At 59.9% G+C, this 55851-nt stretch carries 58 protein-coding genes and 1 pseudogene (1 of these 59 only partly in view); 27 read left to right on the top strand and 32 right to left on the bottom strand.

Annotated features, from left to right (window positions below; all coding sequences use genetic code 11):
• On the top strand, positions 1-163 hold the final stretch of the coding sequence (locus tag HX814_RS20785) for a TIGR00730 family Rossman fold protein (RefSeq protein ID WP_177009844.1). It extends 947 nt beyond the left edge of the window; the window shows 163 of its 1110 coding nt (coding positions 948-1110); its start codon lies beyond the left edge, outside the window; the stop codon is at positions 161-163.
• Positions 164-331: 168 nt separating this feature from the next.
• On the opposite strand, the gene recX is transcribed toward HX814_RS20785, so the two are convergent.
• From recX to HX814_RS20670, 23 genes are all read right to left on the bottom strand, one after another.
• On the bottom strand, positions 332-799 hold the full coding sequence (recX, locus tag HX814_RS20780; protein WP_003208644.1) for a recombination regulator RecX: 468 nt from the start codon (positions 797-799) through the stop codon (positions 332-334).
• 8 nt (positions 800-807) lie between these two features.
• Positions 808-1866, bottom strand: coding sequence for a recombinase RecA (recA, locus tag HX814_RS20775; protein ID WP_003208645.1), 1059 nt, complete (start codon positions 1864-1866; stop codon positions 808-810).
• Positions 1867-1949: 83 nt separating this feature from the next.
• Positions 1950-2450, bottom strand: coding sequence for a CinA family protein (locus tag HX814_RS20770; RefSeq protein WP_003208648.1), 501 nt, complete (start codon positions 2448-2450; stop codon positions 1950-1952).
• A 71-nt stretch (positions 2451-2521) separates the two neighbouring features.
• Positions 2522-3013 carry a lysis system i-spanin subunit Rz gene (locus tag HX814_RS20765; protein WP_177009845.1) on the bottom strand — a complete coding sequence of 164 codons (492 nt, stop codon included), beginning with the start codon at positions 3011-3013 and terminating at the stop codon, positions 2522-2524.
• Entirely contained in the window at positions 3001-3558 is a 558-nt protein-coding gene (locus HX814_RS20760) for a glycoside hydrolase family 19 protein (protein WP_177009846.1), read from the bottom strand. Before HX814_RS20760 ends, HX814_RS20765 begins: the two co-directional genes overlap by 13 nt.
• Positions 3559-3672: 114 nt before the next feature.
• Positions 3673-4680: a phage late control D family protein gene (locus tag HX814_RS20755; RefSeq protein WP_177009847.1), complete on the bottom strand. Its 1008-nt coding sequence runs from the start codon at positions 4678-4680 to the stop codon at positions 3673-3675.
• A 9-nt stretch (positions 4681-4689) separates the two neighbouring features.
• Entirely contained in the window at positions 4690-4902 is a 213-nt protein-coding gene (locus HX814_RS20750) for a tail protein X (protein WP_003208655.1), read from the bottom strand.
• A complete protein-coding gene (locus HX814_RS20745) occupies positions 4895-5278 on the bottom strand; it encodes a phage tail protein (RefSeq protein WP_003208656.1) in 384 nt (127 codons plus the stop codon). The genes HX814_RS20750 and HX814_RS20745 overlap by 8 nt, the downstream gene beginning before the upstream one ends.
• A complete protein-coding gene (locus HX814_RS20740) occupies positions 5278-7476 on the bottom strand; it encodes a phage tail tape measure protein (RefSeq protein ID WP_177009848.1) in 2199 nt (732 codons plus the stop codon). The genes HX814_RS20745 and HX814_RS20740 overlap by 1 nt, the downstream gene beginning before the upstream one ends.
• A gap of 127 nt (positions 7477-7603) precedes the next feature.
• Positions 7604-8185: a phage tail assembly protein gene (locus tag HX814_RS20735; protein ID WP_008433541.1), complete on the bottom strand. Its 582-nt coding sequence runs from the start codon at positions 8183-8185 to the stop codon at positions 7604-7606.
• A gap of 51 nt (positions 8186-8236) precedes the next feature.
• A complete protein-coding gene (locus tag HX814_RS20730) occupies positions 8237-8743 on the bottom strand; it encodes a phage major tail tube protein (RefSeq protein ID WP_102604880.1) in 507 nt (168 codons plus the stop codon).
• Complete coding sequence (locus tag HX814_RS20725) at positions 8743-9909, bottom strand: tail protein (protein ID WP_003208663.1); 1167 nt, start codon at positions 9907-9909, stop codon at positions 8743-8745. Before HX814_RS20725 ends, HX814_RS20730 begins: the two co-directional genes overlap by 1 nt.
• A gap of 2 nt (positions 9910-9911) precedes the next feature.
• Complete coding sequence (locus HX814_RS20720) at positions 9912-10085, bottom strand: hypothetical protein (RefSeq protein ID WP_003208665.1); 174 nt, start codon at positions 10083-10085, stop codon at positions 9912-9914.
• A gap of 87 nt (positions 10086-10172) precedes the next feature.
• A complete protein-coding gene (locus HX814_RS20715; RefSeq protein ID WP_177009849.1) occupies positions 10173-10475 on the bottom strand; it encodes a hypothetical protein in 303 nt (100 codons plus the stop codon).
• Between the two features lie 11 nt (positions 10476-10486).
• A complete protein-coding gene (locus tag HX814_RS20710) occupies positions 10487-11269 on the bottom strand; it encodes a phage tail protein (protein WP_177009850.1) in 783 nt (260 codons plus the stop codon).
• Between the two features lie 47 nt (positions 11270-11316).
• Positions 11317-11847, bottom strand: coding sequence for a hypothetical protein (locus HX814_RS20705; protein WP_177009851.1), 531 nt, complete (start codon positions 11845-11847; stop codon positions 11317-11319).
• Positions 11844-12572: a phage tail protein I gene (locus tag HX814_RS20700; protein WP_177009852.1), complete on the bottom strand. Its 729-nt coding sequence runs from the start codon at positions 12570-12572 to the stop codon at positions 11844-11846. The genes HX814_RS20705 and HX814_RS20700 overlap by 4 nt, the downstream gene beginning before the upstream one ends.
• Complete coding sequence (locus HX814_RS20695; RefSeq protein WP_087695286.1) at positions 12569-13564, bottom strand: baseplate J/gp47 family protein; 996 nt, start codon at positions 13562-13564, stop codon at positions 12569-12571. The genes HX814_RS20700 and HX814_RS20695 overlap by 4 nt, the downstream gene beginning before the upstream one ends.
• Positions 13561-13893, bottom strand: a complete 333-nt coding sequence (locus HX814_RS20690) for a phage baseplate protein (protein WP_003208675.1) — start codon at positions 13891-13893, stop codon at positions 13561-13563. The genes HX814_RS20695 and HX814_RS20690 overlap by 4 nt, the downstream gene beginning before the upstream one ends.
• A gap of 12 nt (positions 13894-13905) precedes the next feature.
• The gene (locus HX814_RS20685; RefSeq protein WP_003208676.1) at positions 13906-14514 is read right to left on the bottom strand and encodes a phage baseplate assembly protein V; all 609 of its coding nucleotides are present in this window, start codon (positions 14512-14514) and stop codon (positions 13906-13908) included.
• Positions 14515-14517: 3 nt separating this feature from the next.
• Positions 14518-15033, bottom strand: coding sequence for a hypothetical protein (locus HX814_RS20680; RefSeq protein WP_177009853.1), 516 nt, complete (start codon positions 15031-15033; stop codon positions 14518-14520).
• A gap of 22 nt (positions 15034-15055) precedes the next feature.
• Positions 15056-15394, bottom strand: a complete 339-nt coding sequence (locus HX814_RS20675; protein ID WP_003208680.1) for a phage holin family protein — start codon at positions 15392-15394, stop codon at positions 15056-15058.
• 610 nt (positions 15395-16004) lie between these two features.
• A complete protein-coding gene (locus HX814_RS20670; protein WP_023659216.1) occupies positions 16005-16739 on the bottom strand; it encodes an XRE family transcriptional regulator in 735 nt (244 codons plus the stop codon).
• A gap of 142 nt (positions 16740-16881) precedes the next feature.
• Here HX814_RS20670 and HX814_RS20665 point away from each other — a divergent pair, with 142 nt between their 5' ends.
• From HX814_RS20665 to fdxA, 4 genes are all read left to right on the top strand, one after another.
• Positions 16882-17634, top strand: a complete 753-nt coding sequence (locus tag HX814_RS20665; protein WP_256344147.1) for a zeta toxin family protein — start codon at positions 16882-16884, stop codon at positions 17632-17634.
• Complete coding sequence (locus HX814_RS20660; protein WP_003208685.1) at positions 17634-17804, top strand: hypothetical protein; 171 nt, start codon at positions 17634-17636, stop codon at positions 17802-17804. The genes HX814_RS20665 and HX814_RS20660 overlap by 1 nt, the downstream gene beginning before the upstream one ends.
• 232 nt (positions 17805-18036) lie before the next feature.
• Positions 18037-20616: a DNA mismatch repair protein MutS gene (gene mutS, locus HX814_RS20655; protein WP_087695283.1), complete on the top strand. Its 2580-nt coding sequence runs from the start codon at positions 18037-18039 to the stop codon at positions 20614-20616.
• A 142-nt stretch (positions 20617-20758) separates the two neighbouring features.
• Entirely contained in the window at positions 20759-21082 is a 324-nt protein-coding gene (gene fdxA, locus HX814_RS20650; RefSeq protein ID WP_003208688.1) for a ferredoxin FdxA, read from the top strand.
• A 496-nt stretch (positions 21083-21578) separates the two neighbouring features.
• Here fdxA and apbC read toward each other — a convergent pair whose 3' ends face one another.
• A complete protein-coding gene (gene apbC / locus HX814_RS20645; RefSeq protein WP_087695282.1) occupies positions 21579-22673 on the bottom strand; it encodes an iron-sulfur cluster carrier protein ApbC in 1095 nt (364 codons plus the stop codon).
• Between the two features lie 172 nt (positions 22674-22845).
• Between apbC and metG the strand changes: the two genes are divergently transcribed.
• From metG to HX814_RS20625, 4 genes and pseudogenes are all read left to right on the top strand, one after another.
• Positions 22846-24897: a methionine--tRNA ligase gene (gene metG, locus HX814_RS20640; protein WP_177009854.1), complete on the top strand. Its 2052-nt coding sequence runs from the start codon at positions 22846-22848 to the stop codon at positions 24895-24897.
• 121 nt (positions 24898-25018) lie between these two features.
• A pseudogene (gene rsxB, locus HX814_RS20635) lies at positions 25019-25840 on the top strand (electron transport complex subunit RsxB); the annotation flags it as partial.
• A 150-nt stretch (positions 25841-25990) separates the two neighbouring features.
• Positions 25991-26629: an endonuclease III gene (nth, locus tag HX814_RS20630; protein ID WP_010170146.1), complete on the top strand. Its 639-nt coding sequence runs from the start codon at positions 25991-25993 to the stop codon at positions 26627-26629.
• Positions 26630-26736: 107 nt separating this feature from the next.
• Positions 26737-26922 (top strand): PA3496 family putative envelope integrity protein, encoded by a 186-nt coding sequence (locus tag HX814_RS20625; protein ID WP_003208696.1) that lies wholly within the window; start codon positions 26737-26739, stop codon positions 26920-26922.
• Positions 26923-26993: 71 nt separating this feature from the next.
• Here the strand turns inward: HX814_RS20625 and HX814_RS20620 are convergent, their stop codons facing one another.
• From HX814_RS20620 to HX814_RS20610, 3 genes are all read right to left on the bottom strand, one after another.
• Complete coding sequence (locus HX814_RS20620; RefSeq protein ID WP_003208698.1) at positions 26994-27626, bottom strand: response regulator transcription factor; 633 nt, start codon at positions 27624-27626, stop codon at positions 26994-26996.
• A gap of 657 nt (positions 27627-28283) precedes the next feature.
• The gene (locus HX814_RS20615; RefSeq protein ID WP_003208700.1) at positions 28284-29501 is read right to left on the bottom strand and encodes an argininosuccinate synthase; all 1218 of its coding nucleotides are present in this window, start codon (positions 29499-29501) and stop codon (positions 28284-28286) included.
• Positions 29502-29630: 129 nt separating this feature from the next.
• Positions 29631-30539, bottom strand: a complete 909-nt coding sequence (locus HX814_RS20610; RefSeq protein ID WP_177009856.1) for an OmpA family protein — start codon at positions 30537-30539, stop codon at positions 29631-29633.
• Positions 30540-30695: 156 nt separating this feature from the next.
• Here HX814_RS20610 and pyrC point away from each other — a divergent pair, with 156 nt between their 5' ends.
• Together pyrC and rnt are read left to right on the top strand one after the other, a co-directional pair.
• Entirely contained in the window at positions 30696-31742 is a 1047-nt protein-coding gene (gene pyrC, locus HX814_RS20605) for a dihydroorotase (protein WP_003208703.1), read from the top strand.
• Positions 31739-32416 carry a ribonuclease T gene (gene rnt / locus HX814_RS20600; protein ID WP_003208704.1) on the top strand — a complete coding sequence of 226 codons (678 nt, stop codon included), beginning with the start codon at positions 31739-31741 and terminating at the stop codon, positions 32414-32416. Before pyrC ends, rnt begins: the two co-directional genes overlap by 4 nt.
• Positions 32417-32480: 64 nt before the next feature.
• Here rnt and HX814_RS20595 read toward each other — a convergent pair whose 3' ends face one another.
• Positions 32481-33083 (bottom strand): peroxiredoxin, encoded by a 603-nt coding sequence (locus HX814_RS20595; RefSeq protein ID WP_003172097.1) that lies wholly within the window; start codon positions 33081-33083, stop codon positions 32481-32483.
• A gap of 237 nt (positions 33084-33320) precedes the next feature.
• Between HX814_RS20595 and HX814_RS20590 the strand changes: the two genes are divergently transcribed.
• Positions 33321-33539: a bacterioferritin-associated ferredoxin gene (locus tag HX814_RS20590; protein WP_003208706.1), complete on the top strand. Its 219-nt coding sequence runs from the start codon at positions 33321-33323 to the stop codon at positions 33537-33539.
• Positions 33540-33739: 200 nt separating this feature from the next.
• Positions 33740-34210 carry a bacterioferritin gene (bfr, locus tag HX814_RS20585; protein WP_008433502.1) on the top strand — a complete coding sequence of 157 codons (471 nt, stop codon included), beginning with the start codon at positions 33740-33742 and terminating at the stop codon, positions 34208-34210.
• A gap of 78 nt (positions 34211-34288) precedes the next feature.
• Here bfr and grxD read toward each other — a convergent pair whose 3' ends face one another.
• Both grxD and HX814_RS20575 read right to left on the bottom strand, forming a co-directional pair.
• The gene (gene grxD, locus HX814_RS20580) at positions 34289-34627 is read right to left on the bottom strand and encodes a Grx4 family monothiol glutaredoxin (protein ID WP_003208710.1); all 339 of its coding nucleotides are present in this window, start codon (positions 34625-34627) and stop codon (positions 34289-34291) included.
• 99 nt (positions 34628-34726) lie between these two features.
• Positions 34727-36823 (bottom strand): molybdopterin oxidoreductase family protein, encoded by a 2097-nt coding sequence (locus tag HX814_RS20575; RefSeq protein ID WP_177009857.1) that lies wholly within the window; start codon positions 36821-36823, stop codon positions 34727-34729.
• Between the two features lie 445 nt (positions 36824-37268).
• Between HX814_RS20575 and argF the strand changes: the two genes are divergently transcribed.
• Together argF and HX814_RS20565 are read left to right on the top strand one after the other, a co-directional pair.
• Positions 37269-38189, top strand: coding sequence for an ornithine carbamoyltransferase (gene argF / locus HX814_RS20570; RefSeq protein WP_134327267.1), 921 nt, complete (start codon positions 37269-37271; stop codon positions 38187-38189).
• A complete protein-coding gene (locus HX814_RS20565; RefSeq protein ID WP_008433494.1) occupies positions 38186-39295 on the top strand; it encodes an ABC transporter ATP-binding protein in 1110 nt (369 codons plus the stop codon). The genes argF and HX814_RS20565 overlap by 4 nt, the downstream gene beginning before the upstream one ends.
• A 10-nt stretch (positions 39296-39305) precedes the next feature.
• On the opposite strand, the gene ybaK is transcribed toward HX814_RS20565, so the two are convergent.
• Positions 39306-39776 carry a Cys-tRNA(Pro) deacylase gene (gene ybaK, locus HX814_RS20560; RefSeq protein ID WP_003208718.1) on the bottom strand — a complete coding sequence of 157 codons (471 nt, stop codon included), beginning with the start codon at positions 39774-39776 and terminating at the stop codon, positions 39306-39308.
• Positions 39777-40136: 360 nt separating this feature from the next.
• On the opposite strand from ybaK, the gene HX814_RS20555 reads away from it, so the two are divergent.
• From HX814_RS20555 to glpD, 4 genes are all read left to right on the top strand, one after another.
• Positions 40137-40991 (top strand): MIP/aquaporin family protein, encoded by an 855-nt coding sequence (locus HX814_RS20555; protein ID WP_008433490.1) that lies wholly within the window; start codon positions 40137-40139, stop codon positions 40989-40991.
• Between the two features lie 80 nt (positions 40992-41071).
• Positions 41072-42577 (top strand): glycerol kinase GlpK, encoded by a 1506-nt coding sequence (gene glpK / locus HX814_RS20550; RefSeq protein ID WP_063027424.1) that lies wholly within the window; start codon positions 41072-41074, stop codon positions 42575-42577.
• Positions 42578-42671: 94 nt separating this feature from the next.
• Entirely contained in the window at positions 42672-43427 is a 756-nt protein-coding gene (locus HX814_RS20545; protein ID WP_003208723.1) for a DeoR/GlpR family transcriptional regulator, read from the top strand.
• 173 nt (positions 43428-43600) lie between these two features.
• Complete coding sequence (gene glpD / locus HX814_RS20540) at positions 43601-45139, top strand: glycerol-3-phosphate dehydrogenase (protein ID WP_008433488.1); 1539 nt, start codon at positions 43601-43603, stop codon at positions 45137-45139.
• Between the two features lie 48 nt (positions 45140-45187).
• Here glpD and HX814_RS20535 read toward each other — a convergent pair whose 3' ends face one another.
• Entirely contained in the window at positions 45188-45910 is a 723-nt protein-coding gene (locus HX814_RS20535) for a tetratricopeptide repeat protein (protein WP_003208726.1), read from the bottom strand.
• Positions 45911-46035: 125 nt separating this feature from the next.
• Here HX814_RS20535 and HX814_RS20530 point away from each other — a divergent pair, with 125 nt between their 5' ends.
• The 8 genes from HX814_RS20530 to HX814_RS20495 all read left to right on the top strand — a co-directional run bounded on the left by HX814_RS20530 (position 46036) and on the right by HX814_RS20495 (position 55754).
• Complete coding sequence (locus HX814_RS20530; protein WP_177009858.1) at positions 46036-48360, top strand: TonB-dependent siderophore receptor; 2325 nt, start codon at positions 46036-46038, stop codon at positions 48358-48360.
• 336 nt (positions 48361-48696) lie between these two features.
• Positions 48697-49623 carry a glutamate/aspartate ABC transporter substrate-binding protein gene (locus HX814_RS20525; protein ID WP_008433481.1) on the top strand — a complete coding sequence of 309 codons (927 nt, stop codon included), beginning with the start codon at positions 48697-48699 and terminating at the stop codon, positions 49621-49623.
• Between the two features lie 195 nt (positions 49624-49818).
• Positions 49819-50565: an amino acid ABC transporter permease gene (locus tag HX814_RS20520; protein ID WP_003208731.1), complete on the top strand. Its 747-nt coding sequence runs from the start codon at positions 49819-49821 to the stop codon at positions 50563-50565.
• Positions 50565-51236 (top strand): amino acid ABC transporter permease, encoded by a 672-nt coding sequence (locus tag HX814_RS20515; protein WP_003208733.1) that lies wholly within the window; start codon positions 50565-50567, stop codon positions 51234-51236. Before HX814_RS20520 ends, HX814_RS20515 begins: the two co-directional genes overlap by 1 nt.
• Positions 51233-51967 carry an amino acid ABC transporter ATP-binding protein gene (locus HX814_RS20510; protein WP_003208734.1) on the top strand — a complete coding sequence of 245 codons (735 nt, stop codon included), beginning with the start codon at positions 51233-51235 and terminating at the stop codon, positions 51965-51967. Before HX814_RS20515 ends, HX814_RS20510 begins: the two co-directional genes overlap by 4 nt.
• A gap of 200 nt (positions 51968-52167) precedes the next feature.
• Positions 52168-54069 carry a sensor histidine kinase gene (locus tag HX814_RS20505; RefSeq protein ID WP_177009859.1) on the top strand — a complete coding sequence of 634 codons (1902 nt, stop codon included), beginning with the start codon at positions 52168-52170 and terminating at the stop codon, positions 54067-54069.
• A complete protein-coding gene (locus HX814_RS20500) occupies positions 54066-55406 on the top strand; it encodes a sigma-54 dependent transcriptional regulator (RefSeq protein ID WP_003208736.1) in 1341 nt (446 codons plus the stop codon). The genes HX814_RS20505 and HX814_RS20500 overlap by 4 nt, the downstream gene beginning before the upstream one ends.
• Positions 55407-55424: 18 nt before the next feature.
• Positions 55425-55754 (top strand): GlpM family protein, encoded by a 330-nt coding sequence (locus tag HX814_RS20495; RefSeq protein ID WP_172834602.1) that lies wholly within the window; start codon positions 55425-55427, stop codon positions 55752-55754.
• Positions 55755-55851: the final 97 nt, after the last annotated feature.

Raw genomic sequence — 55851 nt, 5'->3', positions numbered from 1 at the left:
AGAGCATGACGAGCCAAGCTTCAGCCATCTGACGCGGCTGGTGTTCAACTTCAACGGGCGTGATCAGGGACGGTTGCGGGAATTGGTGGATTACATCAACTTGCCGGAAAACTGGGCCCAGGCTCAGGGAAAACCGCAGCAGCGGGTGACGGAGACGGCGTGACCTGACACGGAAACGAAAAAAGGCCCGCTATTTTCATAGTGGGCCTTTTGGGTTGTGTCAGGTAGAACGATGCGCAGGTTGGGGCCGCTGCGCAGCCCAGCGGGAGCAAGCTCCCTCGCCACACCAAGCCCCGTAGTGATCAGAGCAACCATTTACCAGGCGCAGCCTTCAGTCATCCATATCCCGACCGCTCAACAGGCGACTGATCATCTCCATCGAAAACCCGCGATAACTCAGGAAGCGACCTTGCTTAGCCCGCTCACGCGCATCAATAGGCAGATGACCGGCAAACTTGCGCCGCCAGGTTTCTTCCAGTTGTGCCTGCCAACTGATGCCGCACTCACGCAACGCGAGTTCGATATCAGCACGCTGCAAGCCACGCTGGCTCAGCTCTTCACGAATTCGTGCAGGGCCATAGCCGGATCGGGCTCGGTAGGAGACGAAACTTTCGAGGTAACGGGACTCCGACAGCAGCCCTTCTTCCGTCAAACGGTCAAGGGCTGCGTCGATCATCTCGGGATCTGCGCCACGCTGACGCAGCTTACGCGTCAGCTCGACTCGACCATGCTCGCGCCGTGCGAGCAGGTCCATTGCAGTGCGCCTTACGGCGACGGGTGTATCCAGGACAACGCTCATCGTTTGCTTCAGATGTCAGTGTCGACTTCTTCTACTTCTTCAACCGGCTCGCGGTTGGCGGCAGCCTTGACGTCAGGTGCCGGGGTCAGCAACTTGTCGCGGATCTGCTTCTCGAGCGTAGCGGCAACATCCGGGTTATCCGCAAGGAACTTGGCCGAGTTGGCCTTGCCCTGGCCGATCTTGCTGCCGTTGTAGGCATACCAGGCACCGGATTTCTCGACGAAACCGTGCAGCACGCCCAGGTCGATCATCTCGCCGTTCAGGTAGATACCCTTGCCGTAGAGAATCTGGAACTCGGCCTGACGGAACGGCGGGGCCACCTTGTTCTTCACGACTTTAACGCGGGTTTCGCTACCGACAACCTCGTCACCTTCCTTCACCGCGCCAGTACGACGGATGTCCAGACGGACCGAAGCGTAGAACTTCAGCGCGTTACCACCGGTGGTGGTTTCCGGGCTGCCGAACATCACGCCGATCTTCATCCGGATCTGGTTGATGAAGATCACCAGGCAGTTGGCGTTCTTGATGTTACCGGTAATTTTACGCAGGGCCTGGGACATCAAGCGGGCTTGAAGGCCCACGTGCATGTCGCCCATTTCGCCTTCGATTTCAGCCTTGGGTACCAGGGCTGCCACGGAGTCGACCACGATCACGTCGATGGCGTTGGAGCGCACCAGCATGTCGGTGATTTCCAGCGCTTGCTCACCGGTGTCCGGTTGCGAAACCAGCAGGTCGTCAACGTTGACGCCCAGCTTGCCGGCGTATTCAGGATCCAGGGCGTGCTCGGCATCGACGAACGCACAGGTGGCGCCCATTTTTTGTGCCTGGGCAATCACCGACAGGGTCAGGGTGGTTTTACCGGAAGATTCAGGACCGTAGATCTCAACGATACGGCCTTTTGGCAGGCCGCCAATGCCGAGCGCGATGTCCAGACCCAGAGAGCCAGTGGAGATAGCCGGGATCGCCTGACGGTCGTGATCGCCCATACGCATTACGGCACCCTTGCCGAATTGACGTTCGATCTGACCCAGGGCCGCAGCCAAGGCTTTCTTCTTGTTGTCGTCCATTAAAGTCCTCACGTAATCAATAAGGCCTGGCGGCCAACACCTGTATAAGTAGACAGTATTGTTCCACAAAGATCCGTGATCGCCTACCCCTGATTTTCTATTTCTGCTGCAGCTCGTCGCAACAAGCCCTCTAGCGCGGCCTTTACCGTTTGTCGGCGGACCTCGTCGCGGTTGCCGGGGAAGTGTTCGAGCTCGGCGGTAACCTCATCGCCCACGCCCCAGGCCAGCCATACGGTGCCCACCGGCTTGTCCGGCGAACCGCCATCGGGCCCGGCCACGCCGCTGACTGCCACGGCAAAACGCGCCAGGCTTTTCTCCTGGGCGCCCCGCACCATCGCCTCCACCACTTCGCGGCTGACGGCACCGACCTTGGGGAACAGAGCTTCCGGCACATTCAGTTGCCGCGTCTTCTGGCGATTGGAATACGTGACATAGCCCGCCTCGAACCAGGCCGAACTCCCGGGAATCCGCGTGATTGCCTCGGCGATACCGCCGCCGGTGCACGACTCGGCCGTCGTGACGTGGGCATTGAGAACCTGCAAGCGTCGGCCAAGTTCAGCGGCGAGTTGAGTAATTTCCTTCACGGTCATCTCCTGGAGTGGACGGGCGTTTGCCTACCCTACAGGAGCCCATGGGCCATGCAAGTTACAAGAGACTAACGCGCGACGGCCCGGACATACGCCTGGCAGGCGCGCAAGGCGATCATTGCGTTGTCGCCGTCGTCGGTGATGCCGATAATTCGTTGAGCATGCGCCGGGTCAAGTCGGGCTCGCGGGGCGCCATGAACCAGGCTGCCGGAGGGGGCGGTGGCTGGCATTGTACAGCCGCTGGCTGAATCGCTGGCGTCGAGAAGGACTGACAACCGCACATCAGCAGTGGCCAGGCGATCCCGCAGGTGAGCCTGAGCGCGTTGTGCATCGGAAAGCTCCCGGGTGTGTTGTTGGTCGCTGGCGCTGAGTTGTTGCTCCAGTGCCAGCCGTTTGTCCTGTTCGGCCTGTTGTTGCTGGCTGAGTGCTGCGGCATGCAGAGCCTGCAGGTGCTCGAGTTGTGCGCCATATCGCCAAGCCTGTACCTGCCAGGCAACACCCGCCGAAACTGCGAACAACAGGCAAAACCCAAGCAGGCGACACGACGTCAGGAAGCCCATGACACCGCCTTCGCCCGCGCCCACAGTTGCATACGGTTCTCCAGACCGTTGAGGCCACCATTGATGCGCCGGGTGATCGTGGTGAACTGGTCCTTGTCAGCCAGTTCGTTCAAGCCATTGCTCTGCCAGAACCACGCGGCAGATTCGCACGCCCATTGCGGCGTCTCCAGCAACTCCGGTTGGTGCAACAAACGCTCATCGCCGAACAATGCCTGACTGCACGCCAGGTAGTTGCGCCGGCCGGTGATCTGGATCAGGCCGCGGCCGCGATACTTCTGGCCATCGCCGTCGGCTTCTGGGGAGTTGCCCAGGCGGGCGGCCAAGGTACCGGTGTCGTATTTGCTCAGGTATTGATCGCTGCCCTGTTCACGTACGTAGCGCAGTTCGCCGGATTCGTGGCCGATTTGGGCGAGGAAGGCGGCGATGCGTTTGGGTGTGGTGATTTGGTGACGTGCAGTAGCCTCGTTTAAAGGAGCTAAAAAAATGCCCGCTCTAAGGCGGGCTCCAGGCATTACCTGGATAAGTTGAGGGAGTGTTATCAGCATCGTTTTTTACTCTCACACGCCCAGATATTTACTGAGCAACAGCGTCCAACCAAGGCCATCCAGCGGGCCGTTTGGCTATCGAGGGGATAGGGTAGAAGGAACCGATCGAGCACGTCATTGCGGTGACGACAATCCGTTCGCCTTGATCGTGCATCGGTAGCTTTCCTTGCGTTTGCCGACGGCCGTCAGCGTGTCGATGGACCAGCGCCCCTGCATGAAGCCGGGCCAGGTTTCATCCAGCACCAGCAGCCCTTCGGCCTGGAACGCCGGGTTGCCGGGGCATATCACATTGATCTGCAGGCCTTCACGGCTAACCCGGCGCATCTCGCCTTCGGCCGCCGTCCTGGCTTCGTCTTCGCTCTGGTAGCGCTGGGCAAGGACTTTGAACGGCGCACCGCCCACCTCCACCTCACGTTTCTTGCAGGTAGCGACATCCCACCAGGACGCCTTGGCCCCTTCGAACTTGGCCCGGCTGGTCTCGGTAAAACTGGCGCTGATAAACGCGCGGTCGCCCGGACGGTTATCACGAGTGACCGACAGCCGCACTTCTTGCAGCGGCTTGCCCGACAGCGAGGTGATCTGGCCTTTACGGCCCAGCACATACAGCTCGTCGACAGGCTTGGCCACCGCATCAAAACGCTTGGCAAGCCGGGTCAGGAAGCTCATGTCGCTTTCGTTGGTCTGGTCGATGTGAGCGATCTTTTCAGCGTCCAGATCAGGCGCGACCCTGGGTGAGAATCCATAACGTATGGTCAGTTGGCGGAACAGTGCGCCCAGGGTGGTTGGCCCATGGCTGGCTGTGCGGCGCTGTTTGAATTCGTCCTGGTCGAACGGCGCCGCCGTGGCCACCAGCACCAGGCGCAGGGGGAACAGGTACGGGGTGCGCTGGGTAATCTTGAAGAGCCCCTTGTCCTCCAGGCCGGTCTCCAGGTAACCGACCCGCAGGCCGATCCTCCCACCCAGGCTGGGCAATCCCTCAAGCCCTTCGATGTCGAGGGTCAGCTTGAGCTGGTCGGAGACGAAGCCTGCGGCATCGGTGTGTTCCCACTCCAGTAATCGCTCGTTGAGCAGCGCGGCATTGGTCCCGTAAATTTCCACCGCCGGTGTGAATCCAAGTGCCATGGTTCCTCCTTAATCCCAAACCGAAACCGGTTTTTTTGCGGCGGGCCGCGCGTCCAGCTCCGGTACGATTACACCGATGCCGGCCGGCAATACCGCCCCGTGTTCCGCGAGGTCCGGGTTGAGGTGCCACAGTGCTTCCTCGGCAGCGTCGTCGCTGCGACCCAGTTCGCGGTAGAGCAGCAGGTTGACGGAGTCACCGGCAATACTTCGGACTCTACGCATTGACGAATTCCTCCAGTATCAACGTCCAATTGATCAGCATGGCGGTGCCGTCGTCGATCACGTTGGCTTGTTTCTCGTCCACCGATTTGATCGTCCACAGCCCCCAGTTACGGCCAATCCCGTCCACCAACGGCAGCGGTGTACGCAAGGCCTGCAAGTCGCGCAGTTCGTCGAGCCTGGCCATGCCAATGCCACGCGCCGCCTTGCCGGCAAAGGTCAATGTTTCGAGGGCCTGGCCGGTCTGGCTGGACTTGGGTTTGCCGGCAATGATGTCCAGCGCGACCCAGCCACCGCTACTGTTACGGTCGAGGGTCGCGTAGGCAAACCCGCGCGACAGCCCGAAAATAAAGCTGCCCAACACCATTTGTTGTCGCATTAAACCGCTCCATCGGTGAGTGCCGCGTCGCGTCGCGTCGCCAGCAGGTTGTCCATCGACAGCGGCGTGAACTGCGCCTCGATCTGTTGCACGACGAGCGCCGCCAGCGCCTGGTAACTGGTCTGCTCGGGTGCGGTAATGTTGATCTGCGGGGCGAAGTTGATTTGCCGGTTGTCTGTTTGAGCGTTGGGAAGGCTTTGGCTGACCTGTTCGGGTGGCGGGAGACGGTCGTCGCTGCTCATGACTTTCTCGCCCAGGCTCGCACCGACGTCGCTGCCGACGAACGTGCCGACGACGCCGCCCACCACCTTACCGATTGCACCGCCGGCAAAGCCGCCGATCACACCGCCCAACAATGTGCCGGCTCCCGGAATAATCGAACCCAGCGCCGCCCCGGCGAGCGTGCCAACGGCTCGCCCAATGGCCAGCCCTGCAACCTCGCCGGCCACACCACCCGCGACGCCACCGCCTATCGACCCCACACTGGCGCCAACGGACTCTTTCAGGGTGCCATTGCTCGCGCCCTTGATGAGATTGACACCCGCGTCTGCCACCACCAACGCCAACGAACCGCGCTTCGCGATTCGGCTGGCTCTGTTGGTTTTCGTGGGTGCATCAGGGCCTGAGTTTTTGCCTGGCGTGCGCTCGCCCTGGCGTGTGTCGTTGCCTTGTGACTTCCCTTTGCTGCCGGACGGGTCGGACTTGTTGCCACCGGCATCGCGGGGCGCGTCACCCTCGCCCAGGACTTTCCCGGCGACCTTGTCGAAGACTTTGTCCACGACAGTGCCGCCGAGCTTCTTCGCCAGCGGCACCATCACCACCGCGGCCAATGTGAGGGCGGCCGTGGCTTTGGGCAGCGATTCAGCCAGCCAGCCCAAGCCATTGACCACTGAGGTCAGCACCGTCAGTGCGCCGTTTTTCAGGGGGGCAATCGCCGTATCGGAAGCTGTCTCTAGGCGGGTGGTACTGGCCTGGAAGGCTCGCTCATGAGCTTGTGTGGAGTCTGCCCGCCCGGTCGCCGAACGCATGACCGAGCCCTGGTCTCCCAGGACCGAAGTCGCGTAAGTCGACTTGTCGGCCACCGCCGTAAAGGCCTGCTTCAGCGTGTCGATCACCGGCACCAGGCTCAGAATCGAGCGGTTACCGTCGAACAACTGCGTGGCCAGTGCCGCCTGCCTTTCCTGGGGCTGCGCCTTGAGCGCCTCGAGGACCGTCAGCACTGTTTGCGGTGCGTCCTGCTTCATGCCTGCCGCAAGCACCTTCGGGTCAAGCTTGAGCTCTGCCCAGGCAGCACGCTGCCCCTCGGACGCACCGTCACCCTTGGCCAGCGCGGCGCCGACTTTTTCCACCGCAAGCCCGGCAGACGCCCGGTTGTTACCAACCGTCAGCAACGCCGCCGAAAACGCCGCTACCTGCTCGGGGCTCATGCCCGACGTTCTCGCCGCAGTGCTCTGGCGCACAATCGAACCAATATCCACCGCATCGGCCTTGAGCGAAGCGTGGGAACCCAGCACGTTGGTGGCGTCAGCCAGATCCAGCGCCTGCGGGCGATCCAGCTTCATCGACCCACGCCAGCCGCCCATCATCTCTCCGGCCGTCTTGATATCGGTCTGAAAGGCCGCGGCGATGAGCGCGCTATCGCGGGCGAACTGCAGCAAATCAGCCTGGCGAGTTTCAAGGTCCTTGCCTACGCCGGACCGGGCCCCCACCTGCTCCACCCTTGCCAGGTCGACAGCATCTGCGCCACTCGCGGCAACCATCGGGTCGGACGCCAAGGCCAGGTTGGCTTCGCGTAGTTGTGTGCGCTCATGCCCGGCAAACCCCACCACTTCATGCAGGTCGGTCATCGCCGTTTCCAGCGCCTGCGAGGGTTTGACGGTATCGGATGAGGCGCCGCCCGTGCTATTGCCCTTGCCGGTTTTCAGGGCACCCATCACATCGAGCAATGAGCCGTTGAACCTCTCCAGCGTGTCGATGAGCCGGGTCTGCCCCGTGACCAGTTGCGTCAGTTGCGCACCGACATTCGCCAGTTCCTGGCCCGGCACGTCCTTGGGTACGGCATCAAGCAAGGACGGGCCGGCAAGCATCGGCGCAATCGGCTGGATGCTGGCGCCTGCCCCGGCCGTTTCGAGCGAGCCGTAAATCGCCTCGCCGTCCCTGGCGATGAGCGACCTCAATCCAAATTTACTGTCTGCCATCCGCTCTACTCCTGTTTGACGCCAAGGCGAGTGATCGCGATGTCGTAGCGGCGCAATGCTTTTCCGGCGTCCCAGTCCAGGATTTCCGCTTCATTTACCGAGTAAATGAGCGGCACGATGTCGAGAATTACTTCGATGTCGCGCTCCGAAAGAAGTCCGCCGGTTTGTTTAAAAAATCGTCGATGCGCCCCTGCAGTTCGGTCCAGTCGGGCACGCTGAGGTCGGCGAGATCCGGGATCATCAGGCCGGTGCAGTGGGCAGTAATGAACTCGGCGCGCTCTTTGTTGGTGGCGAGTTTTTTCATCGCCTTGGTGGCGCGCAGGGCGGGCATTTCCAGGGTCAGGCTGGTGAGACGGCGGCCGCCGGTGTCAAGCGGCAACAGCAGCGAGACGTGCTCACTGGTCGCCGATTCGCGGGGCTGCTCGTCGGCGTCGAGGAAGTACGAGGCAGGCCGGGTCGACATGTCGTGCACGTACTGGGCGATGCTCACATAGTCCGGACGCTTGAGTTGGTCGAGTTCTTTTTCCGACAGGCCGGTGGCGAGTTTGGCCAGTTCGAAGAACTGATCGTCCTCGTCATCACCGGCCCGGGCCAGCGCGTCTTTTTGCGCGGCGTAGAACAACGGCTTGAGTTGAATCTGCTCGATCAGCGCGCCGGTATCAGCGGTGATCGGCGACAGCAGGATGTGCAGCGGAGGCATCCAGGCCATGAGTCAATTCCTTGGTGAAGTATGGGAGCGGGAAAACCCGCTCCCGGGGGCTTAAGGCATCAGTACCGCGCGGCGGGCATCGCCAAGGATGTCGACGCCGTTGAGCACAAACTTCTGGGTACGCACGTCGATGTCGATCACCGGGATGCCGTTTTCCAGGCGGTTGTAGGTGCGGCAGGAGAACTCCAGGGTGAGGGCGGGTTTATCGCCCATCTTCAGGGTTGTCTCGGTCAGGGTTTTCAGCTTGCCGCCGATGGTGTGGTAGGTGAAGTAAGTCTTGCCGTCCTGGTCCTGGCCGGCTTCACGCACGTTCAGCAAAATGTCGTCGCCCAGGCGCACCCCCAGGGCAAGCATGATTTCCGGACCCGCACCTTGCAGCTCCAATGTGGCGTTGAGCACTTTGGCGCTCTTGGCCATTTCTTCGGCGATGAAACGTCCGCCGGTCATCTGTTCCATGTCGAAGTCGATCTTCGGCGGTGCGAACGAGGTGACCGTCGCCGACAACGGCAGGCCTTGAAGGGTGGCCGCCATGGCCTGTCTGATTCGGTTGGTAAACATTAGAGAACGTCCTCCAGGAACTGCTCGATGATTTCATCGCGGGCGTTGAGTTGATAAATCATGTGTTCGTTCGGCGCGTAGCGGCCGTAGTCGATGACGATGAACCAGGTGCCGTTCTTGTACTTCTCGACACTGTTCAGTTCAGGGTGCAGGTACACGCTGCCGCCTGGAATGGTCTCGTCGGCCACCAGGGTTTGCAGCCAGTCGTTGATGCGCTTGACCTCCTGGTCCATGAACGACTTGGTGAGGTTCTTGGCCATGGCTTTCTGGCCGGCCTTGACCAGCTTGCGGCTGATCGCATCTTCCAGGCCCACGTAGCTGATGAACTTGCCGGTGATGGAGCGGTTACCCAGCAGCGAGAAGCCGCCGAGGATGGTGCGGGCGTAGTAGCTCACGCCGTAGCGGTTGAGCAGGTCGCCTTCGGTGGAGGTGTCGAGGATGTTGTACTCAACCACGCGGGACACGTCTTCGGCGAAGGTCACCTGATTGCCCGGGCTTTCCCATTGCTTGACCTTGGCCAGCGCGGCGATGGCCAGGGACGACGGCGCCAGGAACACGTTTTTCTTCGCGGCCTTGGAGTACACCGACGGCATGTTGTGCACCAGCAGGCAACGGTCGAAACCGAGATCGGCACCGCCCAGTTCGCCGCTGTAGGTCACCTGGTCGGCGACGGTTGCGTCCTTGCCGTCCAGCACCACACGGGCCTTGATGCGCTTGCCGAAGGAGGCGAATTCGCCGGCCACGGCCTTGGTGCCGGTGAAGCCCGGGGCGCCGATGATGGTCAGGTCTTCGGGGACGCTGGCCAGGGCGGCGAGGCCCAGTTTGCGGCCGGTGACCGGCTCTTCACCGCCGATTACGTTATTGATGGTGTCGGCCGGGGTGGTGCCCTCGTCGACGATCACAACGTAGACCGGCACCTTGACCACTTTGAGGATCTGGTACACGGCGTGGAACAGCGTGCCGGTTTCAGCGCCGGTAGGGTCCAGCAGCGCCTGGGTGGTGAAGCTGTTGATGCGGAACGGGGCGTTTTTCGGAATCGACGCATGGGCGTTGGGGGCGGTGCCCACCAGGCCGATGACGTTATCGCCCAGGCCACCCATGGCCTCGGGGGATTCGGTGGCGTTCACGGTGATGCCGTTGTGTTCGAAGTTCAAAACCTCAGCCATGATCAGTCAGCCTTCTTCGGGGTGGAGTTGAGGACGCTGGTCAGTTCCAGGCGGCCAGCGGTGCGCAGGGCGGATGCTTCGACGTCCAGCAGTTCCAGTTCCTCGCCGGCGGTAGACCAGTGGCCGTTGCCGGTGGGGAATGGAATGAGGACGGTGTAGGTTTGGCGGTTAAACATGAGTGGGATTCTCCGGGTGAAAAACGCCAAAGCCCCTGCGAGAGGGGCTTTGGGCGGGCGAAAAAAAACCGCTTTCGCGGCGGGTGATTATTTATCTTCCGGCAACGGGAACCGCGCCTTGATTTCGGCCACTTTGGCTCGCCATTCCTTCTCCTTCTCAGGCGTACCGTCGAATTGCCACTCGAGGTACATCGGGTCCGCTTCGCTGACATAGGCAGAGCGGCGAGCAGCAATAGTGCTAGCGAGCGCTGCAGCGGCAGCGGCTTTCTCGATCAGCGCTTGAGCGGCCACATCACTAAAGCCAAGACCTTTAAGTGTCTGCACGCTGGCAGGTACGTTGATCAGCGAGTCACCAGCGGGGGTTTCCAGTTTTTCAATAAACAAAGTCATTTGATCAGTCCTTAAACCTTGGCGGTATACCGAGTGTCGTTGTCGTAGGAATAAGCCAAGCGCTTCTCTTCATAGGTCTTCCCAAGCACGGCATCTGCCTGGGCCAGCGAATAAGGCTTCACTACCCAACGCACCTCCCAATCAGCCGTAACGTCATCTTTCATGATCACTTCGGTATCCACCTTGCTGAAGCTCACAGGGTAATCAAACGTTTTGGTGATCGTGTAACTCAACCCACCTCTTAGGTACATCCCGGAGAATTGTGGGGACGTGGTCAGCTGACCAGCGACCAAACCGACATACATGGGTTTAAGCCCTGTAACGGCACGAGCCGTGCAAATCATGCCAAACGAGATGCCCCGAACCGTTTCGCGATAGGTTTGCGATATTCGTTTGATCGACAGGAAGTTGGCATCACCATTCCATGGAAAACCAACACCTTCCAATTGCAGGTTCAAGCCGGCGATATGATAGATACCCTCACCAAAGGGCGCCTTTTCGCTATCTCGAGAAAAAATTCGAGAGATAGTAAGCTCGGTTTCTCCCCCATCGTTACCGGGCATGCTCCACCACACTGGGTAAAGCACGTCCGTGGACAAGCCGGTAAGGTCAATATCCTGCTTGTAAAGCGCGCGGCCATTGATGTCTTTCGCTTGTACACCGTTACGCCACGCAGTGAACTGACTCGACGCGGCCTCTACCCGTGCATCAATTTTGCCAATCTGGTTAGTCACCGTTTCTGTCAGCTTGTTACACGCATCCACCACTTTCGTGATAGTCGTTTCAATTCCCATCATCAACTCCCTGTCAATTAGTCTTTCCAGCACTTTTGTCAGTGCAACTACTTCGCTTCGAGATTCATAACCCGCAACATCAGATCAACGTGGCGGGACATATTGCCAACCGAAGCCGCCGCCATGATTGCGATTTCTTCAGCCATCAATACATTCAAATTCTCGCTCCCCACCACAATCGTCACGCTATCCGCCGGCAACGGCGAAATATCCAACGTGAACTTCTGCAGTACCCGAGCCGCCGCCGCTTTATACGTGAGCAGTTTCCCCTCCACGGAATACACCGCCAACAACGTGCCACTGGCGAGGTAAAAACCAAACTCGCCGATCTCATACTCGGCCTCGCCATCAAACAGCGCGGCCATCCGGAGTTGCCGGTCGCCCAGATCCTCGTAGTCCACAATGGCGACCCGCTGGCGCTCGTCACGCAGGGCCACTTCGGTGCCGTCGGGGTTGTAGCGGCCAGTACCAGCGCCAATGTGGGTGATCTCGCCTTTCAAGCCCTGGTTCTTTGCCTGCAGCACTTCATCCAATCCCTTGGAGGTGAAGCGCACCAGGCGTGTAATTTCATCTGTCATGGCTGCGCCCTGAGGTCGTAGTCGTTAATGGTGTAGTGCCGGGCAACCCCGGCACTGTTTAGCCGGGCCGCCAGCCCGAGTTCAGGCAGTACGCCGCACAACTGCAACTCGCCATCGCTGAGCGGTGTGTGCGCCACGCTGCTGCAAGCAAGTACCCCGTGCAGCTTCACTTCGGGCAACGCCCCGGGCTGGCCCTCATCGCCGATGCTCAACCCTGGATCAGCGGCTGCAGCAACACGTAAACCCTGGGAGGTCTCGTGCACGATGGTGATGGTGGCCAGGTCCCGCTCGCTCTTGGCCGCGTTGATGCGGCGGATCAAACGGTTGTGATCGCCACTGGACCAACTGCGACCGATGATTGCCTGCACATCAAAGGTGTAAGGCAGGCCGGTTGGCCGCTGTTGATACCAGGCACTGATATTGGGGGTGAATCCCAGGGATTCGACGGCGTAGCTCAGCGCCTTGGGCGTACCGGCCTGACGCTGGATTTGCCAGGACAAGGCCACGGTGAGGCGCTTCTCCGACTCGCTGGCAGCGGCGTCCCATTCACTGACGCCGCGATCAGCGGCCAGGTAGGGAAGGAATTCAGCCGGCGTCTGCAGCGGGTTCATCAGGGCGGGAAAAGGGGGCGTCACCCGATCGAGCAATTGCCCGAAACCCAGGTCCAGCGCCTTCTCCAACGGCGAACTGTTGGCGGGCAGCAAACTGCCTTTGGGCTCACTCATAGCGTGCGCACCTCCACCTCGACACCCGTGCAATATGGGGCCTGGAATGCCGTGGTGACGATCGGCTCCAGCGGTTCAAGGATTTGCAGTTGTGCAGCTCCCGCCGAGTGGATGGCGTAGTCGATCCAGCTCGGGTCCACCCGCCCTTCCAGGCGATGACAGGACTCTGCATAGTCTTGCAGCAGTTTCTGGGCGGCGACTTGAGTGAGCCCGGAATCCGGGCCGGCGTTGATCTTCGCCACCACGCGGATTTTGTAGCGCAGGATCTGCGCCCCCTGCACCGTGACGAGATCCGTTTCCGGTCGCACGTCAGGCCGGGCGAAATGCCGACGTACACCGTCAAGCAGATCAGCAGAAGGTGTGCCATCCCCGTCTCTGGACAGGACCGTGACCATCACTTCGCCGGGCGCGGTTCGACGGCCATTACCATCCTTGACCCGTGCCGCGTAGCCGTCCGGGTCGAAGGTATAAGTGACCGTCACCACACCCGGGGTAGCACTTTGCACTTTCACCGATGGACGCTCACCGAGGGTGAAAACCTCCCGGCGATACTGCATCCGCGAACCCGCCGCCGGAGCGTGAGGCGCGAGGTAATAACGCAACCGGGCGTCATCGTCGCTCTCCAATGTTGGCGGTACCGGCGGGAAAGCCGCCGGGTCACCAGGGTCGAGCACCTGGCGCTCAAGGCCCATGTCCGCCAGGCGCGCATCGAGGTTGCTGCCGGTAGCCCACCACGCCAGCATCTGCTTGATGCGGGCGTTGTATTTGCGCTCGTGGGTTTGCAGGCGAACGCAAAAAGCTTCCAGCGCCAACGTCAGCAACTCGCTCTCGTTCTCCAGGCTGACCTTCAGCTTGGCGGCATTTTCTGGTGCACGAGTGGCGACGTAATCGACGACAAACGCCTTGAACTCCGCCAGCAACGGTTCGAACTCATCGACGGCAATGATCGCTGGCTCAGCCAACTGGTTCTGGCCGGGTATCAGCATGCTCATGTCACCACCTCGAAGGATTGCTTGCGGTTTTTCCAGGTGCCGGCGAAGCGCAGCAACAGGCCGGCGCCCTGGCGGTTGGCGACGATGACTTGCGGCTCGAAGTCGGCGATGCCGTTCTGCGGGTTGTAGAACGCCTGGGCGGCATGGCTCTGGGCGAGAATCAGCAGGTCATCGCCGAGGTTTTGCCCGAGCAGCTGCGGGATCATCGAGCCGTACAGCGGGCGCTTCTGGCGAGTGCCCAAGGGCGTGGTCAGCGCTCGGGTAGCGCGCTGCACAAATTGCAGCCAGTCATCGACCGCCGCCCCGGTGTTTCTATCGATTCCGATCATGGGATGTCCTTGTCAGGGGCTGATGACTCGACCCTGGTGGTCCACCACCGGGCCACTGAAGTGCGCGCCGCCTGCATCCAGCAACAGGCTGGTGCCGCCGACTTGCAGCGTGACGCCCTGGGCGCTCATCGTGAGGCTGGCGGCGCCGACCTTGATGTCGACCTGTTCGCGGGAACCTGTGAACGTGGTGGGGCCATTGACCCAGTTGAAGGTATGGCTGGCGTCGTCGTAGTCGCTTTGGGTGCCGTCCTGATGGCGGCGCCGGGTCAGTGTCGAAGCGCTGGAGACCGGTGGAAAACGGTCACTGTTCAAGCCGAACAAGGCCACCGATTGCGCCCCGCCCTCCCCGGCGCCGTAGTTGAGCAGCAAACATTGCTCGCCTACTGACGGGATGCGGGTTTCCGTCTGCGCCCCGGCGCTGGGGTTGAAAAAGCGGATCGCCGGGGTGAGCAGTTCGCCGTGGCTGACCTTGCAGGTATTGCTGGCGGCGTCGACCTCCTGGCACACGCCGATTCGGCAGAAACTTTCGGCGCGTCGATACAGGTCTTCGAGCTGGCTTTCCATTTCCGCCAGGCGCTCCACGATCGGCCCCAGTTGCATGCGTAACAGCGCGTCGAACATGGGCTACTCCGCCAGCGGCTTGTATTGGTCGGGGTCGTCGATGTTCGAAACTTCCCAGGTGCAGGCAAAAAGCGGCTTGCCTGTGGGATCGTTGAGCAACGGCGGCCCGATATAGAGGGTTTGGGTGAAGGTGACGGTCCAGGTGTCGTAGTCCGTCTCTGCGCTGGTGCGTATTGAAGGCGCAGCGACGATGCTGGTCGGCAGGTCGCACTGCGCCTGCGGCAGGTTCCAGCGGTTATCCAGCACCAGGTCCATCAGTTGGCTGGCCAGGTCGCAGGCATCAAAGGGCAAGGCACCCGGGGCCACCATGGCCTTGAGTGAAATCCCCAAGGCATGGGCCTTGCGCCCCTCGCGGGAGCGAAGGCCCGGCCCATTGCCTTCGACCGTGATCAACACGCCGGTGTTGTTCGCGCCGCCCTGAAAGTCCTGATGAGTGCCGACCTTAAGTTCCGGAAACGCCCTGCGCAGTGCCTCGCTGATGGCCTGGGGCAATTGGGAGGGTTTTTCGATAAGTGTCATTTAAGTAGCGTCCTTGCAACGGTTACTGCGGGTCCCGGCCAGGGCCTTCGTTGACGCCGATGCGCTTGGCCGCCCAGCGTTCATAAAGGCCGATGGCCACGTCGGCGCCGGCCATGGCGGTCAGGCACCCAATGGCGCCGGCCGTCCAGATCGACATGCCGGCGGCGTAGCACAGCATCAGGGCTGATACCCCGCACACCATGCAGGCCCCCGAACGCAGGGCCAGGCGCCGCATAAGCGACCAACCGCGGGCGCCTTCCTTGTCGGCGCGCCACATTTCTCCGGAAACCCCGCCAATCACCGCCAATACGATGACCAGCCAGATAGGCATTTCCGCCAACGCTTGCTGCTCGTTTGTCATGTCACGCCTCCTGGAATGAGTGATACCGGCAGGTCGCCGGTTGTAGGTGTTTGTTTCAATTTGAATGGGTTCTCTAGGTAGGCATTCCAAAAAGCCCGGTTGCCCGGGCTTTTCAGTAATGATGTCCTCGAACTTTCGGCGCTACTGGCGCGGTACGGTTCTTTCCTCAATGTTTTTCCGACCACGATCCCTGTCTGCCGGATAACTGCTTCTGGTGCTTTACGCTGCACACCCGGGCCAGTTGCCAACCCTCTGAACCGTTAAGGCCGGTTCATCGCTGCCTGTTCTTGAAGCGGTTTGAAACTAAAGAGCGTCGGCATCCTTGCCGGTATTGCCTGGCATCCTTGCCATCGCTTCGATGGCGTCCTTGCCGGTGTTGCGTAACGTCCCTGTCTTCCTTGGCAGCATCCTTGCCGCCTCCACCAGGCCTTCTTGGCTGGCTTGAGATGAAGAATATGCATGTATGCATATACAGTCAATGCACAAATGCATTTATTTTTGCGCAAGAAATGCACAGGTGCATTTATAGCCCCGCAGGCAAAGGGTTTGGTGGTTTTACGCAGACGAAAAAAAGCCCGCTCACTGGCGGGCTTTGTCTTACACAGAAGGGTTAGCGGGCGTACATGCCCCACCAGAAAACGTGACCAAGGATGCTGATCTGTTCATCCTGGATTTCCTGGAAGCTGTAGTCCTCGTCCGGATGTTCATCGCGGTTGAAGCTACGCAGGCGAATCCCGGAAGGCAGGCGATAGAGCTGTTTCACCCGTAGCTGGCCGTTGTGATTGATGGCGTAAAGATCGCCATCGACGATGTCACCAATCCCGCATTTGCCCGCATTGACACCTACGGTGGCGCCGTCGCGCAGCACCGGCAACATACTGTTGCCGCGCACCGTCACGCACTTGGCCTGGTCGAACTGCACACCGTTATGCCGCAGGCTGCGCTTGCCGAATCGCAGGCTGGCCTTCTCGCTTTCCTCGATGACGAATCTTCCTGATCCAGCAGCCAATTCAACCTCGCGCAGAAAGGGGATCGACACCTCGTCATCATTAACGGGTGTTTCGTCGTCCCACAGGCTTATGTCCTTGAGTTCCGAATGCATCGGGTCACGCTCGTCCGACCGCGCCGGCACCAGCCCTGCGCGCCCGCGCAGCTGATCGGTACTGACCTGGAAGTAATCGGCGATGCGCGAGATGTGCTTGTCCGACGGATCCACGATCTTGCCGCTGAGGATCCGGGACAGTGTGGATTGAGGCACGCCGGTACGCCGGTGAAGCTCCGTGGGGGAGATCCGGTCGCGGTCCAGCAGCTCTCTTAAGACGATAGAAACGTTGCGTTTTTGCATAACGCGGATAGTGCAGGCAGTTTTGATGCTTGGCAAATGCTTATTTGCATATTTAATGCATTGATTGCAGATTTTTACCTAACCATTTGTGGTCTGCCTCGCATGCTAACCTGCGCCTATCGGAAAAATGCTGGGTTTGTTGATGACGCACTTTGCAGATCCAATCAGAAAAGTCATGACGCACTCAGAGCAAGAAGTCTCAGACGAAGCGCTGCGCTTTGCTCGCTCAAACAAGAAAATGATTGCCAGGCGTCTGACCGACAAAGCTATCTATCCTCCGGAAGAGGCGCCTGTATCGGTCTACATGGCCGGCTCACCGGGTGCAGGAAAAACCGAGGCATCAATCGCGCTCGTGAATCTTTTTGCCGACACCCCGATCCTTCGAATTGACCCCGATGAGCTTCGTAGCGAATTTGTTGCCTATACCGGCGGTAACTCCTGGTTATTCCAGAGAGGGGTTTCTATTTTGGTGGAGAAGATTCTGGATTTTGCGATGGACCAACAGCAGTCGTTCCTCCTTGACGGAACATTTTCAAACATTGATGTCGCCAGGCGGAATGTGGATCGTTCCTTAAGAAAAGGCAGGTTCGTACAGATTCTGTACGTCTACCAGGATCCGAGGCTCGCTTGGGACTTCGTCAAAGCTCGCGAAGAAGCAGAAGGAAGAAGGATTCGTAAAGAGCATTTCATCGACCAGTACTTTGCCGCACGTGACGTCGTCAACGCACTTAAGCTAGAGTACGGCGGCGATATCCACGTGGATTTGCTGCTCAAGCACATTGACAACTCGGGACGATTGTACAAAGCCGGTGTCGAAAAAATTGACTACCATATTCCTGAGCGACACACGCGGGCCGATCTTGAGGCCAGACTCGGGCAACCATCAGGAGCGTAATGATGATTTCGATTAAGCTGGGCTTGACCAAAGGTGCAAAAAGCCCCTTTGCCGACTTTATTCGTAACGCTAAATCTGATCAAAAAAAGCGCGTATACAGCGAAGTGCTGACCGAAGCGACCAAACAGCAGAACCTTGTATTGATGGCAGCTGAGGCAAAACGAGCCTGACATCTACTAAGGCACTGCAATAAAGAACCCGACCCAGCGTCGGGTTTTTTTATTGATCAACCGAACCCGATCTGTCTTGGTTTCCATCGTAAACCATAGGACAAACACATCGTTTATAAGGCTCGTAGCGAGAATTCAACATCGTATAGCCGCCCACAATGCATAAAAAATCAATGTACCATTAGCCTATTTACCCTTGCCAAAAATCGACAGGAAGAGCTGAACCCCGCGTATGACCGACCTCTCCAGCCACACCCCGATGATGCAGCAGTACTGGCGCCTGAAAAACCAGCACCCTGATCAGTTGATGTTCTACCGCATGGGCGACTTCTACGAGATCTTCTATGAAGACGCGAAGAAGGCGGCCAAGTTGCTGGACATCACCCTGACCGCGCGCGGGCAGTCGGCCGGGCAGTCAATTCCGATGTGCGGGATTCCATATCATTCGTTGGAAGGTTACCTGGTCAAGCTGGTGAAGCTGGGCGAGTCGGTGGTGATCTGTGAGCAGATCGGCGACCCGGCCACCAGCAAGGGCCCGGTGGAACGCCAGGTGGTGCGCATCATTACGCCGGGTACGGTGAGTGATGAGGCGCTGCTGGATGAGCGTCGCGACAACCTGATCGCGGCAGTACTGGGGGACGAACGCCTGTTCGGCCTGGCAGTCCTGGATATCACCAGTGGCAACTTCACGGTGCTGGAGATCAAGGGCTGGGAGAATCTGCTGGCGGAGCTTGAGCGCGTCAACCCGGTGGAGTTGATGATCCCGGACGACTGGCCAAAGGACCTGCCGGCGGAACGTCGCCGTGGGACCAAGCGTCGTGCGCCGTGGGATTTCGAGCGTGATTCGGCGCTGAAAAGCCTGTGCCAGCAATTCTCCGTGCAAGACCTCAAGGGCTTCGGTTGCGAAACCCTGACCCTGGCCATCGGCGCCGCCGGTTGCCTGCTCAGCTATGCCAAGGAAACCCAGCGCACTGCCCTGCCGCATTTGCGCAGCCTGCGTCATGAACGCCTGGACGACACCGTGGTGCTGGATGGCGCCAGCCGTCGCAACCTGGAACTGGACACCAACCTCGCCGGCGGGCGCGACAACACCCTGCAATCGGTGGTCGACCGTTGCCAGACCGCCATGGGCAGCCGCTTGCTCACCCGCTGGTTGAACCGCCCGCTGCGGGATTTGACCGTGCTGCAAGCCCGCCAGACCTCTATTACCTGCCTGCTCGACCGCTACCGCTTTGAAAAGCTGCAACCGCAGCTCAAGGAAATCGGCGATATCGAGCGGATCCTGGCGCGGATCGGCCTGCGTAACGCGCGGCCCCGCGACCTGGCACGCCTGCGCGATGCCCTCGGCGCCCTGCCGCAACTGCAAGCGGCGATGACCGAACTGGAAGCACCGCACCTGCAGCAGCTGGCAGTCACCACCGGCACCTACCCGGAGCTGGCGGCGCTGCTGGAAAAAGCCATCATCGACAACCCGCCCGCGATCATCCGTGACGGTGGCGTGTTGAAGACCGGTTACGACACCGAGCTGGATGAGCTGCAATCCCTGAGCGAGAACGCCGGGCAGTTCCTGATTGACCTGGAAGCCCGTGAAAAAGCCCGCACGGGCCTGGCCAACCTGAAAGTCGGCTACAACCGCGTGCACGGCTACTTTATCGAGTTGCCAAGCAAGCAGGCCGAGCAGGCGCCGATCGATTACCAGCGCCGCCAGACCCTCAAGGGTGCCGAGCGCTTTATCACTCCGGAGCTTAAAGAATTCGAAGACAAGGCGCTGTCGGCCAAAAGCCGCGCCCTGGCCCGGGAGAAAATGCTCTACGAAGCCTTGCTCGAAAGCCTGATCGACAAGCTTGCGCCGTTGCAGGACACCGCCGCCGCCCTGGCCGAGCTGGATGTACTGAGCAACCTGGCCGAGCGTGCCCTGAACCTTGACCTGAACTGCCCGCGCTTTGTCAGCGAGCCGTGCATGCGCATCGTGCAAGGTCGCCACCCGGTGGTGGAGCAGGTGTTGACCACGCCGTTCGTCGCCAACGACCTGTCGCTGGACGACGATACCCGGATGCTGGTGATCACCGGTCCGAACATGGGCGGTAAATCCACCTACATGCGTCAGACCGCGTTGATCGTGCTGCTGGCGCATATCGGCAGCTTCGTGCCGGCGGCAAGCTGCGAATTGTCACTGGTGGACCGCATCTTCACCCGGATCGGTTCCAGCGATGACCTGGCCGGCGGCCGTTCGACCTTTATGGTGGAAATGAGCGAAACCGCCAACATCCTGCACAACGCCACCGAACGCAGCCTGGTGCTGATGGACGAAGTGGGCCGCGGCACCAGCACCTTCGACGGGCTGTCCCTGGCGTGGGCGGCGGCCGAGCGTCTGGCGCACCTGCGGGCATATACGCTGTTCGCGACGCACTACTTCGAACTGACCGTGCTGCCGGAAAACGAGCCGTTGGTAGCCAACGTGCACCTCAATGCCACCGAGCACAACGAGCGCATCGTGTTCCTGCACCACGTGCTGCCCGGCCCGGCAAGCCAGAGTTACGGCCTGGCCGTGGCGCAACTGGCGGGGGTGCCGGCCGAGGTGATTACCCGTGCTCGCGAGCACCTGAGCCGCCTGGAAGAAACAGCGCTGCCCCATGAGATTCCCGTGGCCAGCCCGGCCAAGGCCAGCAACAAACCCAGCGCGCCGCACCAGAGCGACATGTTCGCCAGCCTGCCTCATCCGGTACTGGATGAGTTGGCTAAGCTTGACCTGGATGACGTGACGCCGCGAAAAGCGCTCGAAATGTTATATGCACTGAAGACTCGGATATAACGCAGACGCTTGCAAGCTGGTAGACTCTCGCGCGGTTTGGGATGCTGCGGGCTTTTAGCCTGGCCTGCAGACTATCGCTCCCGAACCTCGCGAGCCCTGCCACAAAGGGTTTCGCTGCCGCCGCCTGAGGAGAAAATTAGAAATGACCTTCGTCGTCACCGACAACTGCATCAAGTGCAAGTACACCGACTGCGTAGAAGTGTGTCCGGTGGACTGCTTCTACGAAGGCCCGAATTTCCTGGTCATCCACCCGGACGAGTGCATTGACTGCGCCCTGTGTGAACCAGAATGCCCGGCCGTCGCTATTTTCTCCGAGGACGAAGTCCCGGCAGAGATGCAGGAATTTATTCAGTTGAACGTTGAGCTGGCGGAAATCTGGCCGAATATCACTGAGCGCAAAGACCCGATGCCGGATGCGGCAGAGTGGGATGGCAAAAAAGGCAAGATTGCCGACCTCGAACGCTGATAGCGTCGATGCCCTCCAAAAGGCCCCTTGCGGGCCTTTTTGCATTTCTGCGGGGCAGGTTTCACTTTTCTACAGGCAAAAAAAAGGGGCGGTATGACCCGCCCACATTTTTTCCCTAGTCCCTGTGTTCCTTTTCATCGTCCTGATGAATCGCATCCTGCGAGGTTCCCTGAATCATCGTTCCTTGATGACTGTGTCAATCCGTGGACACAGGGCTGATCTTAGAGAGTTCACGGGGAAGTTCAACGGGATCCAACCCGCCGGGTTTTCGATTCACGCGCTCAAACGCGAATAAATAATCTTTATATTTCAATAAGATAGAAATATAGGCAATCAATTCAAGACGCCCCCGCCGATGAAAAAACCCAAACGCTTACGAAAAAGTAAGTGAATGCTTACACCAGCAATTACGTAAAAGAGTAAAAAACGCCTCGTTGGTGTTCACCAGGCAAGAAAAAGCCCCGACAAGGTCGAGGCTTTTTTCCCATCCGGTGGATCAGTCGTCGCTGACAGTAATCGTCGGCATTGCCTGGGCCTCTGCTTCCTGCAGGACGATTCGCGCGCCTACGTGGCGCGCCAGCTCCTGGTAGACCATGGCAATCTGGCCATCGGGCTCGGCAACCACCGTCGGCTTGCCGCCATCAGCCTGCTCTCGAATCCCCATGGACAGCGGCAACGACGCCAGCAGTTCAACGCCGTACTGGGTCGCGAGCTTCTCGCCGCCGCCTTCACCGAACAGATGCTCGGCGTGGCCGCAGTTGGAGCAGATGTGCACCGCCATGTTTTCCACGACGCCCAGCACCGGGATGTTGACCTTGCGGAACATCTCCACACCCTTGCGGGCATCCAGCAGCGCCAGGTCCTGCGGTGTGGTGACGATCACCGCGCCGGCCACCGGCACTTTCTGCGCCAGGGTCAGCTGGATATCGCCGGTGCCTGGCGGCATATCGATCACCAGGTAGTCCAGATTGCCCCAGTCGGTCTGGGTGACCAGTTGCAGCAACGCACCGGATACCATCGGGCCGCGCCAGACCATCGGTGTGTTGTCATCGGTCAGGAAGGCCATGGACATGACTTCCACGCCATGGGACTCGATCGGCACGAACCATTTCTGGTCCTTGATCTTCGGCCGGGTGCCTTCCGGGATGCCAAACATCACGCCCTGGCTCGGGCCATAGATGTCGGCGTCGAGAATCCCGACCCGCGCGCCTTCCCGGGCCAGGGCCAGGGCCAGGTTGGCGGCGGTGGTGGATTTGCCCACGCCGCCCTTGCCGGAAGCCACGGCCACCACGTTCTTGACGTTGGCCAGGCCCGGAATCTGCGCCTGGGCCTTGTGCGGGGCGATCACGCACTGGATGTCGACCCTGGCCGAGCTGACGCCGTCCAGGCCTTCGATGGCCATTTGCAGCATCTGCGCCCAGCCGCTCTTGAACAGGCCTGCGGCGTAGCCCAGCTCAAGCTGGACCGAAACCTTGTCACCCTGCACGTCGATGGCGCGTACGCACCCGGCGCTGACCGGGTCCTGGTTCAGGTAGGGGTCGGTGTACTGGCGAAGAACGGCTTCCACCGCTGCGCGATTGACGGCGCTCATGGGCTACTCCCGAAAAAAGACTGACTAAAACAGGCGGCTATCCTAACCGTTCCAGCGCCCCAGCGGCACGCTTTCGGCCTGCGGGAAAATCCGGAAACAGCCGCACGGGGTGAAATAAATTTCCCGGCGCTTTATAGTGGCCGACCTCCGTTTCATCAAGTAGCCGAGCCCCATGTCCGAGCCACGCAAGATCCTCGTCACCAGCGCCCTGCCCTATGCCAATGGTTCTATCCACCTTGGCCATATGCTTGAGTACATCCAGACCGATATGTGGGTGCGCTTCCAGAAGCATCGCGGCAATCAATGCATTTATGTCTGCGCGGACGACGCCCACGGTTCGGCCATCATGTTGCGCGCCGAGAAGGAAGGGATCACCCCGGAACAACTGATCGCCAATGTCCAGGCTGAACACAGCGCCGACTTTGCCGAGTTCCTGGTGGATTTCGATAACTTCCACTCGACCCACTCCGACGAAAACCGCGAGCTGTCGAGCCAGATCTACTTGCGCCTCAAGGACGCCGGGCACATTGCCACGCGTTCGATCACCCAGTATTTCGACCCGGAAAAGAAAATGTTCCTGGCCGACCGCTTCATCAAGGGCACCTGCCCGAAATGCGGCACTGAGGACCAGTACGGCGACAACTGCGAGAAATGCGGCGCCACTTACGCGCCCACCGACCTGAAGGATCCGAAGTCGGCCATCTCCGGCGCCACCCCGGTACTCAAGGATTCCCAGCACTTCTTCTTCAAGCTCCCGGATTTCCAGCAGATGCTGCAAACCTGGACCCGCAGCGGCACCCTGCAGGACGCCGTGGCGAACAAGATCGCCGAATGGCTGGACGCCGGCCTGCAACAGTGGGACATCTCCCGCGATGCGCCGTACTTCGGCTTTGAGATCCCGGGCGAGCCAGGCAAGTACTTCTACGTGTGGCTGGACGCGCCGATCGGCTACATGGCCAGCTTCAAGAACCTGTGCGACCGCACGCCGGAGCTGGACTTCGACGCGTTCTGGAACAAGGACTCCACGGCCGAGCTGTACCACTTCATCGGCAAGGACATCGTCAACTTCCACGCGCTGTTCTGGCCTGCAATGCTTGAAGGTTCGGGCTATCGCAAGCCAACCGGCATTGCCGTGCACGGTTACCTGACGGTCAACGGCCAGAAGATGTCCAAGTCCCGTGGCACCTTTATCAAGGCGCGCACCTACCTGGACCACCTGTCGCCGGAATACCTGCGCTACTACTACGCCTCCAAGCTGGGCCGTGGTGTCGACGACCTGGACCTGAACCTGGAAGACTTCGTACAGAAGGTCAACTCGGACCTGGTGGGCAAGGTCGTCAACATCGCCAGCCGTTGCGCCGGGTTTATCCACAAGGGCAACGCCGGGGTGCTGGTGGCTGAAAATGCCGCACCTGAGTTGACCGATGCATTCCTGGCCGCCGCGCCGAGCATCGCCGATGCCTATGAAGCTCGCGACTTTGCCCGGGCCATGCGCGAAATCATGGGCCTGGCCGACCGCGCCAACGCCTGGATCGCCGACAAGGCGCCGTGGTCGCTGAACAAGCAGGAAGGCAAGCAGACTGAAGTCCAGGCGATCTGCGCCACGGGCGTCAACCTGTTCCGTCAGTTGGTGATCTTCCTCAAGCCGGTGTTGCCATTGCTGGCAGCCGATGCCGAGGCGTTCCTCAATGTGCCGCCGCTGACCTGGAATGACCATGCGACACTGCTCGGCAACCATCAGTTGAATGAGTTCAAGCCGCTGATGACCCGTATCGACCCGGTAAAAGTGCAGGCCATGACCGACGCATCGAAAGAAGACCTCGAGGCCAGCAAGACCGATACCGGCGACGCTGCACCTGCGGGCAATGGCGAACTGGCGAAAGATCCGTTGTCGCCGGAAATCGACTTCGACGCCTTCGCTGCGGTGGACTTGCGGGTGGCCCTGATCCTCAAGGCCGAAGCCGTGGAAGGCGCCGACAAGCTGCTGCGCCTGACCCTGGACATCGGTGATGAACAACGCAACGTGTTCTCGGGGATCAAGAGCGCCTATCCGGACCCATCCAAGCTCGATGGTCGCCTGACCATGATGATCGCCAACCTCAAGCCGCGGAAAATGAAGTTCGGTATCTCCGAAGGCATGGTGATGGCGGCCGGCCCTGGCGGTGAAGAGATCTACCTGTTGAGCCCGGACAGCGGCGCCAAGCCGGGTCAGCGCATCAAGTGACAATGGCTAACTGCCTCATGGTCTCGGCCATGGGGCGGTTTCAGCTAGTACCCCCTCCTCGCTTGCCGGATAATCGGATTCTGTTTGCTGTCGGCCCGTTGTTGGCTGTGGCTTTTCCGGGTTCCAACGCAATGATCAAACCATGAGCCTGATTCAACGTATCGACGCCCTGCTGCCGCAAACCCAGTGTGGCAAATGTGGGCATCCTGGCTGCAAGCCCTACGCAGAAGGCATTGCCCAAGGCGAGGCGATCAACAAGTGCCCTCCGGGCGGCCAGGAAACCATCGCAGGCCTGGCGCAGCTGTTGAAGCTCCCGGTGCTGGAGCTGGACACATCTCGAGGGGAAGCGCCCGCACAGATCGCGTTTATCCGTGAAGCGGAGTGCATCGGCTGTACCAAATGCATCCAGGCCTGCCCGGTGGACGCTATCGTCGGTGCTGCCAAATTGATGCACACGGTGATTGTCGACGAGTGCACGGGTTGCGACCTGTGTGTAGCACCCTGCCCGGTTGATTGCATCGAAATGCGTCCGTTGAGCACCGTGGTACCGATTGTCGGCGGGCTGGCCTCCAATGATCATGAACGCGAGGCACGCAGCCTCAAGCGCGACCGGGCCCGGCGACGGTTTGAACAGCGCAACGCGCGGCTGCAACGCGAAGAGGAACAGAAACTTGCCGAACGCCAGGCACGCTCCAAGCGCGCCGCCCCGGTAGCTGCGGCCACGGTCAACCCAGTCCAGGCGGCCATTGAGCGGGTTCGTGCACAAAAAGCCGCGGCCATGGACGCCGCCTTGAAGAAGGCCAAGATCAACCTGGCCATGAGCCGCGCCCAATTGCACAAATCCCTGAAAGCTTTCGGCCACCCGCCGACCTTTGAACAGCAGTCGCAGTTGATCATTCTGCAACAGCACTTCGAAACGGCAGAGCAGGCGCTTGCAGCACTGGTGGTGGCTGATGCCCGCACCTGAACCCCTTGAGCACCGGCCCCACGTGATGAAGCGTGTACTGCCGGTGCACGCCGCGTTTATCCTGCTCGGGTTATTGGGCCCGTTTTTCGTAACCACACTGACTGTCCGCAAGGAACCGCTCGCCCCATGAACGCGGCAAAACGCCTGGAAATTTTCCGCCGGCTTCACGAAGACAACCCGGAACCGAAAACCGAACTGGCCTACTCCTCGCCGTTCGAGTTGCTGATCGCCGTGATTCTCTCGGCCCAGTCCACAGACGTCGGCGTCAACAAGGCCACCGCCAAATTGTATCCGGTGGCGAACACCCCGGAGGCGATCTACGCGCTGGGGGTTGAGGGGTTGTCCGAATACATCAAGACCATCGGCCTGTACAACAGCAAGGCGAAGAATGTCATCGAGACATGCCGGCTACTGGTGGAACTGCACGGCAGCGAAGTACCGCAAACGCGCGAAGCCCTGGAAGCCCTTCCGGGTGTTGGCCGAAAAACCGCCAATGTGGTGCTCAATACGGCATTTCGCCAATTGACCATGGCGGTGGACACGCACATCTTTCGGGTCAGCAACCGAACCGGTATTGCCCGCGGAAAAAATGTGGTGGAGGTGGAAAAACAGCTGATGAAGTTCGTGCCCAAGCCGTACCTGCTGGACTCGCATCACTGGCTGATCCTTCACGGACGCTATGTCTGCCAAGCCCGCAAGCCGCGCTGTGGCAGCTGCCGCATCGAAGACCTGTGCGAATACAAGGAAAAGACTTCCGACGATTGAGCCATCATTGCTTTTATCGATGAGTCGATTGAAAAAATCTTTTTTACCAGGCCCGAGATTATCGTTATAAGGAGCGCCAACGGCAGTCTTAGCCTGGAGTTAACCTTATGAGCACTGGCAAAGAACAACTGGATGTAGAAGACGACGTTGTTGGCGCTGAATCCGACGATGATGCAGCAGAAGCACCGGTAGAGGTGGCCAAGACCAATTTGAGCAAACGCCGCACCATCGACAACCTTCTGGAAGAGCGGCGCTTGCAAAAACAGTTGGCCGATTACGACTTCGATCTCTAATCGATCCAACGATAAACAGAAGCCTCCCTTGCGGAGGCTTTTTTCTGACTGGATGTAAATGTGAGGCCGGCCTACACCAGGCCGTTTCGCTGGGCCAGCTCGATCAAGTCCACCAGCGAGCGGGCGTTGAGCTTGAGCAGCAAGCGGGTCTTGTAGGTGCTCACAGTCTTGTTGCTCAGGAACATGCCATCGGCGATCTCCTTGTTGGTCTTGCCGCGGGCCAACTGCTGCAACACCATCATCTCCCGGCCGGACAGGCGCTCGACCATGTCCGCTTCGCTGGCGTTACCCATTGTGGAGCGCACCGAGTTCAACGCCTGGTTGGGGAAGTAGCTGTACCCGCACAGCACCGCCTTGACCGCGCTCAACAGCTCGGTGAGATCCTGTTGCTTGCACACGTAGCCGGCAGCACCCGCCTGCATGCACCGCATCGAGAAATGCCCGGGCGCCTGGGACGTCAGCACCAGCACCTTGAAGGGATGTGCCTGTTTGGTTGATGACAGCCGGCATATAACTTCCAGGCCATCGAGTTTGGGAATTCCAATATCCAGTATGACAATGTCCGGCATATGCTCGCGCGCAAGTTGCAAGGCATCGACACCGTTATCGGTCTCGGCAACGACCTCATAACTATGACGTTCCATTAGCATACGCACAGCAAGACGAATGACGGGATGATCATCCACGATCAGCACTTTATTCATGGGCAAGTCCAATTTCGCTGTTCGAATTATTAAGAGTAAGCACAATAGCCTAGTCGTTTCTCGCTTGGCATAGCGCTCCCCCCCAAGCAACAGCAAGCAGAGACCTAACCCACAAAGACATAGGATTTAACCTACAAAAAAACGCCAGATCGGAGCTATCCAGTTTTGTTGGGGCTTTCAGAACTTTCCGAGCACAAACATATTTTGAGTGAAAATTCCCAGGATTACGCGGGCCCGGGTAAACGCGCCGTACACAAGTTTCAGGAAATGCCCCTTGTGCGCTGTCAGAAGACCTGTGAACCCGGAGGGAAACCGGGTTTTTAAAAGTTCCATTCGACATAATTACTAACGCTCCATAAATCCTACAGGCATGTCAGCATCTGACATATTCGCGGTACATTTCTGAGTGAATTTTCTGTAGTACATAGTTCCTGCCTACAAGAAAAAATCTCACTTTCAACAATGCATCACTTATCGAGCGAAATTAATAAACATTGCCCCCGTAAAAATATAAACACTCCAGGTCATCTCCTGGAGTACCTGAACTTTTTCGAAGCGAACAATAAACACAGGCGCGCGCCCGATGATTCCGGATGTATTTTCAACCAAAAAAAAATGGCCCCTTGAGGGGCCATTTTTCATTGCAACTTACAACACTCAGAACAACTTGCGACCTTTGTTGGCCGCAATGCGCATGCGCAACGCGTTCAGCTTGATGAAGCCTGCCGCGTCTGCCTGGTTGTAGGCGCCGCCATCTTCTTCAAAAGTGGCGATGTTGGCGTCGAACAACGACTCATCGGACTTGCGACCGGTCACGATCACATTGCCCTTGTACAGCTTCAGGCGCACAACGCCGTTCACGTGGACCTGGGAAGCGTCGATCATCTGTTGCAGCATCAGACGCTCAGGGCTCCACCAGTAGCCGGTGTAGATCAGGCTGGCGTACTTGGGCATCAACTCGTCTTTGAGGTGAGCCACTTCACGGTCCAGGGTGATGGACTCAATGGCGCGGTGAGCGCGCAGCATGATGGTGCCGCCCGGGGTTTCGTAGCAACCACGGGACTTCATGCCCACGTAACGGTTCTCGACGATGTCGAGGCGGCCGATACCGTGTTCGCCACCGATACGGTTCAAGGTCGCCAGTACGGTGGCCGGGGTCATTTCGACGCCGTCCAGCGCGACGATGTCGCCGTTGCGGTAGGTCAGTTCCAGGTACTGGGCCTTGTCAGGAGCGTTCTCCGGGGAGACGGTCCATTTCCACATGTCTTCTTCGTGCTCGGTCCAGGTGTCTTCCAGCACGCCGCCTTCATAGGAGATGTGCAGCAAGTTGGCGTCCATCGAGTACGGGGACTTCTTCTTGCCATGACGCTCGATCGGGATCGCGTGCTTTTCAGCGTAGTCCATCAGCTTTTCACGGGACAGCAGGTCCCATTCACGCCACGGAGCAATCACTTTTACGCCTGGCTTCAAGGCGTAGGCGCCCAGTTCGAAACGCACCTGGTCGTTGCCCTTGCCGGTGGCGCCATGGGAAATGGCGTCGGCGCCGGTTTCGTTGGCGATTTCGATCAGGCGCTTGGCGATCAGCGGACGTGCGATGGAAGTACCCAGCAGGTACTCGCCTTCGTAGACAGTGTTGGCGCGAAACATCGGGAAAACGAAATCGCGGACGAACTCTTCGCGCAGGTCGTCAATGTAGATCTCTTTCACGCCCATGGCTTGCGCCTTGGCACGTGCAGGTTCGACCTCTTCGCCCTGACCCAGGTCAGCGGTGAAGGTCACCACTTCACAGTTATAAGTATCCTGCAGCCACTTGAGGATCACCGAAGTGTCCAGGCCGCCGGAATACGCGAGAACGACCTTGTTTACGTCGGCCATGCCATCACTCCACGGGGTTGTACGGAAAGGCGTCGATTCTACCGACCAAAACCGTGAAATTACAGAGGCGCGACAGCAAATGAAGATAAAGCGACAGATTATGTCGAGCGGGCGACGAAACGCCGCACCTTATGAGGTGGCGGCAGCGTTGCCTGGCGCCTTGGCCTGGGGCGCCGGTTTGTCGGGGGCTGCCACCCGTTCGAGCTGAATATTCACCCGGCGGTTTTTCGCCCGGTTGGCCGCGTTGGTGTTCGGCGCCAGCGGATAGCTTTCGCCATGAAAGCGCAGGGTAATCTGCGATTCCTGGATGCCATTGGCCTTGAAGTAGTCCATTACCGCCAATGCACGACGCCGCGAAACGTCGCGATTGGTCAGGCGATTGCCGCTGTTGTCGGAGTGGCCATTCAACTCGACGTGGTTAACCGTCGGGTCGGCTTTCATGAATTCGAGAATCACCGAGAGCTTTTTCCTGGCCGCCGCGTCCAGTTCGATGCCGCCACCCGGGAAACCCACCTCGGTCTGTCTGACCTGCTCGAAATTCATCGGCAGCAGCTTGGTGGTGCAGAGTTGGTAGTCGTTGTAGGCCTTGCTGAATTTCGCCGGCAGCAGGCGGATCTCTGAGTAACCGCCGTCGCGGCTATAGTGGCGCACCGTCGGGCTGCGCCCTTCGAGCAGGCCGGTAAACAAACGCCCGGCCTGGGCCTGGGAGCTGTTGAACAGCACATCGCCACTGCCGACACGCACCGCCCCCAGGTTGATATCGCCACGCCCCGGCTGCCACGGCGCAGCCGCCGCCAATAGGGTTGCGGAACCGGCACCCAACGAGCCGTTAAAGGCTTTCAGGCGAAACGTCGCCTGCTCGCCGGCCCGGCGCACGAACTCGCCCGAGCCGAAATCGGTGATCGGCTGGCTCAAGCGGCACTCGAATTTATCGCCCTCCACTTTCCACTCAATATTCTCCAGACGTGTCTGGAACGTGAGGGCCATCGCGGGCAGGCTGGCGAACACACTGAGCAGGGCTAGATAATGCTGGCGCACGGGAGGCTCCACTGGTTTCTACAACACATCAAGGCGTCATACATCGTTAAGGCATACCCAGGGATATCGGTCGCATCCTGCAAAACTTGATAGCGAGTGCCTGCAAGAGTCTTTTCCGGTAGCATTCCCACCAGATTGACCCGCCTGGAATCCCCAATGTCCGACCGCCTGACCCTGCTGCGTCCCGACGACTGGCATATTCATCTTCGCGATGGTGCTGCGTTGCCCCAAACCGTGGCCGATGTAGCGCGCACGTTTGGCCGCGCCATCATCATGCCTAACCTGGTACCTCCGGTGCGTAACGCCGCGGAAGCCGACGCCTATCGCCAGCGCATTCTCGCTGCACGACCGGCCGGCAGCCGCTTCGAACCGTTGATGGTGCTGTACCTGACCGACCGCACCCAGCCCGAAGAAATCCGCCAGGCCAAGGCCAGTGGTTTCGTGCACGCCGCCAAGCTGTACCCGGCCGGCGCGACCACCAACTCCGATTCCGGCGTCACCAGTATCGACAAGATCCTGCCGGCCATCGAAGCCATGGCCGAAGTGGGCATGCCGTTGCTGATCCACGGTGAAGTCACCCGTGGCGATGTCGATGTGTTCGATCGTGAAAAGATCTTCATCGACGAGCACATGCGCCGAGTTGTCGAGCTGTTCCCGACCCTCAAGGTGGTGTTCGAGCACATCACCACCGCCGATGCCGTGCAGTTCGTCACCGAGGCTTCGGCCAACGTCGGCGCGACCATCACCGCGCATCACCTGCTGTACAACCGCAACCACATGCTGGTGGGCGGGATTCGGCCGCACTTCTATTGCCTGCCGATTCTCAAGCGCAACACGCACCAGGTAGCGCTGCTCGATGCCGCCACCAGTGGCAGCGAGAAATTTTTCCTCGGTACCGACTCTGCACCTCACGCCCAACACGCCAAGGAAGCCGCGTGTGGTTGTGCCGGTTGCTATACCGCCTATGCGGCGATCGAGTTGTATGCCGAAGCGTTCGAACAACGCAACGCCCTGGACAAGCTTGAAGGGTTCGCCAGCCTCAACGGCCCGCGTTTCTATGGCCTGCCGGCGAATACCGACCGCATTACCCTGGTCCGTGAAGACTGGACCGCCCCCACCAGCCTGCCGTTTGGCGAGCTGACCGTTATCCCGCTGCGCGCCGGTGAAACACTGCGCTGGCGCCTGCTGGAGGAACACCCGTGAGTGAAGACCATTACGACGACGACCAGGAACACGGCGGCGGTGGTGGCGGTTCCCGTCACCCGATGGCCGAGCGTTTCCGTGGCTACCTGCCGGTTGTCATCGACGTAGAAACCGGCGGCTTCAATTGCGCCACTGACGCGCTGCTGGAAATCGCCGCCACGACCATCGGCATGGATGAACAGGGTTTCGTGTTCCCGGAACACACCCACTTCTTCCGCGTCGAGCCGTTCGAAGGTGCCAACATCGAAGCGGCGGCCCTGGAGTTCACCGGGATCAAGCTTGATCACCCACTGCGCATGGCCGTCAGTGAAGAAGCGGCGCTGACCGACATCTTCCGTGGCGTACGCAAGGCCCTGAAGGCCAATGGCTGCAAACGCGCGATCCTGGTGGGCCACAACAGCAGCTTCGACCTGGGCTTCCTCAACGCCGCCGTGGCGCGCCTGGACATGAAACGCAACCCGTTTCACCCGTTCTCCAGCTTCGATACTGCGACCCTGGCCGGTTTGGCCTATGGCCAGACCGTGCTGGCGAAGGCCTGCCAGGCTGCCGGTATCGACTTCGACGGTCGTGAGGCCCACTCGGCCCGCTACGACACCGAGAAGACCGCCGAGCTGTTCTGCGGCATCGTCAACCGTTGGAAACAGATGGGCGGCTGGGAAGACTTCGGCGACTGAAGCCAAATCCCGCACATAAAAAAACCGGCCTTCTCAGGCCGGTTTTTTTTGCTTCGAACGTGGCTTACAGCTTGCCAGCGTTCTCGGTCAGGTAAGCCGCAACGCCTTCTGGCGAAGCGTTCATGCCCTTGTCGCCTTTTTTCCAGTTGGCAGGGCAGACTTCGCCGTGCTCTTCGTGGAATTGCAGGGCGTCGACCAGACGGATCAGCTCTTCCATGTTACGGCCCAGCGGCAGGTCGTTGATGATCTGCGAGCGTACAACGCCCTTGTCGTCGATCAGGAACGCGCCACGGAATGCCACGCCGCCTTCGGACTCAACGTCGTAGGCCTTGGCGATGTCGTGCTTCATGTCGGCAGCCATGGTGTATTTGACTTTGCCGATGCCGCCATCATTGATGGCGGTGTTGCGCCAGGCGTTGTGGGTGAAATGGGAGTCGATGGAAACGGCAACCACTTCAACATTACGCGCCTTGAAATCGTCCATGCGGTGATCCAGGGCGATCAGCTCCGATGGGCAGACGAAGGTGAAGTCCAGCGGGTAGAAGAACACCAGGCCGTATTTGCCTTTGATGGCTTCAGACAGTTTGAAGCTGTCTACGATTTCGCCATTGCCGAGGACGGCGGGTACGTCGAAATCCGGGGCTTGTTTGCCGACGAGTACGCTCATTGGGTATCTCCTGATGGTGGTGACTGAAGTAAAAGGATCCGTCCCAGTGTGCCGCAGCTAAACGACAGGCCTGTGACGTGATCACGCTTCGTGAAGACCGACCATCATACCGGAAAAAAGCCGTTCGTCAGTGACGCCGCGTGCAAACACCAAGGCTTGAGAAACTACTTTGACAATCATTCTCGTTAACATTAAGATCCGTCGCACTTAAGCCTTAAACCGCGATGGTTCTCCCTTATGTATGTCTGCCTTTGCACTGGCGTCACCGACGGACAAATCCGCGAAGCAATCTACGAAGGTTGCTGCAGCTACAAGGAAGTACGTGAAACCACCGGCGTTGCCAGCCAATGCGGCAAATGCGCCTGCCTCGCCAAGCAAGTGGTACGGGAAACCCTGACGCAGCTGCAAACTGCCCAGGCTGCGATCCCCTACTCAGCAGAATTTACACACGCTTAACAGGCATGTTTTAAAGAACCGGACTGAGTGTCCGGTTTTTTTATGTCCGTAATTCAAACAGTTAGCGCCAAGACGCGGAACACAAACATTCTTATTCCGATTAATTTTCATTTATTATTCAATAACTTAGGTTTGACAGTAGTAAATGCGCAGCTCAAACTCCGCCTTATATACAGCTAATACAGGGCAGGACCCCAATCATGAAAGGCGACATCACAGTCATCCAGCAACTCAACAAAATCCTTGCCAATGAACTGGTCGCGATCAATCAGTACTTCCTGCATGCGCGCATGTATGACGATTGGGGCCTGGAAAAGCTGGGCAAGCGTGAATACAAAGAATCCATCAAGGCCATGAAGGACGCTGACGCGCTGATCAAACGCATCCTGTTCCTGGAAGGCCTGCCGAACGTGCAGGACCTGGGCAAGCTGAACATCGGCGAGCACACCCAGGAAATGATCAACTGCGACCTGAACTTCGAGCGCAAGAGCCACACCGACCTGAAGGCCGCCATTGCCCATTGCGAATCCAAGGGCGACTTCGGCAGCCGTGAACTGCTGGAAGATATCCTTGAAGACCAGGAAGAACACATCGACTGGCTGGAAACCCAAATCGGCCTGATCGACAAAGTGACTATCGAGAATTACCTGCAATCGCAGATGGGTGAATAACCCTTCAATTCCCGGCCACTAAAAAGCCCCGCTCTCTTTCGAGAAGCGGGGCTTTTTATTGCCGCGGCCTAAAACAAATCAGGCTTCGGTCTTCGCAGCTGCTTTGGCCGCTGCGTCTTTGATCAGTGCCTGCAACGAACCATCAGCCGCCATTTCGGTGATGATGTCGCTACCGCCGACCAGCTCACCGGCAACCCACAGCTGCGGGAAGGTTGGCCAGTTGGCGTACTTCGGCAGGTTGGCGCGGATTTCCGGGTTCTGCAGGATATCCACGTAGGCGAACTTCTCGCCACATTGCATGATTGCCTGGGAAGCCTTTGCGGAGAAGCCACACTGGGGAGCGTTAGGGGCGCCCTTCATGTAAAGCAGAATAGTGTTGTTGGCAATCTGCTCTTTGATCGTTTCGATGATATCCATGGAACACCTCGGCTGGAACTTTCCGACTCATGGGTCGGCACGGTGGCGCATTGTAACGCAAACCCCAGCGTGACGCTCGGACTCCCCGACAGACAATCCTTACGCCGCCGCCACCTGCACCGGCACGCCGTTCAACGCTGCGTTGCCCGACAGCTCATCCAGTTGCCGCTCATCCGTCAGGTCATTCGCGCTCGCCCCCGGCTGCCCGCTGGCGATGGTCATCTGCACGCCAGGGCGGCCGTGGCCCCAACCGTGAGGCAGGCTGACCACGCCGGGCATCATGTCGAGACTGGCCAACACTTCCACCTCGATCATGCCGATCCGCGAGCTGACCCGTACCCGCTGCCCGTCAGTCAACTGGCGATGGGCAAGGTCATCCGGATGCATCAGCAGTTGATGGCGAGGCTTGCCCTTCACCAGCCGGTGGTAGTTATGCATCCAGGAGTTGTTGCTGCGCACATGCCGGCGGCCGATCAGCAGCAACTCATTCACCTCGGGCACCGGCTGCGCGGCAAAGCGCGCCAGGTCGGCAAGGATTACCGATGGTGCGGCCTGCAGATGGCCATTGGCGGTTTTCAGGCGGCCTGCGAGGTTGGGTTTCAGCGGCCCGAGGTCCAGGCCATGAGGGTGATCGGCCAGAGCGGCAATGGACAACCTGTCACCATAAGGCCCGGCCCGCAGCCCGAAGTCGATCATCTGCGCAGGCGGCATCGTCGGTTTGAGTGTATTACCCGTCTTCTCGGCAAACGCCCGGGCCAGGCCGACGAAGATTTCCCAGTCATGCAACGCACCCTCGGGTTTCGGCAGGATGGCGCGATTGAAACGGGTGACGTTACGCACCGCGAACATATTGAAGGTGGTGTCGTAGTGATCGTTTTCCAGGGCCGAGGTGGACGGCAGGATCAGGTCGGCATAACGCGTGGTCTCGTTGATATACAGGTCGATGCTGACCATGAACTCCAGGCCATCCAGCGCCTGCTCCAGTTGCCGGCCGTTGGGCGTGGACAACACCGGATTGCCCGCCACCGTCACCAGGGCGCGGATTTGCCCTTCACCCTCAGTGAGCATTTCTTCAGCCAGTGCCGATACCGGCAGCTCGCCCCCGTACTCGGGTCGCCCGGAAACCCGGCTTTGCCAGCGATTGAAATGCCCGCCGGAAGTCGAGGCCACCAGGTCGACGGCCGGCGTAGTGCACAAGGCCCCGCCGACTCGATCCAGATTACCGGTCACCAGGTTGATCAACTGCACCAGCCAATGGCACAGCGTGCCGAACGCCTGGGTCGAAACGCCCATGCGGCCATAACACACAGCCCTTTCAGCCGCCGCAAAGTCCCGGGCCAACTGGCGGATCTGCTCGGCGGGTACCGCACATTGACGGCTCATGGCCTCGGCGGTGAATCCGGCCACGGCGTGGCGCACGTCATCCAGGCCGTCCACCGGCAGGTGACTGTCACGGGTCAGGTTCTCGGCAAACAGTGTATTGAGCAATCCGAACAACAACGCCGCATCACCGCCCGGGCGCACGAACAGATGCTGGTCGGCCATCGCCGCCGTCTCGCTGCGGCGCGGATCAACCACCACGACTTTGCCGCCGCGAGCCTGGATGGCCTTCAGGCGTTTCTCCACATCCGGCACGGTCATGATGCTGCCGTTGGACGCCAACGGGTTGCCGCCGAGGATCAGCATGAAATCGGTATGGTCGATGTCCGGGATCGGCAGCAACAGGCCGTGGCCGTACATCAGGTGGCTGGTGAGGTGGTGGGGTAACTGGTCCACCGAGGTGGCGGAAAAACGATTGCGGGTCTTCAGCTGGCCAAGGAAGTAGTTGCTGTGGGTCATCAGGCCATAGTTGTGCACGCTCGGATTGCCCTGGTACACCGCCACAGCATTCTGCCCGTGACGCGTCTGAATCGCGGCCAGGCGCTCGGCTACAAGTACAAAGGCGTCTTCCCACGGGATCGGCTGCCATTCGCTGCCCACCCGCAACATGGGCTGGTGCAGGCGGTCCGGGTCATTCTGGATGTCTTGCAGGGCCACGGCCTTGGGGCAGATATGGCCACGGCTGAACGTATCCAGGGGGTCGCCCTTGATCGAGGTGATCGCCAGGCTTGCGTCTTCGCCCTGGGTGGTCTCCAGTGTGAGGCCGCAGATGGCTTCGCACAGATGGCAGGCACGGTGGTGGAGAGTCTTGGTCATGGCCAGTCTCTTTTATTGTGGGCTAGGCACTTCGGACGAAAACTATGGCCCGCCGGGGGCAGCAGCGCCAGCAACGTTCGTCGTGTGAATCCAGGGGCATCAGGCCAGGCCATGAGGAAACATCAGCAAATGTTTCAGAAGCCTTCGCCAGCCCGCTGAAACCGACGCAGCCCGGCCTCAGCCCGCCCTCACGCATTGCAATGTGGCGCAGCGCCAGTGTACAAATGACCCGCTGCTGTCAGGAAACAGGCTTCAAAAGCGCCCTCCCCGCGTCCTTGAACTCCCCTAAAAACTGTAGCCCTATTGGTAAGACGCGACATTTAATTATAAGATCGCGCCTTCCCCTATTTCGTCGCCCCGTGCGGCTTTCGCCGCAGGTCTCGCCCGTTTTCAAAATAAACCAGGCTTTGAGTATCTGCGGTCTGTTGCAAAAAGGTAGTTAATGATGAGCGCAAGGCACTTTCTCTCCCTGATGGATTGCACGCCCGAAGAGCTGGTCAGCGTGCTCCGTCGAGGCATTGAGCTTAAAGACCTGCGTAACCGCGGCGTACTGTTCGAGCCTTTGAAAAACCGCGTGCTCGGGATGATTTTCGAGAAGTCGTCCACCCGCACCCGCGTGTCTTTCGAAGCCGGCATGATTCAGCTCGGCGGCCAGGCTATCTTCCTGTCACCTCGCGATACCCAACTGGGCCGTGGCGAGCCGATCAGCGATTGCGCGATCGTGATGTCGAGCATGCTGGATGCGGTGATGATCCGTACCTTCGCCCACAGCACCCTGACCGAATTTGCCGCCAACTCCCGAGTGCCCGTGATCAACGGCCTGTCCGATGACCTGCACCCCTGCCAGTTGCTGGCCGACATGCAAACCTTCCTCGAACAGCGCGGCTCGATCCAGGGCAAGACCGTGGCCTGGATCGGCGACGGCAACAACATGTGCAACAGCTATATAGAAGCGGCGATCCAGTTCGACTTCAAATTGCGCGTTGCCTGCCCTGAAGGCTACGAGCCGGATGCACGTTTCCTGGCCGAGGCCGGCGACCGCGTGACCATCGTCCGCGACCCGCGTGAGGCGGTCATCGGCGCGCACCTGGTGAGTACCGACGTGTGGACCTCCATGGGCCAGGAAGAGGAAACCGCCAAGCGCCTCAAGCTGTTCGCCCCGTTCCAGGTCACCCGCGCCCTGCTCGACCTGGCCGCGCCGGACGTGCTGTTCATGCACTGCCTGCCCGCCCACCGTGGCGAAGAAATCAGTCTCGATCTGCTGGACGATCAACGTTCAGTAGCCTGGGCCCAGGCGGAAAACCGCCTGCACGCACAAAAAGCCCTGCTCGAGTTTCTGGTTGCGCCGGCGTACCGTCCTGCATGAGCCAGCCATTACTGCTGAACCTGCGCAATCTGGCATGCGGCTATCAAGACCAACGGGTGGTGCAGAACCTCAACCTGCACCTCAACGCCGGCGACATCGGTTGCCTGCTGGGCTCCTCGGGCTGCGGCAAGACCACCACCCTGCGAGCGATTGCCGGGTTTGAGCCGGTGCATGAAGGCGAGATCAGCCTGGCAGGCGAAGTCATTTCCAGCGCCGGTTTCACACTGGCCCCGGAGAAACGTCGGATCGGCATGGTGTTCCAGGACTACGCGCTGTTTCCACACCTCAGCGTGGCTGACAACATCGCCTTCGGCATTCGCAAGCACCCGCAAAAAGAGCGTGTGGTCGCTGAATTGCTGGAACTGGTGAACCTGAAAAACCTCGGCAAGCGCTTCCCCCACGAACTCTCGGGCGGCCAGCAGCAACGCGTCGCCCTGGCTCGCGCCCTGGCGCCGGAACCGCAATTGTTGCTGCTGGACGAACCCTTCTCCAACCTCGACGGCGAACTGCGGCGCAAACTCAGCCACGAAGTACGCGATATCCTCAAGGCGCGGGGCACCAGTGCGATTCTGGTGACCCACGACCAGGAAGAAGCCTTCGCAGTGAGTGACCATGTCGGCGTGTTCAAGGAGGGTCGCCTGGAGCAGTGGGATACGCCCTACAACCTCTATCACGAACCGCTGACACCCTTTGTCGCCAGCTTCATTGGCCAGGGTTACTTCATTCGCGGGCAGTTGAACACGCCGGAATCGGTTACCACCGAACTGGGGGAGTTGCGCGGCAATCGTGCCTACACCTGGCCAACCGGCGGCGCGGTGGATGTGTTGCTGCGCCCGGACGACATCGTTTATGCACCGGACAGCGCCTTGAAGGCGCGGATTGTCGGCAAGACGTTCCTCGGCGCGTCGACCCTGTATCGCTTGCAGCTGCCGACAGGCGCTCAGCTGGAGTCGATCTTCCCCAGCCACGCCGATCACTTGGTCGGTGCCGACGTGGGCATTCGCGTGGCAGCCGAGCACCTGGTGTTGTTCCAGGCCTCAGGCAGCACCGCAGCACAAATCCCTCAGGTTGAGTCAGGCGTTCGCCGCTACAGCACCGCCTCCTGACGTCAACGCATCACGCCCGGCCAATTTCCGCGAACTTGGCCTGGGTGTGTTCGGCCAGCACTGTCGCTGCCAACTCCACCTCAAGCCCCCTTCTCCCCGCACTGATAAAAATTGTCGGAAACGACTGCGCCGTCACATCGATGAAGGTGCGCAGGCGTTTCTTCTGCCCCAGCGGGCTGATGCCGCCTAGTAAGTAACCGGTGGCCCGTTGCGCCGCTGCCGGGTCTGCCATCTCGACCTTTTTTACCCCCGCCGCCTGCGCCAACGCCTTTAAATCCAAACTTCCGACGACCGGCACAACCGCCACCAGCAGCTCGGCTTTTTCACTGCTGGCCAGCAGGGTCTTGAACACCTGCGCCGGGTCCAGGCCCAATTTTTCCGCGGCCTCCAGACCATAGGACGCTGCCTTTGGGTCATGTTCGTAACTGTGAATTCGATGTTCGGCGCGAACTTTTTTCAACAGGTCCAATGCGGGCGTCATGTGGGCTCCAGGCTTGGCAAAAAGGTGAAAAAACAGACAGCCAATTCTAGGCCAACAACAAGCAAAAGGCTCTAGTCCGAAGCCCTCTGCCACGCCCTCACGCGCACCTTCCCTGCCGCTTCCCGCGCCCACGGCACGATCATTCATCACACCAATAATTACAAAATGACCGATCGTTCACTTTCGACCTTTGACAGCCGTCATTCTTGTCTATATTTTTTCGTTTACGAATACTGTAGGAATGCACCTACGGATTCACAGCAGTAAGCCGCGAACAGGATGGGGATCCTCGCCACGGTGAAAATCGCCGATTGCCCGTTGCGGCAAAACGCCAGACAACAACAAAAACAGAGGTTTTCCATGACAACTGCTCTTCAACAGCCTTCACTTTCAAGTCAATGCATGGCCGAATTCCTGGGCACTGCGTTGCTGATCTTCTTCGGTACCGGATGTGTTGCTGCGCTCAAGGTCGCGGGTGCCAGCTTTGGGTTGTGGGAAATCAGTATCATCTGGGGGATCGGCGTCAGCATGGCGATCTACCTGAGCGCCGGTATTTCCGGGGCTCACCTGAATCCGGCGGTCAGTATCGCGCTGTGCATCTTTGCCGATTTCGACAAGCGCAAACTGCCGTTCTACATCATCGCCCAGGTCGCCGGGGCCTTCTGTTCGGCCGCGTTGGTTTACACGCTCTACAGCAACCTGTTTTTCGATTACGAACAAACCCACCACATGATTCGCGGCACCCAGGCCAGCCTGGAACTGGCGTCGGTGTTCTCCACCTACCCGCATCCGCTGCTGGGCACGGCCCAGGCGTTCCTGGTGGAAATGGTCATCACCGCGATCCTGATGGGCGTGATCATGGCCCTGACCGATGACAACAACGGCCTGCCCCGCGGCCCGTTGGCGCCGCTGCTGATTGGTTTGCTGATTGCCGTGATCGGCAGTGCCATGGGCCCGCTGACCGGCTTTGCGATGAACCCGGCCCGTGACTTCGGCCCCAAGCTGATGACCTTTTTCGCCGGTTGGGGTGAAATGGCTTTCACTGGCGGGCGCGACATTCCTTACTTCCTGATTCCGATCTTTGCGCCGATTGTCGGCGCCTGCCTCGGTGCTGCCGCCTATCGCGGGCTGATTGCCCGTCACCTGCCCAGCGCCGCACCTGCTACAACTGATGCAACCGAAGCGGCTGCCACCGCCAAAACCCGTACTTCCTGATGCGATAGCCTGGACCGTACTGCCCTTTTGCGGCCCAGGCTGTTTACTGACTTCCCTATTCTCCGTCCAAGGCAATCGACATGACCGACATTCAGAATAAGAACTACATCATTGCCCTCGATCAGGGCACCACCAGTTCCCGGGCGATCATCTTCGATCGTGACGCCAACGTGGTCTGCACCGCCCAGCGTGAATTCACCCAGCATTACCCGCAAGCCGGCTGGGTCGAACATGACCCGATGGAGATTTTCGCCACCCAGAGCGCGGTGATGGTCGAGGCCCTGGCACAAGCCGGCCTGCACCATGACCAGGTCGCGGCCATCGGTATCACCAACCAGCGTGAAACCACCGTGGTCTGGGACAAAATCACCGGCCGTCCGATCTACAACGCGATCGTCTGGCAATGCCGCCGCAGCACCGAGATCTGCCAGCAGCTCAAGCGCGACGGTCACGAGCAATACATCAACGACACCACCGGCCTGGTCACCGACCCGTACTTCTCCGGCACCAAGCTCAAGTGGATCCTCGACAACGTCGAAGGCAGTCGCGAACGTGCGCGTAACGGCGAGCTGCTGTTCGGCACCATCGACAGCTGGCTGATCTGGAAATTTACCGGCGGCAAGACCCACGTCACCGACTACACCAACGCCTCGCGCACCATGCTCTTCAACATCCACACGCTGGAATGGGATTCGAAGATGCTGGAGATTCTCGACGTGCCGCGCGAAATGCTGCCGGAAGTGAAGTCTTCCTCGGAAATCTACGGTCGCACCAAAAGCGGTATCGCCATCGGCGGTATCGCCGGTGACCAGCAGGCGGCGCTGTTTGGCCAAATGTGCGTAGAACCGGGCCAGGCGAAAAACACCTACGGCACCGGCTGCTTCCTGCTGATGAACACCGGCGACAAGGCGGTGAAATCCAAGCACGGCATGCTCACCACCATCGCCTGCGGCCCGCGTGGTGAAGTGGCCTACGCCCTGGAAGGCGCCGTGTTCAACGGCGGTTCCACCGTGCAATGGCTGCGTGACGAGCTGAAGATCATCGCCGATGCCACCGACACCGAATACTTCGCCGGCAAGGTCAAGGACAGCAACGGCGTGTACCTGGTGCCAGCCTTCACCGGCCTGGGCGCTCCGTACTGGGACCCGTATGCCCGTGGTGCGCTGTTCGGACTGACCCGTGGCGTACGCGTGGATCACATCATTCGTGCAGCCCTGGAGTCGATTGCCTACCAGACCCGTGACGTACTCGATGCCATGCAGCAGGATTCCGGCGAACGCCTCAAATCCCTGCGGGTAGACGGTGGCGCGGTCGCCAACAACTTCCTGATGCAGTTCCAGGCCGACATCCTCGGTACCCAGGTTGAACGCCCACAAATGCGCGAAACCACCGCGTTGGGCGCCGCCTACCTGGCCGGCCTGGCGTGCGGTTTCTGGGGCAGCCTGGACGAACTGCGTGGCAAGGCGGTAATCGAGCGTCAATTCGAACCGCAGCTGGAAGAAGCAGCGAAGGAAAAACTCTACGCCGGCTGGCAGAAAGCAGTCAGCCGCACCCGCGACTGGGAACCCCACGAAGGCGCTGAATAAGCCAAGCGCCGGACGCGCATAGGGTTGTAACTGGCAGGGAGCAGATTCCTGCGTCATCATGGGCCACTTTTTACGGCAGCCCAAAGGACGCACCATGAATCTGCCTCCCCGCCAGCAACAAATCCTCGAACTGGTTCGCGAACGCGGCTATGTGAGTATCGAGGAAATGGCGCAGCTCTTCGTTGTCACCCCGCAAACCATCCGCCGCGATATCAATCAACTGGCGGAAGCCAATCTGTTGCGCCGCTACCATGGCGGCGCAGCCTATGATTCCAGCGTTGAAAACACCGCGTACGCCATGCGTGCCGACCAGATGCGCGACGAAAAACAGCGCATCGGCGAAGCCATCGCCGCGCAAATCCCCGATCACGCCTCGCTGTTTATCAACATCGGTACCACCACCGAATCGATCGCGCGTGCGCTGCTTAACCACAGCCACCTGAAAATCATCACCAATAACCTCAACGTCGCCATGATGCTGAGTGCCAAAGACGACTTCGACGTACTCCTGACCGGCGGCAACGTGCGCCGGGATGGCGGTGTGGTAGGCCAGGCCAGCGTTGACTTCATCAACCAGTTCAAGGTCGATTTCGCCTTGGTGGGCATCAGCGGTATCGATGAAGACGGCAGCCTTCTGGACTTCGATTATCAGGAAGTACGGGTTTCCCAGGCGATCATTGCCAATGCGCGCAAGGTGATCCTGGCGGCGGACTCCAGCAAATTCGGGCGCAACGCCATGATTCGCCTGGGACCGATCAGCTTGATCGATTGTTTAGTCACCGATCAGCAGCCGGTCCCGGCACTGGTGCAACTGTTGAATCAGCACAAGATTCGACTGGAAGTGGTGTAAGCCTATACAGGGGGAGTCCTGCCCCCTGATGTTCACAAATTTTCCTTTCTTCGCCCTTCGATCAGTATTTTCAATCGAAGCGGGCTGGCTGTACCTGCGTTTATAAGCTACCATTTTCGCAAATGAACATTTATGTTCGAATTCCAATACGAAAAAGATTGCGAGGCCAGCCGATGAACCCTTCTACCTTGCCTGCCCCACCGCTTGCCGAAGTCTATGACGTCGCCGTTATCGGTGGCGGGATCAATGGCGTCGGGATTGCAGCAGACGCAGCCGGTCGCGGTTTGTCGGTATTCCTTTGCGAAAAGGACGACCTGGCCAGCCACACTTCCTCCGCGAGCAGCAAGCTGATCCACGGTGGCCTGCGTTACCTGGAGCATTACGAATTCCGCCTGGTGCGCGAAGCCCTGGCTGAACGTGAGGTGCTGTTGGCCAAGGCCCCGCACATCGTCAAGCAGATGCGCTTTGTATTGCCCCACCGCCCGCACCTGCGTCCGGCATGGATGATTCGCGCCGGCCTGTTCCTGTATGACCATCTGGGCAAGCGGGAAAAACTCGAAGGCTCCAAGAGCCTCAAGTTCGGCCCCGACAGCCCGCTGAAAAGCGAAATCACCAAAGGCTTCGAATACTCCGATTGTTGGGTCGACGACGCCCGCCTTGTAGTACTCAACGCCATGGCTGCGCGGGAAAAGGGTGCGCACATCCACACCCAGACCCGTTGCGTCAGCGCACACCGCAGCAAAGGCCTGTGGGAAATGAACATGGAACGTGCCGACGGCAGCCTGTTCTCGATCCGCGCCCGAGCGCTGGTGAACGCTGCCGGCCCGTGGGTGGCCAAGTTCATCAAGGATGACTTGAAGCTGGATTCGCCCTACGGCATCCGTCTGATCCAGGGCAGCCACCTGATCGTACCGAAGCTGTATGAAGGCGCCCACGCGCACATCCTGCAGAACGAAGACCAGCGTATCGTCTTCACCATTCCGTACCTGAATCACCTGACCATCATCGGCACCACCGACCGCGAATACACCGGCGACCCGGCGAAAGTGGCGATTACCGAAGGTGAAACCGACTACATGCTCAATGTGGTCAACGCGCACTTCAAGAAACAACTGAGCCGCGATGACATCGTGCACACCTATTCCGGCGTGCGCCCGCTGTGCAACGACGAGTCCGACAACCCGTCGGCCGTGACCCGCGACTACACCCTGGCGCTGTCCGGCACCTCGGGCGAGGCGCCGTTGCTGTCGGTGTTCGGCGGCAAGCTGACCACCTACCGCAAGCTGGCCGAATCGGCGATGGCACAACTGGCGCCTTACTTCACGCAGATGCGCCCAAGCTGGACGGCTACAGCCACCCTGCCCGGCGGCGAAAACATGAGCACGCCAGAAGCCCTGGCCGATGCAATCCGTAGCAAATACGACTGGGTGCCGAGCGAGATTGCCCGTCGCTGGTCCACCACTTACGGCAGCCGCACCTGGCGCCTGCTGGAAGGCGTGCAATCGCTGGCGGACATGGGTGACCACCTCGGTGGCGGCCTGTACACCCGCGAAGTCGATTACCTGTGCGCTGAAGAATGGGCCACTCAGCCCCAGGACATCCTGTGGCGCCGCAGCAAGCTGGGCCTGTTCACCACGCCGCAGGAGCAGGAGAACGTGCAGCGTTACCTGTCCAAGGTTGAGCACAACCGCGGCAAGATCGAAGCGGCCTGATCAGCTCGACGTAAAAAAGCCCCTGCACCGAAAGGTCCAGGGGCTTTTTCATGCCTGCAGATGACGCTGATAGCGCAGGCCCATTTCACGAATCCCGCTGAAGGCAGAGCCCAGCAACACGGGATAAGCCGCCTGCAAAAAGCCCGGTGTGGCCGTCGCGAGGGCCCGCTCCAACCATAGGCAGGCCTGCACTTCGTCGCCGTCGTGAGCCAGCTCCGCAGCATGGTTGTATTGCCCGCGGAAATCCCCGGCCTCGGCTGAGCGCTGATACCACTGGCGCGCCAGTTGAACATCCTTGGGCACTACCACGCCTTCATGGTGGAACCGACCCAACAGGTTCATCGACTTGGCGTGCCCCTTGGCCGCAGCCTGGCGGAACAGTTCATATGCCGCGACAAGGTCACGCTCCACACCACGGCCACGCGTCAGCAACTGGCCGTAGTTATACAAACCCCAATCCAGCCCCAGATCGGCAGCCTTGCGGTAATGCCGCGCACTGTCTTCCAAGTCGACCTCGCAGCCCCAGCCATTCTCCAGGCAGCGCCCGATCATGTTGATTGCCATGGGGTGACGCTGCCGCGCAGCGATGCGAAACCAGCTCAACCCCAGCGCCTCATCCTTCTGCACGCCACGACCGTCGAGCAGCAGCTGGGCCAGGGTCGCCTGTGCGTCGGCATCTCCCAGCTGTGCCGCATGCATCACCCAGCGCACATAGGCACGCGGGTTATCACCGATATCCGAGGGCTCGCTGCCTGGCTGTGCGCTCTGCATTCCTGCCCCGAGTAGCGATCAAGGACCGCAAAAAGTTTCATGATTTATTTGGTTACAAAGTATTACATTTGAGATCGCTTATCAATTACGATCGCATCTCACTAACACTAACAAGAGATTACTCAATGGCTACCGGCATCAGTTCTGCCCCCCTCTCATCGCGGCATTTGCTCGCGTCGGCAGTGGGCCTGGCAGTGGCTGCGCAAGGAGGATTCAGTTACGCGGCGGAGCCCGCACCAGAAGACAACACAGGGGTCATCCAACTCGGCGCGACCAGCATCGAAGGCCAGGCCCCGAGCCAGAGCGTCTACAACCCTGTGGCGCCTTCTTCCCCCAAGTACACCGAGGCCCTGCGCGACACGCCGCAGACCATCACGGTGGTGCCCAAGGAAGTCATTCATGACCAGAACCTGCTGACCCTGCGCGACGTGCTCAGCACCGTGCCGGGGATCACCTTCGGGGCCGGCGAAGGCGGCAGCGGGTATGGCGACAGCATCAACCTGCGCGGCTTCTCCGCCAGCGGCGACATCTACGTAGACGGCGTGCGTGACAGCGCGCAGTACAGCCGAACCGACCCGTTCAACCTGGAGCAGGTCGAAGTCGTCAGCGGCGCAAGTTCGGTGTATTCCGGCTCCGGCGCGGTCGGTGGCACCATCAACCTGGTGAGCAAACAGCCGGAATTACGCGACAAAACCACCATCAGTGCGGGCATCGGCACCGATAACTACAAGCGCACCACCCTGGACACCAACCAGACGCTGAACGACACCACCGCGTTCCGCCTGAACCTGATGGCCCATGGTAACGACGTGCCTGGCCGCGATTATGAAGATTACGAACGCTGGGGCATCGCGCCCTCCATCGCCTTTGGCCTGGGCACGCCGACACGTGTCACCGTCAGTTATGAGCACCAGAAAGACGACAACACACCGCAATACGGTATCCCGATCTACAACGGCAAGCCCATGCCGGGCGTGGGTTGGAGTGACTACTACGGCTACCACAACATCAATGACCAGCAAATCACCTCGGACTCGTTCAGCCTGAAGCTCGAACACGACTTCAACGACGCCGTGTCCGTGCGCAACTTCACCCGCGTCGAGCGGGTGCGCCAGGACCTGCGCGCTTCCGGCCCCGAAGGTGCATTGACCGGCTGCCTGGCCAGCGGCACCCAGATCACCGGCGCCCCTTGCGCCGCAGGCCTGCAGCCAGGCTACTTCCAGCCAAGCGGCGGCTCACTGGGTAACGAGCGCAACACCCAGAACAAGATGTTCACCAACCAGACCGACGTCACCAGCCACTTCAGCACCGGGTTCATCGACCACACGCTGGTGACCGGCATCGCCATCAGCCGCGAGGAATACGAGGCGGATACCGGTAAATGGCTGACCAACGCCAACGGCAGCACCATCGTCCCACCACCGGTCAGCTACAGCGATCCGAACTCCGAATGGTCCGGCCCCGTCAACTTCACCCGGGCCGCCCACATTGACGGCGCGCTGAACAACCGCGCCGTCTATGCCTTCGACACGCTCAAGCTCAACCCACAGTGGGAAATCAACGGCGGCCTGCGTTACGAGCACAACGCCGGCAGCTCGGTGACCAATGCCTATTCCAGCACTGGCGTGGAAACGCCCGGCACTCGCTACGGCCAGGCGGATGACCTGACCTCCTACCGCCTGGCGCTGGTCTACAAACCGGTGGAAAACGGCAGCTTCTATATCGCCTACGGCAACAGCAAGACGCCGTCCCAGGCCAGCGTCAATGGGGGTTGCTACACCCCGGCCAAAAGCTCAAGCATCGCCACCAACAACTGCGATGTTTCCCCGGAAACCGCCGTCAGCTATGAGATCGGCACCAAATGGGACCTGCTCGACAACGCCCTGTCGCTGACGGGCGCGATCTTCCGCAATGACCGCACCAACTATAAAGTCGCCGACAATGACCCGAGCAACCTGAGCGGCACCCAGACCCTCGACGGCAAGGCACGTGCAGACGGTGTGGCGCTGGGCCTGAGCGGCCAACTTACTGACCGCTGGAAAGTCTTCGCCAACTACACCTACCTGAACACTCGTGTGCTGCGCAGCGCCAGCGATTACACCCTGGCGACCACCGGCATCGACGTGCAGAAAGGCGAGCCGCTGACCTTCACCCCCAAACATGCAGCCAGCATCTGGACGGTGTACGACCTGCCCTACGACTTCCAGGTGGGCTACGGCATCACGGCGCAAACCAAGCAGTATCTGGTCAGCGCCGCCAACTCGCCGACTTCGCCCGGCTATGCGGTGCAGCGTGCGATGCTCGGTTACAAGGTCAACAAACAGTTGAACCTGCAGCTGAACATCAACAACCTGTTCGACAAGGAGTACCTCACCCGTATCCGCAACAACGGTTGGGCAGTGCCCGGCGATGGCCGCGCGGCAGTGGTGTCGGCCGACTATACGTTCTGACAGAGCCACACCCAAAAGCTCCGGGAGCCACACTCCCGGGGCTTTTTCATGGGCGATACAGGCCCACGCCACCATTCGGTTTTCCGAACGCCATAGCTCAACCTATTCGGTTTGCCGGACCCAAACAGGAGAAAAAACCCGTAACACAAAGTTAATCTCTATATAAATCATATGGTTAACCTTTTATTTCTGGTCTGGCACGACTCATGCTCTACACTCGTAGGCGATTGCCTGAGGCGCCTCAGGAGCCGTCACAGGCTTTCGCAGTACTGTTTATATAAAAACGTGGCCGTCCCAACCGGTCTCATAAAAAAAACAAATGTCGAGGAAGTATTGATGCGCATCGTTCCCCATATCCTGGGCGCAGCTATCGCTGCTGCTCTGATCAGCACTCCAGTTTTCGCCGCCGAACTCACCGGCACACTGAAGAAAATCAACGACTCCGGCACGATCACTCTCGCTCACCGCGACAGCTCCATTCCGTTTTCCTATATCGCGGATGGTTCGGGCAAACCCGTGGGCTACTCCCACGACATTCAGCTGGCTATCGTTGAAGCCCTGAAAAAAGACCTGAACAAACCCGACCTGAAGACCAAGTACAACCTGGTCACCTCGCAAACCCGTATCCCGCTGATCCAGAACGGCACCGCGGATATCGAGTGCGGCTCCACCACCAACAACGCCGAGCGCGCCCAGCAGGTTGACTTCACCGTCAATATCTTCGAAATCGGCACCCGCCTGCTGGTCAAGAAAGACAAGGAAGGCAAGCCGTCCTACAGCGATTTCGCCGACCTGAAAGGCAAGAACGTCGTGACCACGGCCGGCACCACGTCCGAGCGCATCATCAAGGCGATGAACGCCGACAAGCAGATGGGCATGAACGTCATCTCCGCCAAGGACCACGGCGAATCCTTCCAGATGCTGGAAAGCGGCCGCGCCGTTGCCTTCATGATGGACGACGCGCTGCTGGCCGGTGAAGAAGCCAAGGCCAAGAAGCCGGACGACTGGGTCATCACCGGTACTCCACAGTCCTTCGAAGCCTACGCCTGCATGGTTCGCAAAGACGACCCAGCCTTCAAGAAGGCCGTGGATGATGCGATCGTCGGCCTGTACAAGTCCGGCGAGATCAACAAGATCTACAGCAAGTGGTTCGAGAGCCCGATCCCACCAAAAGGCCTGAACCTCAACTTCCCGATGAGCGACAAGGTCAAGGATCTGATCGCCAACCCAAGCGACAAGCCAGCGCCTGACGTAAAAATCTGATACCTGACTAAGCTTATGTCCTGAGGGAGCCAACCCTCCCTCAGGCGTCTGTTGCTACCTGCTGGCTTTAATTTTGGAACACTCGACCTGGCGGTTTTCGAGCCGATCGCGTGTGCCTGGCGTTCACCGTCGGGCGGGAAAGGATCTTCCCCAAGCGGGTGCTTGTACATCGATCGATCTCGAGGGGAGACCCTAATGAATTACAACTGGGACTGGGGCGTGTTCTTCAAGTCCACCGGCGTGGGCAGCGAGACTTATCTCGACTGGTACATCGCCGGCTTGGGCTGGACCATTGCCATCGCCGTCGTGGCATGGATCATCGCCTTGCTGCTGGGGTCCATTCTGGGCGTCATGCGCACCGTGCCAAACCGCATCGTATCGGGCATCGCGACCTGCTACGTGGAACTGTTTCGCAACGTACCGCTGCTGGTTCAGCTGTTCATCTGGTATTTCCTGATACCCGACCTGCTGCCGCAGAACCTGCAGGACTGGTACAAACAAGACCTCAACCCGACCACCTCGGCCTACCTGAGCGTTGTCGTGTGCCTGGGCCTGTTCACCGCTGCCCGGGTGTGCGAACAAGTGCGTACCGGCATCCAGGCGCTGCCACGGGGCCAGGAATCCGCCGCACGCGCCATGGGCTTCAAGCTGCCGCAGATCTACTGGAACGTGCTGCTGCCCCAGGCCTACCGGATCATCATTCCGCCGCTTACCTCGGAATTCCTCAACGTCTTCAAGAACTCCTCCGTGGCGTCCCTGATCGGCTTGATGGAACTGCTGGCGCAAACCAAACAGACCGCCGAGTTCTCGGCCAACCTGTTCGAGGCCTTCACCCTGGCCACGCTGATCTATTTCACCCTGAACATGAGCCTGATGCTGCTGATGCGCGTGGTCGAGAAGAAAGTCGCCGTGCCCGGCCTGATCTCCGTGGGGGGTAAATAATGGACTTCGATTTCAGCGGCATCATCCCCGCCATCCCGGGCCTGTGGAACGGCATGGTCATGACCTTGCAGTTGATGGTCATGGGCGTGGTCGGCGGCATCATCCTGGGTACGATCCTCGCGCTGATGCGCCTGTCGTCCAGCAAACTGCTGTCGCGCCTGGCCGGCGCCTACGTGAACTACTTCCGCTCGATCCCGCTGCTGCTGGTGATCACCTGGTTCTACCTGGCGGTGCCGTTCGTGCTGCGCTGGATCACCGGCGAAGACACCCCGATCGGTGCGTTCACCTCCTGCGTCGTGGCCTTCATGATGTTCGAGGCGGCTTACTTCTGCGAAATCGTGCGGGCCGGCGTGCAGTCGATCCCCAAGGGCCAGATGGCCGCGGCGCAAGCGATGGGCATGACCTACGGCCAGACCATGCGCCTGATCATCCTGCCCCAGGCGTTCCGCAAGATGACCCCGTTGCTGCTGCAACAGTCGATCATCCTGTTCCAGGACACCTCGCTGGTCTACACCGTGGGCCTGGTGGATTTCCTCAACTCCGCCCGCTCCAACGGCGACATCATCGGCCGCTCCAATGAGTTCCTGATCTTCGCCGGTGTCGTCTACTTCATCATCAGCTTTTCCGCCTCGCTGCTGGTCAAGCGTCTGCAAAAAAGGTTTGCCGTATGATCTCTATCAAGAATATCAACAAGTGGTATGGCGACTTCCAGGTGCTGACCGATTGCAGCACCGAGGTTAAAAAAGGCGAAGTGATCGTGGTGTGCGGGCCGTCCGGCTCGGGCAAATCGACCCTGATCAAGTGCGTCAACGCCCTGGAACCGTTCCAGAAAGGCGACGTGGTGGTCGATGGCACCTCCATTGCCGACCCGAAGACCAACCTGCCGAAACTGCGCTCGCGCGTTGGCATGGTGTTCCAGCACTTCGAGCTGTTTCCGCACCTGACCATCACCGAAAACCTGACCATCGCGCAGATCAAGGTGTTGGGCCGCAGCAAGGAAGAAGCCACCAAGAAGGGCCTGCAACTGCTGGAGCGCGTCGGCCTGTCGGCTCACGCCCACAAGCACCCGGGCCAGCTTTCCGGCGGCCAGCAACAGCGTGTGGCGATTGCCCGTGCGCTGGCGATGGACCCGATCGTCATGCTGTTCGACGAACCGACCTCGGCCCTCGACCCGGAAATGGTCAACGAAGTGCTCGACGTGATGGTGCAGTTGGCCCAGGAAGGCATGACCATGATGTGCGTGACCCACGAAATGGGTTTCGCCCGCAAGGTAGCCGACCGGGTGATCTTCATGGACGCCGGCAAGATCATCGAAGACTGCCCGAAAGAGGAATTCTTCGGCGACATCAGCGCCCGCTCCGAGCGTGCGCAGCACTTCCTCGAGAAAATCCTGCAGCACTAAAAGCACCACTGCTCCCCAGTGAAAACCGGGCTTGTGTGGGAGCTGGCTTGTGTGGGAGCCGGGCTTGCCCGCGATGCAGGCGCCTCGATGTGTCAGTTACACCGAGGTGATGCAATCGCAGGCAAGCCAGCTCCCACACAAGTCTGCTCCCACACGTGACCGCGCAAGCTGGCAGCTCTGGTTGACCCAAGGCATCTGTGATGAAATGCGACCCCAACCTCTTTCGCGCCGCGCCGCCATCACTTGCCGTGAAGCCTCGTCTGATTCGCCAATTGTTCCTGCCGCCGCTGATCATCGCCCTGATGATCGGACTGGGTTACGTCGGCTTCTGGATCAGCGAGTTCTATGGGATCCGCACCCTCAGCGATACCGGCGAACGCCAACTGGAATTGCACGCCCGCACCGTCGAGAGCGAACTCAGCAAATACACCTACCTGCCCAGTCTCCTGGAGCTGGAATCCAGCGTCTCCAGGCTGTTGGCCGACCCGAATCAAGAAACCCGCAAAACCGTCAACGACTACCTCGAAGGCCTGAACCGGCGCAGTCGCAGCCGGGCGATCTACGTGATGGACACCACCGGCCGTGTGCTGGCGACCAGTAACTGGCGCGATGCCGACAGTTACCAGGGTGAAGACCTGTCCTTCCGTGCCTATTTCCAGAATGCGGTGCGCGGCCAGCCCGGCCGGTTCTACGGCATCGGCAGCACCAACGGCGAACCCGGCTATTACCTGGCCCATGGTCTGGAAGAGCACGGCAAGATCATCGGCGTCGCCGTGGTCAAGGTACGCCTGGAAGCGCTGGAAGAGCGCTGGCAGCGGGCGCGCCTGGAGGCCTTCGTCAGTGACGAGAATGGCATCATCATTCTCTCCAGCGACCCGGCCCGTCGCCTCAAGTCCGTGCGGCCATTGAGCGATGACACCAAGGACCGCCTTGCCCACAGCCTGCAATACTACTGGGCGACGCTCAACGAGCTGGAACCACTGGCCCGCGAGCGCCTCAACGAAGGCACCGAGAAGTTGACCTTCCCGGCCAACAGCGAAGTGGTGGCCGACGAGCATGAGGTCAGCTACCTGGCCCAGACCCGCCCGCTGAACGACACCCCCTGGAATTTCACCCTGCTCACCCCGCTGAACGACCTGCGCCGGGCCGCCATCAACCAGGGCATACTGGTGGCCGTAGCCTTTGCGCTGGTGGCATTCCTGCTGATTGCCTGGAACGAGCGCCGCAAGGTGATTGCCACCCGCCTCGCCGCCCGGGAAGCCCTGCAGGAAGCCAATAACCAGCTGGAGCGACGGATTGCCGAACGCACCACCGACCTGCGGGCCAGCAACGAGCGGCTCAAGAGCCAGATTCGCGAGCGGCGCCAGGCCGAGGAAACCTTGCGCCGGGCCCAGGACGAACTGGTGCAGGCCGGCAAACTCGCGGCCATCGGCCAGATGTCCACCAGCATCGCCCATGAATTGAACCAGCCACTGGCCGCCCTGCGTACCCTGTCGGGCAACACCGTGCGCTTCCTTGAGCGTGGGGCGCTGGACACCGCCAGTGCCAACCTCAAGACCATCAACGAACTGATCGACCGCATGGGTCGCATCACCGCCAGCCTGCGCTCCTTTGCCCGGCGTGGCGATGACCAGGGCGAAGCCAATCTGGGCAAGGCGGTGGACGCTACGCTCCAGATCCTCGGCAGTCGCCTGGAGACCCTGCCGCTGACGGTGCACCGCCACTTCAGCAGCGCGCAGTTGCAGATCGACCAGACACGCCTGGAGCAGATCCTGGTCAACCTGATGGGCAACGCCCTGGACGCGATGCAGGCGCAACCGGCCCCCGAACTGTGGCTGGAAGGCGACATCGCCGACGGCAAATATCGCCTGCGGGTGCGCGATAACGGCCACGGGATTGATCCCGAGACCCGCAAGCATTTGTTCGAACCGTTCTTTACCACCAAACCCGGCGAACAAGGCCTGGGCCTCGGCCTGACGCTGTCGGCCAGCCTCGCGGCGGCGACCGGCGGCAACCTCGCCGTCGAGCATCCGGCCAGCGGTGGTACTGCCTTTGTCCTGAGTTTGCCGCTGGCGAGCCCTCAACAAGTCGAGTCGAAATGAACGCAGAAAAAACCACCGACCTGACCGTCCTGATCGTCGAAGACGACCCCCATGTATTGCTCGGCTGCCAGCAAGCCCTGGCCCTGGAAGACATTCCCAGCGTGGGCGTGGGCAGTGCCGAAGAAGCCTTGACCCTCGTCGGTGAAAACTTCGCCGGCATCGTCATCAGCGATATTCGCCTGCCGGGCATCGACGGCCTGGAGTTGCTGACCCGGCTCAAGGCCCTGGATAAAAGCCTGCCGGTGGTGCTGATCACCGGCCACGGCGATATCTCCATGGCCGTGGGCGCGATGCGCAACGGCGCCTATGACTTCATGGAGAAACCCTTCTCTCCCGAGCGCCTGGTGGACGTAGCCCGCCGCGCCCTGGAACAACGCGGTTTGGCCCGGGAAGTCTGGTCGCTGCGCCGGCAACTGGCCGAGCGCGATTCGCTGGAAGGCCGGATCATCGGTCGCTCCCCGGCCATGCAGAACCTGCGGGAATTGATCGCCAACGTCGCCGACACCTCGGCCAACGTGTTGATCGAGGGCGAGACCGGCACCGGCAAGGAATTGGTCGCGCGCTGCCTGCACGATTTCAGCCGGCGCCACTCCCACCAGTTCGTCGCCTTGAACTGCGGCGGCCTGCCGGAGAACCTGTTCGAAAGCGAAATCTTCGGCCACGAAGCCAACGCGTTCACCGGTGCCGGCAAGCGCCGCATCGGCAAGATCGAACACGCCCACGAAGGCACGCTGTTCCTCGACGAAGTGGAAAGCATGCCGATGAACCTGCAGATCAAGCTGCTGCGGGTGTTGCAGGAACGCACCCTGGAACGCCTGGGCTCGAACCAGAGCGTGGCGGTGGATTGCCGGGTGATCGCCGCGACCAAGTCCGACCTCGACGACCTGAGCCGCGCCAACCAGTTTCGCAGCGACCTGTACTACCGCCTCAACGTGGTGACCCTGGAACTGCCGCCGCTGCGTGAACGCCGCGAAGACATCCTGCAGTTGTTCGAACACTTCCTGCAGCAGTCGTCGCTGCGTTTCGACCGCACCGCGCCGGACCTCGACAACCAGACCCTGTCCAGCCTGATGAGCCATGACTGGCCGGGCAACGTGCGTGAACTGCGCAACGTGGCCGAGCGGTTTGCCCTCGGTTTGCCGGCGTTCAAGAAGAGCGGCGCCAGCAGCGGCAACCATGGGCTGGCCTTTACCGAAGCGGTGGAGGCGTTCGAGCGCAACCTGCTCAACGATGCCTTGCAACGCAGCGGCGGCAACCTGACCCAGGCCAGCCAGGAACTGGGGATGGCCAAGACCACGTTGTTCGATAAGGTCAAGAAGTACGGGCTGAGCCACTAGGAGCGCATTGTGGATTTATTGTTGAAGGCGGCATTGGGTGCGGGGGTGGTGTTGATTCTGGCGGCGCTGGCCAAGACCAAGAACTACTACATTGCAGGGTTGGTGCCGCTGTTTCCGACGTTCGCGTTGATTGCGCATTACATTGTCGGCAAGGGTCGGTCGGTGGAGGATTTGAAGACCACCATCGTGTTCGGGATGTGGTCGATCATTCCGTACTTTGTGTACCTGGCGACGTTGTATGTGATGGTTGACCGGATGCGCCTGGAGGCTTCGCTGGCGGTGGCGGCGGTGGCGTGGTTGATGGCGGCTACGATTTTGGTCAGCGTTTGGGTTCGGGTACACGCCTGACATACACCTATCAAAGATGCGGAGCCGGGTGGGTGTGTATATCCGTTATTTAGGTAACGGCCGCTTATGGTTCCGCTCTTACAGCGGCTCACTTTTG

This window comes from Pseudomonas sp. C8002, assembly GCF_013385765.1.
Classification (GTDB): Bacteria; Pseudomonadota; Gammaproteobacteria; order Pseudomonadales; family Pseudomonadaceae; genus Aquipseudomonas.
The sequence above is the reverse complement of the archived record's forward strand: the minus strand, read 5'-3'. Positions and strand labels throughout refer to the sequence as shown.

What these genes read in the sequence shown, in the direction of transcription:
- HX814_RS20750 (WP_003208655.1), bottom strand. Translation starts at nt 4,902, where the DNA reads ATGCGTAGAGTCCGAAGTATTGCCGGTGACTCCGTCAACCTGCTGCTC.
- HX814_RS20545 (WP_003208723.1), top strand. Translation starts at nt 42,672, where the DNA reads ATGAATCTGCCTCCCCGCCAGCAACAAATCCTCGAACTGGTTCGCGAA.
- HX814_RS20500 (WP_003208736.1), top strand. Translation starts at nt 54,066, where the DNA reads ATGAACGCAGAAAAAACCACCGACCTGACCGTCCTGATCGTCGAAGAC.
- HX814_RS20530 (WP_177009858.1), top strand. Translation starts at nt 46,036, where the DNA reads ATGGCTACCGGCATCAGTTCTGCCCCCCTCTCATCGCGGCATTTGCTC.
- HX814_RS20745 (WP_003208656.1), bottom strand. Translation starts at nt 5,278, where the DNA reads ATGCGACAACAAATGGTGTTGGGCAGCTTTATTTTCGGGCTGTCGCGC.
- recX (WP_003208644.1), bottom strand. Translation starts at nt 799, where the DNA reads ATGAGCGTTGTCCTGGATACACCCGTCGCCGTAAGGCGCACTGCAATG.
- nth (WP_010170146.1), top strand. Translation starts at nt 25,991, where the DNA reads ATGAACGCGGCAAAACGCCTGGAAATTTTCCGCCGGCTTCACGAAGAC.
- HX814_RS20620 (WP_003208698.1), bottom strand. Translation starts at nt 27,626, where the DNA reads ATGAATAAAGTGCTGATCGTGGATGATCATCCCGTCATTCGTCTTGCT.
- HX814_RS20730 (WP_102604880.1), bottom strand. Translation starts at nt 8,743, where the DNA reads ATGTTTACCAACCGAATCAGACAGGCCATGGCGGCCACCCTTCAAGGC.
- apbC (WP_087695282.1), bottom strand. Translation starts at nt 22,673, where the DNA reads ATGAGCGCCGTCAATCGCGCAGCGGTGGAAGCCGTTCTTCGCCAGTAC.
- HX814_RS20590 (WP_003208706.1), top strand. Translation starts at nt 33,321, where the DNA reads ATGTATGTCTGCCTTTGCACTGGCGTCACCGACGGACAAATCCGCGAA.
- HX814_RS20525 (WP_008433481.1), top strand. Translation starts at nt 48,697, where the DNA reads ATGCGCATCGTTCCCCATATCCTGGGCGCAGCTATCGCTGCTGCTCTG.
- HX814_RS20575 (WP_177009857.1), bottom strand. Translation starts at nt 36,823, where the DNA reads ATGACCAAGACTCTCCACCACCGTGCCTGCCATCTGTGCGAAGCCATC.
- bfr (WP_008433502.1), top strand. Translation starts at nt 33,740, where the DNA reads ATGAAAGGCGACATCACAGTCATCCAGCAACTCAACAAAATCCTTGCC.
- mutS (WP_087695283.1), top strand. Translation starts at nt 18,037, where the DNA reads ATGACCGACCTCTCCAGCCACACCCCGATGATGCAGCAGTACTGGCGC.
- HX814_RS20710 (WP_177009850.1), bottom strand. Translation starts at nt 11,269, where the DNA reads ATGGGAATTGAAACGACTATCACGAAAGTGGTGGATGCGTGTAACAAG.
- HX814_RS20705 (WP_177009851.1), bottom strand. Translation starts at nt 11,847, where the DNA reads ATGACAGATGAAATTACACGCCTGGTGCGCTTCACCTCCAAGGGATTG.
- metG (WP_177009854.1), top strand. Translation starts at nt 22,846, where the DNA reads ATGTCCGAGCCACGCAAGATCCTCGTCACCAGCGCCCTGCCCTATGCC.
- ybaK (WP_003208718.1), bottom strand. Translation starts at nt 39,776, where the DNA reads ATGACGCCCGCATTGGACCTGTTGAAAAAAGTTCGCGCCGAACATCGA.
- pyrC (WP_003208703.1), top strand. Translation starts at nt 30,696, where the DNA reads ATGTCCGACCGCCTGACCCTGCTGCGTCCCGACGACTGGCATATTCAT.
- HX814_RS20510 (WP_003208734.1), top strand. Translation starts at nt 51,233, where the DNA reads ATGATCTCTATCAAGAATATCAACAAGTGGTATGGCGACTTCCAGGTG.
- HX814_RS20625 (WP_003208696.1), top strand. Translation starts at nt 26,737, where the DNA reads ATGAGCACTGGCAAAGAACAACTGGATGTAGAAGACGACGTTGTTGGC.
- HX814_RS20720 (WP_003208665.1), bottom strand. Translation starts at nt 10,085, where the DNA reads ATGTTTAACCGCCAAACCTACACCGTCCTCATTCCATTCCCCACCGGC.
- HX814_RS20565 (WP_008433494.1), top strand. Translation starts at nt 38,186, where the DNA reads ATGAGCCAGCCATTACTGCTGAACCTGCGCAATCTGGCATGCGGCTAT.
- HX814_RS20755 (WP_177009847.1), bottom strand. Translation starts at nt 4,680, where the DNA reads ATGGCACTTGGATTCACACCGGCGGTGGAAATTTACGGGACCAATGCC.
- fdxA (WP_003208688.1), top strand. Translation starts at nt 20,759, where the DNA reads ATGACCTTCGTCGTCACCGACAACTGCATCAAGTGCAAGTACACCGAC.
- HX814_RS20535 (WP_003208726.1), bottom strand. Translation starts at nt 45,910, where the DNA reads ATGCAGAGCGCACAGCCAGGCAGCGAGCCCTCGGATATCGGTGATAAC.
- HX814_RS20670 (WP_023659216.1), bottom strand. Translation starts at nt 16,739, where the DNA reads ATGCAAAAACGCAACGTTTCTATCGTCTTAAGAGAGCTGCTGGACCGC.
- HX814_RS20695 (WP_087695286.1), bottom strand. Translation starts at nt 13,564, where the DNA reads ATGAGCATGCTGATACCCGGCCAGAACCAGTTGGCTGAGCCAGCGATC.
- HX814_RS20665 (WP_256344147.1), top strand. Translation starts at nt 16,882, where the DNA reads ATGACGCACTTTGCAGATCCAATCAGAAAAGTCATGACGCACTCAGAG.
- HX814_RS20675 (WP_003208680.1), bottom strand. Translation starts at nt 15,394, where the DNA reads ATGACAAACGAGCAGCAAGCGTTGGCGGAAATGCCTATCTGGCTGGTC.
- HX814_RS20735 (WP_008433541.1), bottom strand. Translation starts at nt 8,185, where the DNA reads ATGGCCTGGATGCCTCCGCTGCACATCCTGCTGTCGCCGATCACCGCT.
- HX814_RS20715 (WP_177009849.1), bottom strand. Translation starts at nt 10,475, where the DNA reads ATGACTTTGTTTATTGAAAAACTGGAAACCCCCGCTGGTGACTCGCTG.
- HX814_RS20595 (WP_003172097.1), bottom strand. Translation starts at nt 33,083, where the DNA reads ATGAGCGTACTCGTCGGCAAACAAGCCCCGGATTTCGACGTACCCGCC.
- HX814_RS20615 (WP_003208700.1), bottom strand. Translation starts at nt 29,501, where the DNA reads ATGGCCGACGTAAACAAGGTCGTTCTCGCGTATTCCGGCGGCCTGGAC.
- recA (WP_003208645.1), bottom strand. Translation starts at nt 1,866, where the DNA reads ATGGACGACAACAAGAAGAAAGCCTTGGCTGCGGCCCTGGGTCAGATC.
- HX814_RS20725 (WP_003208663.1), bottom strand. Translation starts at nt 9,909, where the DNA reads ATGGCTGAGGTTTTGAACTTCGAACACAACGGCATCACCGTGAACGCC.
- HX814_RS20690 (WP_003208675.1), bottom strand. Translation starts at nt 13,893, where the DNA reads ATGATCGGAATCGATAGAAACACCGGGGCGGCGGTCGATGACTGGCTG.
- HX814_RS20685 (WP_003208676.1), bottom strand. Translation starts at nt 14,514, where the DNA reads ATGTTCGACGCGCTGTTACGCATGCAACTGGGGCCGATCGTGGAGCGC.
- HX814_RS20765 (WP_177009845.1), bottom strand. Translation starts at nt 3,013, where the DNA reads ATGGGCTTCCTGACGTCGTGTCGCCTGCTTGGGTTTTGCCTGTTGTTC.
- HX814_RS20660 (WP_003208685.1), top strand. Translation starts at nt 17,634, where the DNA reads ATGATGATTTCGATTAAGCTGGGCTTGACCAAAGGTGCAAAAAGCCCC.
- glpK (WP_063027424.1), top strand. Translation starts at nt 41,072, where the DNA reads ATGACCGACATTCAGAATAAGAACTACATCATTGCCCTCGATCAGGGC.
- HX814_RS20760 (WP_177009846.1), bottom strand. Translation starts at nt 3,558, where the DNA reads ATGCTGATAACACTCCCTCAACTTATCCAGGTAATGCCTGGAGCCCGC.
- HX814_RS20520 (WP_003208731.1), top strand. Translation starts at nt 49,819, where the DNA reads ATGAATTACAACTGGGACTGGGGCGTGTTCTTCAAGTCCACCGGCGTG.
- HX814_RS20700 (WP_177009852.1), bottom strand. Translation starts at nt 12,572, where the DNA reads ATGAGTGAGCCCAAAGGCAGTTTGCTGCCCGCCAACAGTTCGCCGTTG.
- HX814_RS20515 (WP_003208733.1), top strand. Translation starts at nt 50,565, where the DNA reads ATGGACTTCGATTTCAGCGGCATCATCCCCGCCATCCCGGGCCTGTGG.
- HX814_RS20740 (WP_177009848.1), bottom strand. Translation starts at nt 7,476, where the DNA reads ATGGCAGACAGTAAATTTGGATTGAGGTCGCTCATCGCCAGGGACGGC.
- argF (WP_134327267.1), top strand. Translation starts at nt 37,269, where the DNA reads ATGAGCGCAAGGCACTTTCTCTCCCTGATGGATTGCACGCCCGAAGAG.
- grxD (WP_003208710.1), bottom strand. Translation starts at nt 34,627, where the DNA reads ATGGATATCATCGAAACGATCAAAGAGCAGATTGCCAACAACACTATT.
- HX814_RS20680 (WP_177009853.1), bottom strand. Translation starts at nt 15,033, where the DNA reads ATGACACTTATCGAAAAACCCTCCCAATTGCCCCAGGCCATCAGCGAG.
- HX814_RS20555 (WP_008433490.1), top strand. Translation starts at nt 40,137, where the DNA reads ATGACAACTGCTCTTCAACAGCCTTCACTTTCAAGTCAATGCATGGCC.
- glpD (WP_008433488.1), top strand. Translation starts at nt 43,601, where the DNA reads ATGAACCCTTCTACCTTGCCTGCCCCACCGCTTGCCGAAGTCTATGAC.
- HX814_RS20505 (WP_177009859.1), top strand. Translation starts at nt 52,168, where the DNA reads ATGAAATGCGACCCCAACCTCTTTCGCGCCGCGCCGCCATCACTTGCC.